Origin of the sequence: Streptomyces sp. NPDC006309, assembly GCF_040613095.1 — a bacterium.
Classification (GTDB): Bacteria; Actinomycetota; Actinomycetes; order Streptomycetales; family Streptomycetaceae; genus Streptomyces.
This window is the reverse complement of record NZ_JBEXRO010000001.1, coordinates 227,332-285,002: the sequence shown is the minus strand read 5'-3', so window position 1 is coordinate 285,002 and position 57,671 is coordinate 227,332. Positions and strand designations below refer to the sequence as shown.

The window sequence follows — 57,671 nt, the reverse complement described above, 5'->3', positions numbered from 1 at the left end:
TCAAGAAGATCGTCCCCGAGGACGCGGGCGTCATCGTGCGCACCGCCGCCGAGGGCGCGAGCGAGGAGGAGCTGCGCCGCGACGTCGAGCGGCTCCAGGGGCAGTGGGAGGACATCCAGAAGAAGGCCAAGAACGGCGGCGGCTCGAATGCGCCGACGCTGCTCTACGGCGAGCCGGACATGACCGTCCGGGTCGTGCGCGACATCTTCAACGAGGACTTCTCCAAGGTCATCGTCAGTGGTGACGAGGCCTGGCAGACCATCCACGGGTACGTCGCGCACGTCGCCCCGGATCTGGCCGGGCGGCTGTCGAGGTGGACGTCCGAGACCGACGTCTTCGCCACCTACCGGATCGACGAGCAGCTCGCCAAGGCGCTGGACCGCAAGGTCTGGCTGCCCAGCGGCGGTTCGCTGGTGATCGACCGGACCGAGGCGATGGTCGTCATCGACGTCAACACCGGCAAGTTCACCGGCCAGGGCGGCAACCTGGAGGAGACGGTCACCAGGAACAACTTGGAGGCGGCCGAGGAGATCGTGCGTCAGCTGCGGCTGCGCGACCTCGGCGGCATCATCGTGATCGACTTCATCGACATGGTCCTGGAGTCGAACCGGGACCTGGTGCTGCGCCGCCTGCTGGAGTGCCTGGGCCGGGACCGTACGAAGCACCAGGTGGCCGAGGTCACCTCGCTGGGCCTGGTCCAGATGACCCGTAAGCGGGTCGGCCAGGGCCTGCTGGAGTCGTTCTCCGAGACCTGTGTCCACTGCAACGGCCGCGGTGTCGTCGTCCACCTGGAGCAGGTGACCGCGAACGGTGGCGGCGGCAAGCGCAAGAAGCGCGGCCGGGGCGGCGACGTCCACGAGCACGTGCACGAGACCGCCGCCGTGGCCGTGGAGAGCGGCGAGGCCGTCGAGCCCGAGGTGGAGACGGCCGTGGAGGTGGCCGCCGAGGCCGCCGAGCCGGTCGCGCTGCCCGGGCCGGACTTCGAGCCGGACGAGGAGCTGTACAGCAGCGTCGCCGAGGCGGAGGCGGCGGCCACCCGTGGCCGTTCGCGCCGCCGGGCGGGGCGCCGGGCGTCGGCTCCGGCGGGCGCGCCGAAGCCGGAGCGGGCCGAGCGGGCGTCCAGGGCCGAGCGGGCGTCGCGGGCCGAGGAGGCCGAGTGGGCCGGGACCGCCGAGGCCGGGTTCGCCGCCGAGGCCGAGCCGGCCGCGGCTCCGACCGCGCAGCACGTCACCGCCGAGGAGGCGGCGACGCGCCCGGTGCTGCCCGAGCCGGCCACCGAGGCGCTGGCCGAGCCCGTGGCCGCCGAGGACCAGGTGGTCCCGGCGCCGCAGGCCGAGGCCCCGGCCGCCGAGGACGCCGCGCCCAAGGGCCGTACGCGCCGCCGGGCGACCCGGAAGGTGTCGGCCCCGGCCGGCTCCCCCGCGGGTGCCGAGGCGGCCGTCGTGACGGTGCCGGAGGCCGCGCCCGTGGCCGAGGCGCCGGCCGCGCCGCCGGTCGCCGAGGCTCCGGTCGCCGAGGAGGCGCCCGCGCCCGCCGAGTCCGCCGCACCGGCCCGCCCGCGCCGCCGTGCGGTGCGCAAGGCCACGGCGCCGACCGCGTCCGAGGAGGCGGCCGTCGTGGTCGTCCCGTCGGCCCCGGCGGAGCCCGCGGTGGCCGAGGCCCCGGTGGCCGAGGAGACCGCGGAGGAGGTCGCGCCGGCCAAGAAGACCGCCCGCAAGGCGGCCAAGAAGGCCCCGGCGAAGAAGGCCGCCGCCAAGAAGACCGTGGCCAAGAAGACGGCCGCCAAGAAGACGACGGCCAAGAAGGCGACGAAGACCGCCAAGACGGCCGCGAAGTCGACGGCGAAGAAGACCGCCACGGTCCCCACCGCCGACGACGAGGGCTGACGCCCGCGGGTGTGCGGCCGGTCCGAGTGACCGGCCGCACACCGGCCGGGCCCGGTTTGACCCCTTCGGCCGTGGCCCCGTAACCTGGACCGTCGGCGTGTCCACTGACACGCCACATCCCCGTAAACCTTCTTCCTCCCGGACGCATTGCGGGCCGGGAGAGGTCGTCCGTGCTGTTCTCGGGCGGCTGGCCTGCGGGGGTGCCGTTTCTTCGAGCGAAAGTGAGATCCGCGTGTACGCCATCGTGCGCAGCGGTGGTCGCCAGCACAAGGTTGCTGTCGGCGACATCGTTGAGGTTGACAAGATTTCCACTGCCAAGGTTGGCGACACGGTCGAGCTCTCGACCCTGCTCGTTGTCGACGGCGACGCCGTGACCAGCGACCCGTGGGTGCTGGCCGGTATCAAGGTCCAGGCCGAGGTCGTGGACCACCACAAGGGCCAGAAGATCGACATTCTGCGCTACAAGAACAAGACCGGCTACCGCCGTCGTCAGGGCCACCGCCAGCAGTACACGGCGATCAAGGTCACGTCGATCCCCGCGGCTGCGAAGTAAGGGACTGAGGAGAAATGGCACACAAGAAGGGCGCATCGTCCACCCGGAACGGTCGCGACTCCAATGCCCAGCGGCTCGGCGTGAAGCGCTTCGGCGGTCAGGTCGTCAACGCGGGTGAGATCCTGGTCCGCCAGCGTGGCACCCACTTCCACCCCGGCGCCGGTGTCGGCCGCGGTGGCGACGACACGCTGTTCGCCCTCCAGGCCGGTGCGGTGGAGTTCGGCTCCCACCGTGGCCGCAAGGTCGTGAACATCGTTCCGGTCGCCTGAATCGTCTGATTCACGGCATCGACCGAACATCTCGCGAGGCGGACCTCACTTCCCGGTCGGGAAGGCGGGTCCGCCTTTCGCGTGTTACCTAGAAGACAGATCCGCACGTTTCTGGAGGCACTGAACCATGACCACCTTCGTGGACCGCGTCGAACTGCATGTCGCCGCGGGTAGCGGGGGCCACGGCTGTGCCTCCGTCCACCGTGAGAAGTTCAAGCCGCTCGGCGGCCCCGACGGCGGCAACGGCGGCCGGGGCGGCGACGTCCTCCTGACCGTCGACCAGTCGGTCACGACGCTGCTCGACTACCACCACTCCCCGCACCGCAAGGCCACCAGCGGCAAGCCCGGTGAGGGCGGGAACCGCTCCGGCAAGGACGGCCAGGACCTCGTCCTGCCGGTGCCGGACGGCACGGTCGTGCTGGACAAGGCGGGCAACGTCCTCGCCGACCTGGTCGGCCACGGCACCTCGTACGTCGCCGCGCAGGGCGGCCGGGGCGGCCTCGGCAACGCGGCGCTGGCCTCGGCCCGCCGCAAGGCGCCCGGTTTCGCGCTGCTCGGCGAGCCCGGTGACTCGAGCGACATCGTCCTGGAGCTGAAGACGGTCGCCGACGTGGCCCTCGTCGGCTACCCGAGCGCCGGCAAGTCCTCGCTGATCTCCGTGCTCAGCGCGGCCAAGCCGAAGATCGCCGACTACCCGTTCACCACGCTGGTCCCGAACCTGGGCGTGGTCACCGCCGGCTCCACCGTCTACACCATCGCCGACGTGCCCGGTCTCATCCCCGGCGCCAGCCAGGGCCGCGGTCTGGGCCTGGAGTTCCTGCGGCACGTGGAGCGGTGCAGCGTGCTGGTGCACGTGCTGGACACCGCCACCCTGGAGTCCGAGCGCGACCCGCTCTCCGACCTCGACACCATCGAGGAGGAGCTGCGGCAGTACGGCGGCCTCGACAACCGGCCGCGGATCGTCGTCCTGAACAAGGTCGACGTGCCCGACGGCAAGGACCTCGCCGAGATGGTCCGCCCCGACCTGGAGTCCCGCGGCTACCGCGTCTTCGAGGTGTCGGCCGTCGCCCACATCGGCCTGCGCGAGCTGACCTTCGCGCTCGGTGAGGTGATCGCCACGGCGCGCGCCGCCCGGCCGAAGGAGGAGGCGACCCGGATCGTCATCCGGCCGAAGGCCGTGGACGACGCGGGCTTCACCGTCACCCGCGAGGAGGCCGGCGGCGAGCTGCTGTTCCGGGTGCGCGGTGAGAAGCCCGAACGCTGGGTACGCCAGACCGACTTCAACAACGACGAGGCCGTCGGCTACCTCGCCGACCGGCTCAACCGCCTCGGTGTGGAAGCGGAACTGATGAAGGCGGGCGCCCGCTCCGGCGACGGCGTCGCCATCGGCCCCGAGGACAACGCGGTCGTCTTCGACTGGGAGCCCACGGTCATGGCCGGCGCGGAGATGCTCGGCCGCCGTGGCGAGGACCACCGCTTCGACGCGCAGCGGCCCGCCGCGCAGCGCCGCCGCGACAAGGAGGCGGAGCGGGACGAGGCGCTGCGGGAGTACGACGACTTCGACCCGTTCGAGTAGAGGCACGCCCCGCCCGCCCGGGAGAACCGGGCGGGTGAACGGCGGGGAGATCCGCGGCGGCGGTGAGGGCAACCCCACGTCACCCCGGTGAGTCGGACAGTGCGGCACGATGAGGATCTTGGTCCTCTCCGTGTCGCACTTCTCTTTGTCCCCGACTCCCCACCGCCGACTCCTCACCGCCGACTCCCGGAGCAGACGTGCCCGACCAGCCCCGCCCCGCCCGCCGCCGCACCCTGACGCTCGCCACCGGTCTCGCCCTCGCGGCCGGTGCCCTGGTGCTTCCGGCCGTCGCCGTGCCCGCCCAGGCGGCCCCCGCACCGGCCGCGAGCGGCAAACACCTGCACGACGACTTCAACGGCGACGGCTACGCCGACCTCGCCGTCACGGCACCCTCGGCGACCGTGAGCGGTCGGAAGGGCGCCGGTTACGTCGCCGTGGTCTACGGCTCGGCGAGCGGCCTGAAGACCTCCACCCGGCAGGTCCTCAGCCAGAACAGCGCCGGGGTGCCGGGCAGCGCGGAGGCCGGTGACCGGTTCGGCAGCGCCGTCGCCACCGCCGACCTCGACCGCGACGGCTATGCCGACCTGGTCGTCGGGGCGGGCGGTGAGGACACGTCGGCCGGCACCGACGCCGGGTCGGTCGTGGTGCTCCGGGGCGGAGCGAAGGGCCTGTCCGGCGGGGTGACGCTGGCCGGCGGGAAGGAGTACGACCGGCTCGGTGAGCGGGGGCACCTGACCGTCGGGGACGTGGACGGCAACGGCGCGCCGGACGTCGTCACCGTGGTGAACGCGCACGATCTGCGGGTGCTGAACGGGCCGTTCGGCCGCGACGGCGCCACCCCGCACGCCGCGCAGCTGGTCACCGACCCGTTCGACAGCCGGGTCCTCGACCTGGCCGCCGGCGACCTCGACGGCGACGGCATCACCGACATCGCCGCCGCGGAGAACGACGGCGACGAGTGGGACGCCCGCCGCGTCGTGTACTGGACGGGCACGCACGACGGGCTCCTCCCGTACCACCTGGTGAGCGGCGCCGGTACCGGGCTCCAGGGCGGCGAACACCTCGCCGTCGGCGACGTGAACCGGGACGGTTACGCCGACCTGGTCGTGGGCCGGGCCGCCGAGGGCGCCGACAGCGACGTGGACACCCCGCTCGCCAAGGGCGGCCGGATCGCCTGGATCCCGGGCACGGCGAAGGGACCCGACGGGACCAAGGCGGTGCTCGTGAACCTGGACACCCCGGGCGTGCCGGGCACCGCCGAGCCGGGATCCGGTTTCGGCGCCGGCCTCTCGGTGGCGGACATCGACGGCGACCACTACGCCGACATCGCGGTCGGCGCGCCCGGTGTCTCCACGGGCGGACGGGTCATCACGCTGCGCGGCAGCGCCAAGGGCCCGACGGGCAGCGGTGCGAAGGAGTTCGGCCAGGACACCGCGGGCGTGCCCGGCACCGGCGAGCAGGGTGACGCGTTCGGCTCGGCCGTGCGCCTGGTGGACGCGGACGGCAACGGCCGGGCCGACCTGGTCGTCGGCGCGCCGGGGGAGAACACCAAGGCCGGGGCGGTGTGGGTGCTGCGCGGCACCACCACGGGGATCACGCCGAGCGGCTCGTTCGGCTTCGCCGGCGGCACGCTCGGCACGGTGGCCGCGGGCGCACAGCTGGGGGCCGGCTTCGGTTCCTGAGCCATGGGCGGCGGGCCGGATTCCGACCTACCGTCAGACCCGTTGTGGCGCGAGGGTTTTCCCGTGCCGTGACGGGTCTTCTGTTGTCTGCCCATTTGTCATGCTCGTGAAGGGCGTCGTTCAGCAGTCGGGCCGTCCGGCCGTGGGAGCTTCCGCATGTCCGAACCGACCTGTCACGAGGCCACTGTGGCAAAGGGAGTCAGCGCATGACCGCACCATCGCCCGACCGCCGCCGCTTTCTGACCGCGGGGGCCGCCGTCCTCGGGGCCGCGGCCTCCGCCCAGTTGTGGCTGCCCGGCACCGCCCGTGCGGCCGGCACCCCGCTGCCCGACGGGGTGTTCACCCTCGGTGTCGGTTCCGGCGATCCACTGCCCGACGGGATCGTGCTGTGGACCAGACTCGCCCCCGACCCGCTGGGCGGCGGCGGCATGCCCGACGAGGTCTTCCCCGTGGAGTGGGAGATCGCCGAGGACGAGCGGTTCCGCAGACCCGTCCGCCGGGGCACCGCCCAGGCGGGCCCCGAACTCGGCCACAGCGTCCACGTCGACGTCCGCGGCCTGCGTCCGGACCGCTCGTACTGGTACCGCTTCCGGGCCGGCGACCAGCTCTCGCCCACCGGCCGCACCCGCACCGCACCCCACCCGCACCGGCGGGGCGGCTCGCTGCGCGTCGCCCTCGCCTCCTGCCAGAACTGGCAGCACGGCTATTTCACGCCGTACGCCGACATGCTCGCGCAGGACCCCGACTTCGTGCTCTTCGTCGGCGACTACATCTACGAGTCCGCGCCGTCCGCCACGGCCGTACGCCGGCACGAGGGCAAGGGCGAGCCCTACACCCTCACGCAGTACCGCAACCGGTACGCGCAGTACCGCACCGACCCCGACCTGGCCGCGATGCAGGCGAGCGCGCCCTGGGTGGTCACCTTCGACGACCACGAGGTGGACAACGACTGGGCCGGCGAGATCCCGCAGGACCCGGACAAGCAGTCGCACGACGCGTTCGTGGCCCGGCTCACCGCGGCCTTCCAGGCGTACTACGAGCACATGCCGGTGCGCGCCACGGCCGTCCCGAACGGCCCGCACATCCAGATGTACCGCCGCCTGGAGTTCGGCCGGCTCGCCCGGCTCAACGTCCTGGACACCCGGCAGTTCCGCAGCGACCAGGCCACCACCCAGGAGGGCGCGCAGGCGCCGGCGCACACCATGCTCGGCGCCGAGCAGAAGCAGTGGCTGCTCGACGGGCTGCACGACTCCCCGGCCCGCTGGAACCTCGTCGCCTCACAGATCATGATGGCCGAGACCGACCTGCTGCCCGGCGACGGCAAGCTCTGGTACTACGACGCCTGGGACGGCTACCAGGTCGAACGCAACGCCCTGCTGGAGGAGTTCGCCGACATCCGCAACCCGGTCGTGCTCAGCGGCGACCGGCACCTGACGATGATCAGCGACCTCAGGACGGACTACGCCGACCCGGACTCCGACGTGGTCGGCGCCGAGTTCGTCGGCACGTCCATCTCCAGCAGCGGCGACCAGGACCAGGACGCCTTCCACCGGCAGTGGGACCCGCTGAAGGCGGACAACCCGCACTGGAAGCTCATCGACGCCCACCGCGGCTACCACCTCTTCGACATCCGCCGCGACGGCATCGACGCCCGGGTCCGGGTCGTCGACACGGTGCTGAAACCGCAGGCGACGGCGAGCACGCTGGCCACCCTGCGGGTGGAGTCGGACGAGCCGGGCGTCACGCTCGTGTGAGCCGGCGCCGGTTTGCCGGAGCCCGGGACGCGTCCGTGTCCCGGGCTCCGGCGCGTCGCCGTACGGGCCGCCCGTAAATCCGCTCGTGACCGGAACGCCACTGAATCCGCTGCGGGAATTCCGCGGCAATGGACTTCCCCGAAACGCTGTATTTCCCGTCTTGTCCGGGCGGTGCCGTGCCGATTTCGCGGACCGGGTGCCCTCCACGCACCGGGAGGCGAAGATCCCCCACCCCGCGGGGCTGCGCCGGCACGGCGGGGCGGGCCGCCGCTCCGGGCGCCCCTCCCGGCCCGCCTGTGGACTTACTCACAGCTAATTCACGGGGGTTCGCACCGCCCGCGGCCAATGACCGGGGGCGCAAGGTGAATGACAGGTGGCGCGCACATATGCATGGGAGGTCGCTCACCTTGCACTGCGGTTACCCGAAGTGGGACCATTTCACGGTTCCCTGTCGCCCCAAGGTAGGTCACCTGTGTCCCAGCACATAGCCAAGCCCCGTACCACCGCAGTGATCCTGGCCGGTGGCACCGGTCAGCGGGTGGGTCTGTCGATCCCCAAGCAGCTGCTGAAGATCGCCGGCAAGGCAGTCATCGAGCACACCCTGACCACCTTCGAGAACGCCGACTCGATCGACGACATCATCGTGCTGATGGCCCCGGGCTATGTGCCGGACGTCGAAAGGATCGTCGCCAAGGCGGGCTTCACCAAGGTGAAGAAGGTCATCGAGGGCGGTTCGACCCGGAACGAGACCACCGAGCGCGCCATCAGCGCCCTCGGTGAGGGCCTGGCCGAGGGCGAGGACCGCAACGTCCTCTTCCACGACGCCGTACGCCCCCTGCTCTCGCAGCGCGTCATCGACGACTGCGTGGCCGCGCTCGAGCGCTACCAGGCCGTGGACGTCGCCATCCCGTCCGCGGACACCATCATCGTCACGCGCACCCACGGCGAGGACGGCGAGTTCATCACCGAGATCCCGGACCGCTCCCGGCTGCGCCGCGGCCAGACGCCGCAGGCCTTCAAGCTGTCCACGATCCGCCGCGCCTACCAGGTCGCCGCCGGTGACCCCAACTTCCAGGCGACGGACGACTGCTCGGTGGTCCTCCGGTACCTGCCCGACGTGCCGATCCACGTCGTCGCGGGCGACGAGTACAACATGAAGGTCACCCAGCCGGTCGACGTCTTCATCGCCGACAAGCTGTTCCAGCTCGCCTCCACCGCCACGCCCGAGCAGAAGGGCGAGCAGGCCTACCGCGAGCTGCTGACCGGCAAGACGGTCGTCATCTTCGGCGGCTCCTACGGCATCGGCAAGGACATCGCCGAACTCGCCGGGTCCTACGGCGCGCACGTCTACGCCCTCGGTCGCTCCACCACCGGCACCCACGTGGAGAACCCCGAGGAGGTCGACGACGCGCTGTCCAAGGCCTACGCCGAGACCGGCCGGATCGACTACGTCGTCAACACCGCGGGCGTGCTGCGCATCGGCAAGCTCGCCGAGACCGACAACGCCACCATCGAGGAGGCGCTGAAGGTCAACTACCTGGCCCCGGTCCAGATCGCTCGCTCCGCCTACAAGTACCTGTCCGAGACCAAGGGCCAGCTGCTGCTCTACACCTCCAGCAGCTACACCCGCGGCCGCGCCGAGTACTCCCTCTACTCCTCCACCAAGGCCGCCATGGTGAACCTCACCCAGGCGCTGTCCGACGAGTGGGCCGGCGACGGCATCCGCGTCAACTGCATCAACCCCGAGCGCACCGCCACTCCGATGCGCACCAAGGCTTTCGGCCAGGAGCCCGCGGGTTCGCTGCTGTCCTCCGAGGCCGTGGCCCGCACCTCCCTGGACGTGCTGCTGTCGGAGCTGACCGGTCACGTCATCGACGTCCGCCAGCAGGACCCGACCGCGGGTGCCGCCCGGGCCTCCGGCTTCGAGCAGGCCCTCGCCTCGGTGCTGGACCGTCAGGACGGCGTGTAATAATCGAAGGTAATTAAGCTTTTCGGAATTCAGGCCTCTGTGGGTACCCGTTCACCGGGTATTCGCGGGGGCCTGTGTCCGTACCCGCACAAATCACCGGCATCCCCCGGCATTTCAGAACAAAACCGGCACTCCCCCCTCCCAGAGCAGGTTCTCCGTGATATCCACCGCTATTCGCGTCGCCCGGGTGGGCAGCGCGGCCGAGCTGGCCGCGGCGGCCCTCGTGATGCTGGGCTTCCCGGCGCTCATGCTGGCCGCGCTCGTCCCGAGCGTTCCCGCCTTCGCGGCCCTGGCCGCCGTGACGTACCTGGCGGACCACTATCTGCACCGCAAGGGCAGCTACCTGATCAACCGCCTCAGCAAGGTCCGGGCGGGACTGTCGATCCGCTTCCTGATCCGCCAGCTGCTGCTGATCCTGCTGCTGGCCCGGCTGTCCCTCTCGGACGACCTGATCTTCTACGGCGCGGTCGCCTGCTTCATCGCCTTCTACGGTCTCCAGGCCCCGCACGGCGCGCTGGTCACCCTCATCCGCAACCGCCGCCGGATGCCGGTCGCCACCCGCAACATCGACCTGAAGTCGCGCATCCGCATCCCGGACGCCCCGCCGCGCAGCCTGCTGCACCGCTCCGCGGAGAAGATGCTCCACCTCGACCTGTTCGCGGTCGTCGGCGTCCTGGTCTCCGCCGAGGCGGGCTCCGCCGTCGCCGGCTTCACCGGCATCGGTCTCACCGCCGGCCTCGGCTGCCTGTACGTCCTCGTGCTCGTGCCGTTCGTGCGCGGCCGGAAGACCCCGCCGAAGGCCGACGTCGTCCTCGCCGCCGTCGACGACTGGCTGGCCGCCTACCGGCCGCAGACCGTTCTGTACTTCTCCGGCTCCCGGGACTCCGCGTACCAGGTCAACATGTGGCTGGAGACGATGGAGCAGCTGGACACCCGGCCGCTGATCATCCTGCGCGAGCGCGCCATCCTGAACAACCTCGCGCCCACCACGGTCCCCGTCATCTGCGTGCCCGGAGGGGTGCACCTGATGAACCTGGACCTGTCCACCGTGCGCGTCGCGCTCTACGCGGCCAACGTCGGCAAGAACATCCACCTGCTGCGCGTGCCCACCATGAAGCACGTCTTCATCGGCCACGGCGACAGCGACAAGCTGGCCAGCGTCAACCCGTACAGCAAGGTGTACGACGAGGTGTGGACCGCCGGCCGCGCCGGCCGCGACCGCTACGCCATCGCCGACGTCGGCGTCCGCGACGACGACATCGTCGAGGTCGGCCGCCCGCAGCTCGCGCCCATCCGGTCCTGGCAGGGCGTGCCCGGGGACCGCGTCCCGACCGTGCTGTACGCCCCCACCTGGGAGGGCTGGGACGGCAACCCCGGCAACACCTCGATCGTGCTCGCGGGTGAGAACATCGTGACCCGGCTGGTGACGGCCGACCCGCCGGTCCGCGTTCTGTACAAGCCGCACCCGTTCACCGGCACCGTCAGCAAGGACGCCAAGGACGCCCACCAGCGCATCACCGCCCTGGTCGAGAAGTCCGCCGCCGAGCGCGCCGCCGACCCCCGGTTCACCGCCGACACCGCCGCCATGGCCGCGGCCAAGGCGGAACTGACCCGCATCGAGGCCCGGCTCGCCGAGCTGGCCGGCGCCGGCGGCACCAAGGGCGACGAGGCCGAGGCCACCCGCGACGGCATCGTGGACGCGCACCGGCACGAGGAGATCGCCCGGCTGCGCGCCGAGTGGAACACCGCCTACTGGCGCTCCTTCCCGTCGTACGAGCACCGCGTCATCACCGGCGCCCAGCCGCGTCTGTACGACTGCTTCAACGTCTCCGACGCGATGGTCTCGGACATCTCCTCCGTGGTCTCCGACTTCATCGCGAGCGGCAAGCCCTACGCGGTCACCGACTCCGGCGAACTGGGCGCCGAGGAGTTCAGGCGGCAGAACACGGCCGTGCGCGCCGCGGTCATCCTGTCCAACAGCGCGGCCGAGCTGGGCGGCCTGCTGGACGCCGTGCGCGACCCGGCCGCCGACCCGCTCGCGGACGCCCGCACGGAGCTGAAGCAGTACCTGCTCGGCCCGGACGAGCCGAAGTCGATCGACCAGTTCAACGCCGCCGTCGGCGACCTGGCCCTCAAGGCCGAGGCCCGCAACGTCGGCCAGGAGTCCCGGCTCGGCGCGGCCAACGCCGACCCCGCCGAGTCGGCGGAACTGACCAACGCGGTGCCCGGCCAGCGCGCCGCGTCGGCCGGCGAGACGGACGGCGTGAACGCGGGCTGACCCCCGCGGCCCCACCGGGCCCCCGAGGCACACGCCTCGGGGGCCCTCGTCTTGCCCGGCTCTTAACCGGAGCCGAACGGCTCTTACCGCGTGGGCGTAGTGTCCCGTGATGTGCGGCACGCATCACCCTGGGTGAGGCAACCGCTTGCCCTGGGTGCCCGTCTAACTGATTGAGATTGAGGCGATTCGGGGGAAACATTCCGTGACTAGGGGGAAGTGTGACCGTCGTGACGCAGCCTGATGTGAGCGTGATCATCGGGGCGTACGAAGCAATGCCGTACCTGGTCGAGTGCCTGGCATCCGTCGAGGCACAGACCATCGATCCGGGGCGGATGGAGGTCATCGCGGTCGATGACGGCTCGACGGACGGCACCGGGGAGTGCCTGGAGGAGTTCGCGGCCCGCGTGCCGATACCGGTCACCGTCATCCGCCAGGAGAACTCCGGCGGCCCCAGCGGGCCGCGCAACGTCGGCCTGGCCAAGGCGACCGGACGCTACGTCTTCTTCCTCGACGCCGACGACCGGCTCGGCCCCGAGGCCCTGGAGCGCATGGTCGCCATGGCCGACCGGAACGGCACGGACGTCGTCCTCGGCCGCGTCGAGGGCGTCAACCGCACCGCCCCCAAGTCCATGTGGGGCGAGACCCTCGACCGGACCGACGTCTTCTCCTCCAACATCAAGTTCACGCTGAGCGCGCAGAAGCTGTTCCGCCGCGCCCTGCTGGACCGGCACGGCATGCGGTTCGACGAGTCCCTGTGGACCGGCGAGGACGCCGTGTTCACGCTGGAGGCCTATCTGCGGGCGGACGGCGTCTCCGTGGTCGCCGACTACACCTGCTACTACCTCGTCGGCCGCGACGACGGCAAGCACGTCACCAAGACCGGCGGCTACGCGCTGCGCTTCGACTCCGCGCGCGCCCTGATGAAGCTGATCGCCGACATGGTCCCGGCCGGCGACAGACGCGACCTCCTGATGGTCCGGCCGTTCCTCATCACGCTGCTGCCCCAGTTCGGCCCCAAGTTCCTGACCGACGACGAAGAGGTGCGACGGCACAAGTTCGAGCTGGCCAAGCCGCTGATGGACGCCTACTGGACGCCCGGCGTGGCCCGCCGGCTCAAGGTCCACGAGCGGCTGCGGCTGCACCTGGTCGCCATGCAGCGCGCCGATCTGCTGCTGGACGTGGTCAAGTTCGTCAAGGCCAAGAAGCAGGCCGCCGCCGTCCTGGAGAAGCGCGGCACCCGCCTCTACCTCATCTATCCGCACTTCCGCTCCCCGAAGGCCCGCATCCCCGACGAGATGTACCTCGCCGACGCCCGCGAGGCACGCGCCTTCGAGGGCTACCGCGAGGCCGCCGCCAACTCCTTCCCGCGCCGCGCCCTGCGCAAGATCCGCCGGATGCTGCCCGGCAAGGGCTTCGGGACGGGCGCGGCCTGACGGCCCGGGCCGGCCGTCCTCGCCGGTTCCGGCGTGTGTGCGCGGACAGCCGCCGAGGGGCCGGCCGCTGTCCGCGCACCGGACCGTCGCCTGCCCGTCGGTCCCCTTCGCGTAGATTGCTGCCACGCGCGAGGAAGTGGAGACAGCACGTGGCAAGCGCAAGGCAGGCCGTGGGCGAGGCCCGCAGGATCGTCGTCAAGGTGGGTTCCTCGTCGCTGACGACCGCCGCGGGCGGCCTGGACGCCGACCGCGTCGACGCGCTCGTCGACGTCCTCGCCAAGATGCGCGGCGGCGGGGAGAAGGAGATCGTCCTCGTCTCCTCCGGCGCCATCGCCGCCGGCCTCGCCCCGCTGGGCCTGCGCCGCCGCCCCAAGGACCTCGCCCGCCAGCAGGCCGCCGCCAGCGTCGGCCAGGGCCTGCTCGTCGCCCGCTACACCGCCTCCTTCGCCCGCTACGGCGTCCGTGTCGGCCAAGTTCTCCTCACCAGCGACGACATGAGCCGCCGCGCCCACCACCGCAACGCCTCCCGCACCCTCGACAAGCTGCTCGCCATGGGCGCCGTCCCGGTCGTCAACGAGAACGACACCGTCGCCACCGACGAGATCCGCTTCGGCGACAACGACCGCCTCGCCGCCTTGGTCGCCCACCTCGTCCACGCCGACCTGCTGGTCCTGCTCTCCGACGTCGACGGCGTCTACGACGGCGACCCCGGCAAGCCCGGCACCTCCCGGATAGCGCAGGTGAGGGGCCCGGAGGACCTCGCCGGTGTCGACATCGGCAGCACGGGCAGGGCAGGCGTCGGCACCGGCGGCATGGTCACCAAGGTCGAGGCCGCCCGGATCGCCGCCGCCGCCGGCATCCCGGTGGTGCTGACCAGCGCCGTCCACGCCGCCGACGCCCTCGCCGGCGGCGACACCGGCACCTACTTCCACCCCACCGGCAAACGCTCCGCCGACCGTCTCCTCTGGCTCCAGCACGCCTCCACCCCGCAGGGCGCGCTCGTCCTGGACGACGGGGCGGTGGACGCCGTCGTACGGCGGCGCACCTCCCTGCTGCCCGCCGGAATCGCCGCCGTGGAGGGCGACTTCAACGCCGGCGACCCCGTCGAGCTGCGGGACGCGACGGGCCGCGCGGTGGCCCGGGGCCTCGTCAGCTTCGACGCCAAGGAGATCCCCCGGCTGCTCGGGCGTTCGACCCGCGAGCTGGCGCGCGAGCTGGGCCCGGCTTACGAACGCGAGGTCGTACACAGGGACGACCTGGTGCTCCTGCACGCGTGACGCTCGCAAGACCGCTCGGACGCCGAACCACGCGGACCGCCCCCGGTGGGGGACGTTCCGTAAAACCACCACGCGGAGCCGTGGGGCCTGCTCAACTTTGTCCCGGGGACATGTTGAGGGGACACGGTCCGGCAAGGGGTCCTGCGGGCCGTGCGGGCACGCGCGGCATGCGCGGCATGCGTGAAGGAGGCCGTCGTGAGACGAGCGCGCCCTGGGGCGGCGTCCCGCGGTGCTCTGACGAGCGTCGCGGCCGGTGACACCTATGAGGAGCCCAGGGACCTGCCCCGGCTGTGGCACGTCACCCTCAGCGTCTCCGGGAGGAAAGTCCCCCTGCCCGAGCTGCGGCGGGCCCTGGAACAGCTCGCCCACGACCATCCCTTCCTGCTGACCAGCAGATACGCGACCGACCACGCCGAGATCCGGTACTGGGAGGAGGCCCGCGACCTGCACGACGCCGCCGCCGTGGCGCTGCGGCTGTGGGGCGAGCACCGCCAGAGTGCCGGACTGCCGTCCTGGGAGATCGTCGGGCTGGAGGTCATCGACCGCGAGACCTACCACCACCGCATCGCCGAGGGCTACGGCCCCGCACCGGCGTCCCCGGTCGGCGTGCACCCGTTCTGAGCCGGAGCACGGGCGCGCCGGAGCACGGACGGCTGGAGCACGAGCGGCCGGAGCACGGACGGCTGGAGCACGAGCGGCCGGAGCACGGACGGCTGGAGCACGGGCGGCCGGCGGACCGGCCCGGGAACGGTGCCCCTGGAGGTTCACCCCTTTTGCGGTGTCTCGGGGTGTGGGACGGCCGCTGAACGGCCGCGCCCCGCGCACTACCCTTCCCCCATGACCACGCTCTCGCCGTACGACTCGATGTCCCCGGTCACCCAGGCCGCCTACCGTGCCAAGGCCGCCGCCGCCGACCTCGCGCCGCTCCCGCGCGCCGTGAAGGACGACGCGCTGCTCGCCATCGCCGACGCCCTGGAGGTCCGGACCGCCGAGATCGTCGAGGCCAACGCCGAGGACGTGGCCAGGGCCCGGGAGGCCGGCACCAGCGAGGCCATCGTCGACCGGCTCACCCTCACCCCCCAGCGGATCCGCGCCATCGCCTCCGACGTCCGTGACGTCGCGAAGCTGCCCGACCCGGTCGGCGAGGTCGTCCGCGGCTCCACCCTCCCCAACGGCATCGACCTGCGCCAGGTCCGCGTCCCGCTCGGCGTCGTCGGCATCATCTACGAGGCCCGCCCCAACGTCACCGTCGACGCCGCCGCCCTCTGCCTGAAGTCCGGCAACGCCGTCCTGCTGCGCGGTTCCGGCTCCGCCTACGCGTCCAACACCGCCCTGGTCCGGGTGATCCGCGACGCCGTCGGCGGCGCCGGGCTGCCCGCCGACGCCGTCCAGCTGGTGCCGGGGGAGAGCCGCGACTCCGTGCGCGAGCTGATGCGCGCCCGCGGCCTGGTCGACGTCCTCATCCCGCGCGGCGGCGCCTCCCTGATCCGGACCGTGGTCAACGAGTCCACCGTCCCCGTGATCGAGACCGGCACCGGCAACTGCCACGTCTACGTCGACGCCCAGGCCGACATCGCCATGGCCGTCGAGATCCTGGTCAACTCCAAGGCCCAGCGGGTCAGCGTCTGCAACGCCGCCGAGACCCTCCTCGTCCACCAGGACATCGCCGCCGAGTTCCTGCCGCGCGCCCTGGACGCCCTCGCCGAGGCCGGCGTCACCGTCCACGCCGACGAACGGGTCATGGCCCACGCCAAGGGTTCCCGGGCCACCGTGGTCGAGGCGACCCCCGAGGACTGGGAGACCGAGTACCTGTCCCACGACATCGCCGCCGCCGTCGTCGACTCCCTCGACAAGGCCGTCGAGCACATCCGGCTGTGGACCTCCGGCCACACCGAGGCCATCGTCACCACCTCCCAGCAGGCCGCCCGCCGCTTCACCCAGCTGGTCGACTCCACCACCGTCGCCGTGAACGCCTCCACCCGCTTCACCGACGGCGGCCAGTTCGGTTTCGGCGCCGAGATCGGCATCTCCACCCAGAAGCTGCACGCCCGCGGCCCGATGGGCCTGCCGGAGCTGACCAGCACGAAGTACATCGTCACCGGTGACGGGCACGTACGCCGCTGACCCCCCGCCCGCGACGCCGTAAACCGGGACGGCGCGGGTGTCCGGAAAGGCGTCCCGCCAGGCGGACGGAATTCCGTACCGTCTGCCCAAACCGACCCCCCAGGTCTACTCTGGTTCCGTGCCGGAGGACGTGGGGGGCACGCCGTTCCCTGACGGCTGGGAGCCCGACGACGACCACGACCACGGGGTGCCGGACGACGAGTTCGCCTCCGTGGTCCTCGACGAGGCCTTCGTGCGGGCGGCCACGGTCCACGAGCCGACCGCCGTCGAACGCCTCCTGGCGGCCGCCCGGGCCAGAGCCGAGGCTTCCGAGGCCGAGGCCCGCCGCGCGCACCCCCGCCGCGAACGCCCCGGCGACGGCCCCGGCCCCGAGGGCACCGGATCCGGCCAAGATCCGGACGACGACGAACTGGACGGCACCTACGTCCTCGGCGGCCACCGCGGCCCCTACGGCCCCTTCGGCAAGCAGGTCCGCTGGCACCGCCCGGTGGCCTGGATGCTCGCCCTCGTGATGGGCATCGGCATGCTCGCCCTGGCGTTCGCCGCCGTCTACCGGGGCGGCTCCCCGGGCACCCGGGACCAGGTGCCGGCCCCCGCCTCCACCGGCCGGGAACAGGGCAGCGCCGCCGCTCCCTCCGTTCCCGCCGGAGCCCCCCGGACGACGGCCCCGGCCGCCCCGCGCGCCCCCTGAACGATCCGCCCGCCCTTGGTGAGAACCTGTCAGAAGTTGTCCCGTAGCAGGGCGTTTACCGGCGCCCCACGAGACCTACCCTGAAGGTATGGGCGGGCGTGGAGACCCCCCGGAGGGGACACCCGAGGGCGGTCCCCCCGGCGCCGAGGACGAATACCGATCCGTCGTGTTCGACGAGTCGTTCGTCCGGGCTGCCCGCCTCCAGGAGTCCTCCGCCGAGGAGCGGATGGCGGACCACGCGCCCGCCGTACGCCGCCGCCCGCCCCTGCACCGCGGGCTCACCCGGCAGGTCCTGGTCCTCGTCGTACTCATCGCCGTCGCCTTCGGCACCGCGGTCTACCTGGGCGTCCGCCACTCCGCCGGCTCCCCGCAGGCCCGGCGCCCCCCGGCGCCCCTGCGGATGACGGTCGTCCCGCTCGCCCCGCAGGGCCGGGTGCCCGGCGCCGCCGACCCCGAGACGGTGTACGCGCGCAGCCCCGCCGCCCACTTCGACACCGGCGCCCAGGGCATACCGCTGCCCGCCTCCCGGGCCACGGCCCACTTCTCCGACAGCCAGGTGGTGGCCGCGCTCACCACCGCCAAGGACTACCTCGTCCGCTCCTCGCTCTACCCCGAGGTGCTCACCGGCCGCGAGGTGAGTCCCGCCCGGGCCCTGCTCGACCCCGACCAGCTCGACCAGTTCGACCGGAGCTTCGACAAGCCCGCCGCGGACGGCCGGCACGCCCCCACCGGCTGGGTGATCCGTCTCGACCCCGCCCGGGCCCGGCTGGCCGACGACCGGATCCGCGTCCAGGGCAGCCTGGAGGCCGCCGAGACCGACCCGGCGACGCTGGAGGTCACCACCGACCACACCTTCGTCTACGCCCTGCGGCCCACCGGTGCCGCCGCCGGCGCCCCCGTCTCCCTCTTCACGGTCCGCCGCCAGCTGACCTTCCGCTTCGACCGCACCGACCTGCGCACCCACCAGGTCCAGCTGACCGCGTCCTACGTCCAGGCGGGCCCCCTGGCCTGCGCCGAGGACTCCACGGCCTACCTCCGCCCCCTCCTCGCCGGCCAGACCGCCCGCTCGGGAGGCCCCGCGGGCACCGACCCCTACGAGACGGACCACCCGGCCGTGCTGTGCGGAACGCTGTCCTCGGGCGCCCAGCCGACGGTGTGAGCGGGCCGGCCGACGGTGTGAGCGGGCCGGCCGCGCTACTCCTCCCGGTCCCCGCTCGCGGTGTCCCCCTTGGCGGGCGGCGGGCTGCGGAAGCCGTCGAAGCCCCGCCGGACCCGGCCGCCCAGGTCGCCCGCGCCGCCCGCGAGGTCCGTGACCAGCTTCATCAGCGGATCCTTGGAGTCCTTCGCATCGCCGGCGTAGCTGGCCGCCGACTCACGGAAGGAGGCGCCGACGGAGGTGTCCTTGTCCTCGTCGCGCCGCGGGTAGTGGCCGTCCATGATCCGCTGGTGCTCCCGGGACTCGGCCCACTTCTTCAGCTCCGCGGCCCGCACGGTGGTGAACGGGTGCGAGCGGGGCAGCACGTTGAGGATCTTCAGCACGGAGTCCCGCAGATCGCCCCCCGAGTCGTACTCCTCGGCCTGCTCCAGGAACGCGTCCACGTTCATCTCGTGCAGATGGTTGCCACCCGCGATCTTCATCAGGCCCCGCATCGAGGCCCGCACGTCCTGGCCCACCAGCAGGCCGGCCCGGTCCGCGGACAGCTCCGACTTGCGGAACCACTCCCGCAGCGCCGTGACGATCGCCATGACCGCCATGTTGCCCAGCGGGATCCAGGCGACCTTCAGCGCGAGGGACGTCAGGAACAGCAGGATCGTGCGGTACACCGAGTGGCCGGACAGCGCGTGTCCCACCTCGTGCCCGACGACCGCCCGCATCTCCTCCTCGTCGAGCAGTTCCACCAGCCCCGTGGAGACCACGATGACCGGCTCGTCCAGGCCGATGCACATGGCGTTCGGCTGCGGGTCCTGCGTGACGTACATCGGCGGGACCTTCTCCAGGTCCAGGATGTAACAGGCGTCCCGCAGCATGCCGTGCAGGTGCGCGAACTGCCGCTCGGAGACGCGCACCGAGTCGGACAGGAACAGCAGCCGGAGGCTCCGCTCCGGCAGCAGCCCGCTGAGCGCCTTGAACACGGCGTCGAACCCGGTCAGTCTGCGCAGCGCCACCAGAGCCGAACGGTCGGCCGGATGCTCGTACGCGCGCGAGGAGATCCCCGGGAAGCGCCTGCGCTGCCTGCTCGGCACGCGCTCGGTCCCCGGGTGCTGCCGGCCGTCGTCGGACATGTCTTCCCCCATGTGCGTGTGAGTGCCCACTGTGGTCCCCCCGAGGCGGGGCCCAGCCTAGGCGGAGATACCGTGGACGGGCAGTACACCGAAGGAGTCCGCCCATGGAGCACCACCCCGCAGCCGCCCGGCTGACCGAGGCCGCCGCCGTCGCCGTCCAGCAGCACGGGACGGGCAACCTGCTCCGCGTCGTGCTGGTCGTGATGGTCCTCGGCTGCGCGCTGACCGCCTGGTTCCTGCTGCGCGGCTACAAGCGCAAGGACGACTGACCACCGGGGAAAGTTCCCGCCACCCCGCCGCGTCCCGCCGCACCCGGCCGCGTCCTCGCCGTCCGCCCCGGGCGTGGCCGCCGGAGCCCGGCCGTCCCAACGGCGGAGTCGGCGTGATCGGCGCGGGGGCGCCCGATTACGATGAGCCGACATCTTTACTCCGCCCACACGCGATAGGTCCTGCCGAAGATGAGCTTCCACAGCGCCGCAGCCCAGTTGGTCACCCTCGCCGCCGAGGGCGGGGAGCACGGCGGGAACCACAACAGCCTGAACCCGGCCCTCACCGGCGGCGGCGCCCTGTTCGTCCTGCTGCTCCTGCTGTGGATCACCACCCGCTTCAACCGCGACCGCTGAGCCCGGACCCGTCCCCGGCCGGACGCCGCAGGCCGGGCCGGTAGGGTCTGCACGCATGGGAGAGCAGGACATGCCTACCGGTCCGGCGCACGAGTCGGCCGGCGACACGGTGAAGCATCCGCAGCACGGACCGGGCAACGGTCCCGCCCTCACGGGCAGGCGGCGCCTGGGCGTCATGGGCGGAACCTTCGACCCGATCCACCACGGACACCTCGTGGCGGCCAGCGAGGTCGCCGCGCGGTTCCAGCTGGACGAGGTGGTGTTCGTGCCCACCGGCCAGCCGTGGCAGAAGTCCCACCGTGACGTCTCCCCGGCCGAGGACCGCTACCTGATGACGGTCATCGCGACCGCCGAGAACCCCCAGTTCTCCGTCAGCCGCATCGACATCGACCGCGGCGGCCCCACCTACACCGTGGACACCCTGCGGGACCTGCGCGCCCTCAACCCCGACACCGACCTGTTCTTCATCACCGGCGCCGACGCCCTCGCGCAGCTGCTGACGTGGCGCGACTCCGAGGAGCTGTTCTCCCTCGCGCACTTCATCGGCGTCACCCGCCCCGGCCACCAGCTGAGCAACCCCGGCCTGCCGGAGGGCGGTGTCTCGCTCGTCGAGGTGCCGGCGCTCGCCATCTCCTCCACGGACTGCCGTGGGAGGGTCGCCAAGGGGGACCCCATCTGGTACATGGTGCCGGACGGAGTGGTGCGCTACATCGACAAGCGCGAGCTGTACCGCGGCGAGTGAGCCGAGAGGGGCACCGGTGAACGACCGATACGACGCGGGGGACGCAGCCTACGGCGCCGGCCCGTACGAACTCGTCGGCTACGACGAGTACGGCCGGCCCATGTACCGGCAGATCCCGGCACAGCAGGCTCCGCAGGCGGCCTACGACCCGTACGCCCAGCAGCAGGGCTACGGCCACGACCCCTACACCACCGGCCGGCAGCCGCAGGCCCCCGCCCACGACGCCGGCCACCAGCCGTCAGCCTACGAGCAGCCCTACGGCTCCCAGACCCCGTACACCCCGCACGACCCCTACGACCCGTACGCCCCCGGCCCCCAGGCCGCCCCGGGCCAGGACCCCTACGGGCAGGCGGCGAACGGCGGACAGCAGCCCCGGGCCGCCGAACAGACCGCCTACATCCCGCAGCAGGCCGGCCCCGCCGAGGACACGCGGTCCGCGCGGGAGGAGGAGCCGGCCCCCGGCGAACGGGATCACCAGGGCGACCCGTTCGCCTTCGCCGAGGATCCGGACGGTGACCCCGAGGACGTCATCGACTGGCTGAAGTTCACGGAGAACCGCACCGAGCGCCGCGAGGAGGCCCGCCGCCGCGCCCGCGGCCGGATCATCACCCTCCTCGTCGTCCTCGCCCTCGTCCTGACCGGCGGCGCCGGCTACCTCTGGTACGCCGGAGACCTGCCCGGCCTGTCCTCCTCCGGCGGCAGGACCGGCAGCGCCACACCGGTCGCCGCCCAGAAACGGGACGTGATCGTCGTCCACCTGCACAACACCGGCAAGGGCGGCACCTCCACCGCGCTGCTGGTCGACAACACCACCACCAAGCAGGGCACCACCGTCCTGCTGCCCAACGCCCTCGCGCTGACCGGCGACGACGGCTCCACCACGACCCTCGCCAAGTCCGTGGACGGCGACGGCGCCTCCGGCACCCGGGACCAGCTCGACACCGTCCTCGGCACCAGCATCCAGGGCAGCTGGCGCCTGGACACCCCCTACCTCCAGAACCTCGTCGAACTCGTCGGCAACATCGAGGTCGACACCGACACCGACGTGCCCGACCCGGACGCCGGGAAGAAGGGCACCGCCCCGCTCGTCCACCGGGGCCACGAGCAGACCCTCAGCGGCAAGGCGGCCGTGGCCTACGCCACCTACCGCGCGGCCGGCGAGTCCCAGAACGCCCAGCTGCAACGGTTCGGGCAGGTCATGCAGGGCGTACTGCGCAAGATGTCCTCCGACCCGTCCTCGGCCACCACCACCGTGCAGACCCTCGCGCAGATCCTGGACCCGCCGCTCACCGACAAGGACCTCGGCGCCTTCCTCGCCCGTCTCGCCGACCTCGCCAAGAACGGCGCCTACAGCACCACGCTGCTGCCCGTGCGGACCGACGGCACACTCAGCGCGCGGACCAGCGACAGCGTGGTGAAGGACATCCTCGGCGGCACCGCGAAGAGCCCCGCCTCCGGCTCCGCCGTCCGGGTCTCCGTGCAGAACGCCACCGGCGTGAAGGACGACACCGACAAGGCCCGCGTCGTGCTCCTGAACGGCGGCTTCACGTTCCTGGAGGGCGGCAGCGCCTCCGGTACCCAGGCCACCTCGAAGGTGGTCTACGCCGACGCCGCCCACAAGGCGGACGCCACCGAGGTCGCCAAGACCCTCGGGCTGCCCGCCGGCTCCGTGACCCGGGGCACAGTCTCCTCCGGCGCCGACGTCTCGGTGATCCTCGGCGGCGACTACCGGCCCTCCGCCTCCTGACGGGGGGCCGCCGCCCGGCCCACCCGGCCGGGGCACCCCACGTGAGGCCGTCATCACGTGGGGTGCCCCCGGCGGTCCGTGAGACCCTTGAAGTCACAAGTCCGCCGACGGAAAGCCATGTAGTGACCGCCACCGACCGTTCTGTTCACCTCATCAACACCGCCGCCCAGGCGGCGGCCGACAAGCTCGCCCACGACGTCATCGCCTACGACGTCAGCGACGTGCTGTCGATCACGGATGCCTTCCTGCTGGCCTCCGCGCCGAACGACCGCCAGGTCAAGGCCATCGTCGACGAGATCGAGGAGCGCCTGTCGAAGGAACTCGGCGCCAAGCCGGTCCGCCGCGAGGGCGACCGCGAGGCCCGCTGGGTGCTGCTCGACTACGTCGACATCGTCGTCCACGTCCAGCACAGCGAGGAGCGGGTCTTCTACGCCCTGGAGAGGCTGTGGAAGGACTGCCCCGAGCTGGAGCTGCCCGATGACGCCAGGGCCACCCGGGGCAAGGGCGAGGAGCACGCCCGCGAGCGCGCCGCCGGGGCCGACCAGGAACCGGGCGGAGACTGGTCGTGAGCGCCACCGGTGAGGTGACCGACCCCAGGAACCGGGGCCGCCGCATCATCCTGTGGCGGCACGGCCAGACCTCCTGGAACTTGGAGCGCCGCTTCCAGGGCTCCACCGACGTCGAGCTGACCGAGACCGGCGTCGGCCAGGCCCGCCGCGCCGCCCGGCTGCTCGCCTCCCTGCGCCCCGACGCGATCATCTCCTCGGACCTCCGGCGGGCCGCGTGCACGGCCGCCGAGCTGGCCGCCCTCACGGGCCTCGACGTCATCCGCGAGGAGGGCCTGCGCGAGACCTACGCGGGCGTCTGGCAGGGGCTGACGCACGAGGAGATCATCGCCCGCCACGGCGAGGAGTACGCCGCCTGGAAGCGCGGCGAGGCGGTCCGCCGCGGTGGCGGCGAACTGGAGAGCGAGGTCGCCGACCGGGCCGCGCCCATCGTGCTGCGGCACGCCGAGAAGCTGCCCGAGGACGGCACGCTCGTCGTCGTCAGCCACGGCGGGACCATCCGCACCACCATCGGCCGCCTCCTCGGCCTGGAGGCCCGGCACTGGGAGAGTCTCGGCGGCCTCTCCAACTGCTGCTGGTCCGTGCTGGGCGAAGGCGCCCGCGGCTGGCGTCTGCTGGAGCACAACGCGGGCACCCTCCCGGAGCCCGTTCTCGGCGACGACGACTGACCGTCCCGGAGCCCCGACCCCGGATTTCACTTTCCGGCTGGTCACAGGCTAAAGTTCTTCTTGTTCGCCCCGCCGAGCGGGAAGAACACCAGGGGCTATAGCTCAGTTGGTAGAGCGCCTGCATGGCATGCAGGAGGTCAGGAGTTCAATTCTCCTTAGCTCCACAGATCGACACTCTGTCGAGTTGTCAAAGATCGGTGATGAGGTTCCCGTCCCCTCAGGGGGCGGGAACTTCTGCGTTCGTCCTCGTGTGCCGGCCTCCACCGCCGCTCTCTGCGTTCCCGCAGCGGCGCTGTCTTCGCCCGTGCCTCCTCGTCCTCCGGGGGTGGACCACGATCCGGCACCCCGGCATCCCGTCGACGGTCAGCTGATGGGTGCGGCGGCATTCGGCACACCGTTCCTGAACCGGCTTGAGTCTTCCGGGGTCCGCTGCCGTATAGGTCCGCGGAGGTCTTCTCCGTGTGCGCCTGCGCGCTGGCCGGGACGGCGGCGGTGGGAGCTGTGTCCGGACTGGTACTGAGGCGTCGCTGACCGTATTGGTCCGGCCGTGGCAGAATCAAACGGCCGGAAGGGGGCGCTGCCCGACGGGAGGGAGTAGCGATGCCTGCGAGCATCCTCGAGGAGGGGGACCACCTCCTCGGTGCCGCGTTGATACGGGACACGACCACCCGGCTGAGCTGCCCTTCCTGCGGTTCCGCGCACGTGGCGCAGGTTCTCGGCGACAACGGCGGAATCTCCTACGTGTGCACGGCCTGCGGCCACAGCTGGAGCTGATCGATGGGGGCACACAGGCGGAAGTGCGACTGGTGCGGGAGCGGGACGCCGATCGTCCGGGACATGGAGCCGATCAATCCCGACTACCAGTACTGGTGCGAGGAGTGCGCGCGGGCGCTGATCATAAAAGGCGACCCGATCGAGACGTACCGGGAACTGGAGGGCGAGCCGATCTACGGCCGGCTCCTGGAGGAGCACTGCACGCTCAAGAGGTTCTACCAGTTCGTCACGGCGTGACGCGGACCGCACCGGACCCGGCCCTCGGCGACGATGTCCGGGTCAGTGCGAGGAAGAGCACACCAGCCCCTCCGTAGAGGGCCGAGAGCGCCAATTCGGCCCCTTTCAGACGCAGTTCCGGGCGGCCGGTGCCGTGGTGCACCCACCAGGGGGCGTACGAGCAGAAGACCAGCAGCGTGCCCAGCGCCGCCGCCCGGTGCCCGCGCGTCCACAGGAACAGCACCACGGGCACGCACCACACCCAGTGGTGGGTCCAGGACACCGGGCTGATCAGCAGGGCGGTGACCGCGCAGCCGCACACCGCGAGGGCCCGCCGGCCCCGCAACTCCGCCCCCGCGGCCAGCGTGAGCCCCACGGCGGCCGTCAGGGCCGCGCAGACCGCCCAGAGCGCTCCCGGGTCGGGTGTGTGCAGGAAGCGGGCCAGAACGCCGCGCAGGGCCTGGTTGGCGGTGTCCTCGGCGTGACCGGCCCGGCCCGCCAGGAACACCGCGTCCGTCCAGAACCGCCAGGAGTCGTACGGCAGGACGGCCGCCGCGAGCAGGGTCGCCCCGGCGAACGTCACGGCCGCCCCGCGCGCGTGCCGCAGCCACGGCCCCCCGTCGCCGCCCCGCAGGCGGGCCGTGACCCCCGTGGCGAGCAGGAACACGGGGAACAGCGCGGGCGTCAGCTTCACCGCGGCGGCCAGCCCCAGACCCAGTCCGCTCCAGCGGTCGTACCCGCCGGCGGGGCGGCGGGTCAGGTCCCACAGCACCAGGACCGCCAGCAGCAGGTTGACCTGGCCGTAGCGCAGGGTCGTCCACACCGGCTCGCACCACACGGCCGGCGCCGCGACCCACCAGACGGTCTCCACGCGCGCGTGGCCGACGAGTTTCAGCGACAGCCGTACGAACGCCAGCAGCAGGGCGAGGTTGCCGGCCGTCGCCAGCGCGCGCAGGACGGCCGTGTCGAGCAGGGGCAGCGGCGTGAACAGCAGGGCCGCGAACGGCGGGTAGGTGGCCGGCAGGTGCGCGGCCGTCGCCCGCAGCGCGTACAGGTCGCCGCCGGCGCGCACGGCGGCGCCCTCGGCCCGGTAGACCATCAGGTCGATCATCGACACGCGCGCGGTCCGCTGCGCGGCCCAGAACGCCGTGAACGACAGCAGGCACACCCCCGCGGCGACCGGCATCCGGCGGTGGGCTGCGGAGAACGCGATCACGGGCACGAAGGCGGACAATACCGCGCCGACCGGGGCACAGCGGGAACCGATTTGGTACCGCACCCCAGGGACCGTGTAATGTTGGCGTCGCCGCCGGGGAAACCGGGCGGAACGCAGAACGCGCGGTTCCACCGCGTGGCGGCAAGGGGCTATAGCTCAGTTGGTAGAGCGCCTGCATGGCATGCAGGAGGTCAGGAGTTCAATTCTCCTTAGCTCCACAGAAGTCGAAGGCGGACCATCCCACGGATGGTCCGCCTTCGGCGTGTTGCGCCCTGTGCCGCACACCACGGGAACGCATGAACGGCGGCGGGTCACCCGGACCGGGTGACCCGCCGCCGTGTCTCAGCGGCCCAGTGCGCGCCGGCCGCGGCCCTGGGAGAGAACCGGCAGGTTGCGCGCCGGCGCCTGCCCGCGCGTGTCCTCCTCCAGGCGCAGCGCCAGCGCCGGGCAGCGGCGCACCGCGCGCAGCGCCTTCGCCTCCGCGTACCGGGGCACCTGCGCCTGGGCGACGGTCGGGAAGCCGTCGGCGCCCAGTTCGAACACCTCCGGAAGGATGTCCGCGCACAGCCCGTGGCCCCGGCACAGCGTCCAGTCGACGTGGATCTTCTGGCGGCTGCCGCCGGCCTCCTCCGGCTCCGCGCCGCCCGGGATGCCCGTGGGGCCCCTGCCCCCCTCGAAGAGCGGCAGAACGCCCGCCACCGGCCGCCCGCAGCCGTTCCCGAGGACATGCGCGGCCAGGTCGTCGGTGAACGCCTTGATGGTCGACTCCAGGAACATCGCCGAGCCGTCCGGGTGGGAGCACGCCCCGCGCCGCTTGACGTTCTTCGCGACCTGCTTGAGCGCCTCCAGGGCGGCCGGTCCGCCGCCGTTGAGGATGTCCTCCAGCCCGCGCGCGGCGGCGGGCAGTCCGAGGTAGCAGGGGCCGCACTGGCCGGCGCTCTCCTCGGCCAGCCACTGCGCCACCCGCAGCGACTCGCCCAGCGGGCAGGTGTCCTGGCTGATCGGCAGGATCGCGCCCGCGCCGAGCGAACCGCCCACCGCGTCCAGCGAGTTGCGGGAGACGATCGCCTCGTCGACCGTCGCCGCGTCGATCCACTTGCCGTGGTAGCCGCCGGTCAGCACGCCCTGCGGCACCGGCGGGGCGCCCGCCAGCTGGAGCACGTAGCGCAGCGGCACGCCGGTCGGGACCTCGATCACCATCGGGCGGGCCACCGCGCCGGACACGGTGAGCATCACGGTGCCCGGCTCGTCGTACAGGCCGGTGTTGCCGTACCGCTCCGGGCCGATGCGGGCGGCGATGGCCAGCTGCGCGAACGTCTCCGCGTTCGACAGCAGCGTGGGCGCCCCGCCGACCCCGCTCTGCGAGGCGCTGATCTTGCGGCCGGGCGGGATCGCCGGGCCGCCGTCGACCGAGCGGATCAGCGAGGCGGCGGCGCCGGTGACCATGCGCACCGGATTGCGCTGCACCCACGCGCGCAGCGCCGATCTACGGCTGTTGCTCAGGCCCCGCTCGGCGAGCGCCGCCTCCATGGAGCGCTGGGTGGACTCCCGGGTGACCCCGATGACCAGGGTGCGCGCGCCGAGCGCCTCCGCGCACAGCAGCGCGCCGTCCAGGATCAGGTGCGGGGCGCGGTTGATCAGCACCGTGTCCTTGCGGCAGGCGGGCTCGTCCTCGCTGCCGTTGACCACGACGACCGGCCGCACCCCGCGCTTGATCGCCGCCTCGGCGACCGAGCGCAGCTTCTTGTGGAAGGGGAAGCCGGCGCCGCCGCGGCCCCGGAGGTTGATGCGTTCGGAGAGCTGGGCGAGCTGCTCGCCGCCCAGCGGGTCGAGCGGCCCGTGCACCTTCAGGTGCATGGGGAGGTCGAGCCGCTCCACAAGGTCGAAGCCCGACGTGAGCTGGGGAAGCCCGACCACGCGGACCTCGGGGACGTCGGGCAGGGCCTCGTTCACTTAAAAGCCTCCGGAAGGCGTGTTCCAAGGTTCGCCCGAACCCGGCGTGTCGTAGGACGCGCCGGGCAGCGTTTCGGTGGCGGGACCGCTGTTGTACGTGTCACTCGGGTTGTACGTGCCGTAGGGGCCGTTTGTCTCACCGGTGTCGTACACGTCACTTCCGCCGTATCCGCCGGCGCCCGGATTGCCGTAGACCGGAATGGTGTATCCGGTGTCCTGGAGCGGGTCGTACGCGGACGGCGGGGCCTCGCCGACCGGCGGCGGGGACGGGACCGGCCAGCTGCCCGAGGTGCTGGAGGGGCCGTCCACGCGCGGGACGGCCTCCGTGGGCCGGAGGTCCAGCGGCAGGTCCATGCGGGCCGTCTCGCCGGGCACGAACGGGCTGCCCGGGAACGCCCCGCCCGGGATGCCCGGCGTCGACACCGCGCGGTAGGCCGCCGCGAAGCCCGCGGCGGGATCCGGTGCGGGGGCCGCGGGGGACTGGTACAGCGGCGCGGTGGAAGCCGCCGGTCCGGTGGGCGGCGGCTTCGCCTCCCGCCGGCTGCCGTAACCGGGCAGCGGCTCGGATGCCCGGGAGCGGCTGGCGTCCAGCTCGTCCAGTCCGGGCCGCTCGGAGCTGCCGAACAGCGCCACCAGCCGGTCGGCGACCTTGCGCTTGACGGGCCGCGGGGCGGCGCGCAGCGCGAGGGCGCCCATCACACCGAGCAGGGACAGGCTGTAGAGGATCACGAAGACCGGCTTGGCCGCGCGACCCGCGTAGAGCCCGTGGACCAGCGCCGCGCACCAGGCCGGGTAGGCCAGCATGTGCATGGCCCGCCAGCGGGCGGCGACCGGAGCCGGGGCGGCGAAGTTGCTGCGCAGCGCGCCGGTGATGCCCACGAAGATCATCAGCAGGCCGGCCAGGGAGCCCAGTCCGATCAGGCCGCCGATCCCGGTGACGCCCAGCGAGAACGGGATGACCGCGGCGATCAGCCGGGTGTGGTCCAGCACGATCTTCGTGGTGATGTGCAGCAGCAGGAACGCGATCGAGGCGACCGCGGTGGTGCGGTGCACCGCCTGGCCGACGATGCGCTGCCGCGTGTTCAGGAAGATCCGGTCCTGCGCGAACAGGCCCCAGATCACCGAGCAGCTCAGCGAGACGAGGGACAGCACGCCCGCGCCGAAGTTCAGGAACTCGCGGAACTGGCTGCCTCCGACCAGCACGGCCACGGGTATCAGCAGCAGGACGACAGCGGACGCCACCCCATAGGCCGAGCGGCCCGGTTTCGGGAGCGAGCTGGTACTACGACGAGGGTTCATGGGGGCAACTCCGAGCAGTTTCGGGAAAGCGGTCCCGCTGCCGCACTCTAGGTGGCGCCATACCGATCAGTACGGGGTTTCAGTCATCGCGTTGTGATCAACGGACCATGCGACTGGAGCGGTGTCCCTGGGGGACGGTACGCCTGGTCATCGTTGACCTTCATTCAGTTCCGGCGGGCTGCGTGACATGTCCCTCAGGCATACGGAAGCGCGTCGCCGCTTGCTCAAGGGCTGCGGTACCCTAACGCCATGCGTGCCGTACGCCTTCTGCTTAGCGGGCCGCGCTGATCAGTACCGACCCGGCGGTGAGCCGTGAGGTCGACATCGGCGCGGCGTCCCCTCCTGTGCGAGGGGCTTTTTCATTTCCGCGGGCAGAGACGATCGATGGAGCTTTGAGATCATGAGCGAGACGAACCCCGCTGCCACCGCCGCCGTGCCGGCGGAAGCGGCGCCGCACCGCTACACGGCCGTCATGGCGGCCGAGATCGAGGCACGCTGGCAGGACTTCTGGGACGCCGACGGCACATACGCGGCGCCGAACCCCACGGGCGACCTGGCGGGCGACCCCGAGCTGGTCGCCAGGCCCAAGAAGTTCGTCATGGACATGTTCCCCTACCCGTCCGGCGCCGGCCTCCACGTCGGCCACCCGCTGGGCTACATCGCCACCGACGTCTACGCCCGGTTCCAGCGCATGACCGGCCACAACGTCCTGCACACCCTGGGCTTCGACGCCTTCGGCCTGCCCGCCGAGCAGTACGCCGTGCAGACCGGCACGCACCCGCGCGTGTCCACCGAGGCCAACATCGAGAACATGAAGGCCCAGCTGCGCCGGCTCGGCCTGGGCCACGACAAGCGCCGGTCGTTCGCCACGATCGACCCGGAGTACTACAAGTGGACCCAGTGGATCTTCCTCCAGATCTTCAACTCCTGGTACGACGAGGAGGCGGGCAGGGCCCGTCCGATCTCCGAGCTGATCGCCCGCTTCGAGTCCGGTGAGCGGCCGGTTCCGGGCACCACGCGCGCGTGGAGCGAGCTGACCGCCGCCGAGCGCGCCGAGATCCTGGGCGAGTACCGCCTGGCCTACGCCTCCGACGCGCCCGTGAACTGGTGCCCCGGCCTGGGCACCGTGCTGGCCAACGAGGAGGTCACCGCCGACGGCCGCTCCGAGCGCGGCAACTTCCCGGTCTTCAAGTCCAAGCTGCGCCAGTGGAACATGCGCATCACCGCCTACGCCGACCGGCTGCTGGAGGACCTGGAGGAGCTGGACTGGCCCGAGGCCATCAAGCTCCAGCAGCGCAACTGGATCGGCCGCAGCGAGGGCGCCCGCGTCGGCTTCCCGATCGACGGCGAGCACATCACGGTCTTCACCACCCGCCCGGACACCCTGTTCGGCGCGACCTACATGGTGCTGGCCCCCGAACACCCGCTGGTCGAGAAGTTCACCGGCGAGACCTGGCCGGAGGGCACCCGCGAGGCCTGGACCGGCGGCCACGCGACCCCGGCCGAGGCCGTCGCCGCCTACCGCGCGCAGGCGGCCGCCAAGTCCGACGTCGAGCGGCAGGCCGAGGCCAAGGACAAGACCGGCGTCTTCATCGGCGCCTACGCCACCAACCCGGTCAACGGCGAGCAGGTCCCCGTCTTCATCGCCGACTACGTCCTGATGGGCTACGGCACCGGCGCGATCATGGCCGTCCCGGCACACGACAGCCGAGACTTCGAGTTCGCGCGCGCCTTCGAGCTGCCGGTCGTCTGCGTGGTCGAGCCGACCGACGGCCGGGGCACGGACACCTCGGTGTGGGAGAACGCCTTCGCCTCGTACGACGCGAAGATCGTCAACTCCGCCAACGACGACGTGTCCCTGGACGGCCTGGGCGTCGCCGAGGCCAAGGCCCGCATCACCGAGTGGCTGCAGGAGAAGGGCATCGGCGAGGGCACCGTCAACTTCCGCCTGCGCGACTGGCTGTTCAGCCGCCAGCGCTACTGGGGCGAGCCCTTCCCGATCGTCTACGACGAGGACGGCATCGCCCACGCGCTGCCCGAGTCGATGCTGCCGCTGGAGCTGCCCGAGGTCGAGGACTACAGCCCGCGCACCTTCGACCCGGACGACGCCGACACCCGGCCCGAGACGCCTCTGTCGCGCAACGAGGACTGGGTCAACGTCACCCTGGACCTGGGCGACGGCCCCCGGAAGTACCGCCGCGAGACCAACACCATGCCCAACTGGGCCGGTTCCTGCTGGTACGAGTTCCGGTACCTGGACCCGCACAACGACCGGCAGCTGGTCGACCCCGAGGTCGAGCAGTACTGGATGGGCCCGCGCGCGGACCGGCCGCACGGCGGTGTCGACCTGTACGTCGGCGGCGCCGAGCACGCCGTGCTGCACCTGCTGTACGCGCGCTTCTGGTCCAAGGTCCTGTACGACCTGGGGCACGTCTCCTCCGCCGAGCCGTTCCACAAGCTGTACAACCAGGGCATGATCCAGGCCTACGTCTACCGCGACAGCCGCGGCATCGCCGTGCCGGCCGCCGAGGTGGAGGAGCGCGACGGCGCCTACTACCACGAGGGCGAGCAGGTCAGCCGCCTGCTGGGCAAGATGGGCAAGTCCCTGAAGAACGCGGTGACGCCGGACGAGATCTGCGCGGAGTACGGCGCCGACACCCTGCGCCTGTACGAGATGGCCATGGGCCCGCTGGACGTCTCCCGCCCGTGGGACACGCGCGCGGTGGTCGGCCAGTTCCGGCTGCTCCAGCGGCTGTGGCGCAACATCGTCGACGAGAACACCGGCGAGGTCACGGTCACCGACGCCGAGCCCGACGAGGAGACCCTGCGCGCCCTGCACAAGGCCGTCGACGGCGTCCGCCAGGACCTGGAGGGCCTGCGCTTCAACACCGCCATCGCCAAGGTCACCGAGCTGAACAACCACCTGACCAAGGCCGGCACCGCGGTGCCGCGGTCCGTGGCCGAGCCGCTGGTGCTGATGGTCGCGCCGCTGGCCCCGCACATCGCGGAGGAGCTGTGGCGCAGGCTGGGCCACACGGGATCGGTCGTCCACCGGGACTTCCCGGTCGCCGACCCGCGGTACGTGGTGGACGACACCGTGACCTGTGTCGTGCAGATCAAGGGCAAGGTCAAGGCGCGTCTGGAGGTGCCGCCCGCCATCTCCGAGGAGGAACTGGAGAAGGCGGCCCTGTCGGACGAGAAGGTCGTGGCGGCGCTGGGCGGCGCGGGCATCCGCAAGGTGATCGTGCGGGCCCCGAAGCTGGTGAACATCGTCCCGGCGTGATCACCGGGTGCCGGGCGCGGCGAGCGTCGGGGTAGTCCCCTACGGGCAGGTTCGGGGTTCTCGCGGAACCCCGGGCCTGCCCGCAGCGTTTACCGTGGAGAGCGCGGCGGCCGCCGTCCCGAACCGAGGAGGAGCGTCATGGAAGCAGTGATCGCCGTGTTCGCCCTGCTCTTCCTGCTCTTCGTCGGCCTGGGCACGTACGCCACGGTCAAGGCGGTCGGCGCCGCCAGGCGCGGGGTCGACCGGACGATCGCGCAGGCCCGGCGCACGGTGGAGGACCACACCCTGCGTGCCAAGTCCTTCGCACAGATCGGTCCGGCCGGTCAGATCGCCCAGCTGCGGCTCGCGCTGCGCGCCTCCATGCGCGCCACGCAGGACGCGCTGCACGCGGGCGTCGCGGAGGACGAGTCGCTGAAGGAGTCCCTCGGCCTCTTCCAGCGGCTCAGTGCGCACGGACACGAACTGGACGCCGACCTCAAGCGCCTGGAGTCCGAACCGGACCGGGCCACGCTCGCCGAGCGCCTGCCCGGGCTGCGCGAGCGCACCGAGCGCATCACCCGGTCCGCGGACTCCCTGCGCTGGGCCGTCCGCGACCGGGCCCGCCGCTTCGCCGACGACGACCTGGGCAGCCTCAGCGCCCAGATCGACATGGAAGCGGGCGCCCTGCGCCACTGGACGCGGACCGCGCCCGCCGAGGCACCCCCGCAGTGGCCCGAGGCGCCCGCCCCCTCGACGTCCCACGACGCGGCCACGGAGCAGACCTGGCCCCGCACACCGGGAGCCCGCCCCGCACCGGACTCCGGCCTCGCCGGGGGACCGGCCCCCGAGGCGATCGCCCCGCCGGCCGGGCGCACCTCCTTCCCCTGGCAGAAGAAGTCCCGCCCGGAGAAGACCACATGAGCGGACCGCTCCCCGCCCGCGCCGCACGGGCCGGGCTGCCGCACGAGCGCCCCGGCAGGTAACCTCCAGCTCATGTCCCGCCATGTCGCGATCGTCACCGATTCAACGGCCTACCTGCCGCCCCGGGCGATGGAGCGTCACGGCATCACCGCGGTCCCGCTGACCGTGGTCCTCGGCGACCGGGCCCTCGAAGAAGGCACCGAGATCTCCACCCGCTCCCTGGCGCAGGCGCTCCAGAAGCGGCGCTCCGTCACCACCTCCCGCCCCAGCCCCCAGGTGTTCGCGGAGACCTACCGCCGGATCGCCGCGTCCGGCGCCGAAGGCATCGTCTCCCTGCACCTGTCCGCCGAGCTGTCCGGCACCTACGACGCGGCCGTCCTCGCCGCACGCGAGGCGCCGGTGCCCGTGCGGGTGGTGGACACCGGCATGATCGCCATGGCGCTCGGCTTCTGCGCGCTCACCGCGGCCGAGACCGCGGCGGCCGGCGGCACGGTGGACGAAGCCGTCGCGGCCGCCGAGAAACGGGCCGCGGGCACGTCCGCCTACTTCTACGTCGACACTCTCGACTATCTGCGCCGAGGCGGCCGTATGGGGGCCGCGCAGGCCCTCTTCGGTTCCGCGCTCGCGGTGAAGCCCCTGCTCCAGCTGGACGGCGGCCGTATCGAGTTGCTGGAGAAGGTGCGCACGGCGTCCAGGGCGATCGCGCGCCTGGAGGAACTCGCCGCCGAGCGGGCGGCCGGCGCCGAGGTCGACATCGCCGTCCACCACCTCGCCGCCCCCGACCGTGCCGCCGCGCTCGCCGACCGGCTGCGAGTACGTGTCCCCGGGCTGGCCGACCTGCATGTAAGCGAGGTCGGAGCGGTGATCGGCGCGCACACCGGGCCCGGGCTCCTCGGCGCGGTCGTCTCCCCCCGCTGACACCGGGGCCGTCGTATCCGCCGCCCGAACGTGGTTGCCGGGTGCCGTCCCACTCGTGCGGGTGACAGAGTTCTCCACAACGAGGCCGTCGTCCACCGGAATTGACCAAGATCATCGCGGGATGGCGGATTGCCCCATCCTCGTCGCATGGCACTTCGATCACGTCCACGCACGGCGACGCCCACCAGCGGCCCCGGCCGCTCTCCGGCCTCCGACGGCCGCGTCCGCCATCGCCGCCCGGCCGGCCACGGCCACGGCGGCACCCGCCACCGCCCGCCGGCACCGGCGGAGGAACTGCGCCGTCGCGCGGAACTCCTCTTCGGCGAACGCGGCACGCCGTGGGGGGAGTCGGGAAACGCACCACCACCGGACCCCGCCGGGTCCACTCGGACGGCGACGGCGTCGGCGACGGCGACGGCGACGGCATCGGCGACGGCATCGGCGACAGGGACAGCGACGGGGCCGGCACGCGGCCCTTCCCGGGCGACGACCCGGTCCGCGCCGATCCGGTCCGCCACGACCCGGTCCGCGAAGGCGCTGCCCGGACCGGCCACGGCACCCGCTCCGGCCGATGGGCCGTCTCCGGTGCCCGGCATCGCCTCGAATCACCAACGGGCCGGTGAGGTCGGGTCGTCGGAGGCGGAGAACCCGGGTGGCCTGCGGGGCCCAAGGAACTTGAGGGACCCGGCGGACCCGGCGGACTCGGCGGACCCGGGGGACCCGGGGGACGCGGTTCCGGGCCGGTGGGAGCGGGCCGGGCTGGCACTGCGGGAACGGATGCCGGTATGGCTCCAGGCGCGGTACGCGGTGGAGCGGCGGGGGGTCCTGGCGCTCGCCGTGCTGCTCGTGGCCGCCGCCGTCTTCGCCGTGCAGCACTTCTGGGCGGCCCGCCCCCAGCCCGTGAGCGCACCCCAGGTGGTGCGCGCGCAGCCGCCGTTCCCTCAGAAGAACCCGGAGTCCGGGGCCGGGGCGGGCGGCGGCCCGTCGGCGACACCGGGCGCGGAGATCGTCGTGGATGTCAGCGGCAAGGTCCGCAAGCCGGGGATCCGGCGGTTGCCGGCCGGTGCCCGGGTGGCCGACGCGCTGCGGGCGGCGGGCGGAGTCCGGCCGGGTGTGAGCACGGAAGGACTCAACCGCGCCCGCTTCCTCGTCGACGGCGAACAGGTCGTCGTCGGCACCCCGGGGCCCGGGACCGGGGCCGCCGCCCCGCCCGGTCCGGCCGCCGGAACGCTCACAGGCCCGCTCTCCGGACCGGCGGGCACCGGCCCGACACCGCCGGTCTCCCTCAGCACCGCCACCGCGGACCAGTTGGACGCCCTGCCCGGCGTCGGCCCGGTGCTGGCCCAGCACATCATCGGCTACCGCTCCCAGCACGGCGGTTTCCGCTCGGTGGACGAGCTGCGTCAGGTCAACGGCATCGGTGACCGTCGCTTCACCGATCTGCGCGACCTGGTACGGCCATGAGCGGCACACCGGACGAGGCGGGCCTGCGTGCAGGCCCGGAGGAAGCCGGGGAGTTGAGGGAGCCGGGGGAGTCGGGGGAGCCCGTGAAGGCTGGGAGGTCCGCGAGCGCGGACACGGGCGGGACGGACCCCCTGGACCTGCGGCTGGTACCGCCCGCGCTCGCGGCCTGGGCCACGGCGGCCCTGACCCTGGACACGCCCCCGGCCTGGACCGTTGCGATCGTGGCCGTCTGTCTGGCCGGCGGAATCGCCCTGCTGTCGGTGCGGCGGCCGGCCCGGACCGCGCGGGACGGCAGGGCAGACCCCCCACCGGGGACCACCGGCCCGGTAGGGGTGGGGCAAGCGGCGACGGGCGGCCCGGCACTGGCGGAACAGTCGGCGACGGGCGGTGCACTGCCGGCAACAACGGCGACCACGGTGCCTGTGCGGGGCGGACAGGTGCCTGTCCCGGTCGCGCGGGTGGTGTCTGTGCCGGGTGGGCGGGTGTCGGCACCCGGCGGACGGGGGGTGGTTGTCCGGCGGGCTGTGCGTGAGGGGGAGGCGGCGTGGGTGCGTGGCCGGTTCGGCTGGGCCCGTGCTCCCGTCGCCGCGGTGCTGCTCTGCGCCGCAGCGGCGGCCGTCTCCGCGGGGCTGCACGGGGCGGACGTCCGGCGCGGCCCGGTCCCCGAGCTGGCCCGGCGGTCCGCGACAGTGACCGCCGAGGTCGAGATCACCGGCGATCCCTGGCTGAGCAGGCCACGGGTGCGCGGCGACCAGGCGGCACCCGTGGCGGTGCTGGCCCGGGCAGAGGTGCGCGGCGTCGAGGAGGCCGACGGTACGCGGGTGCGGACACACACCCCCGTGCTGCTGATCATCGACAGGGACGTCCCGGCACCCGTGGGACGCGCCGGGGACGGCCGCGGTCCAGCACCGCAGGCCGAAGGAAGCGAAGGGCCCACTGGACGCCAAGGGCCCACCGGACGCCGAGGGCCCGCTGGACGCGAAGGGCCTGCCGGACGCGAAGGGCCTGCCGGACGCGAAAGGGCCGCCGGGTATGAAGGAGCCGCCGGGTACGAAGGAGCCGCCGGGTACGAAGGAGCCGTCGGGCGCGGAGGGGCCGTCGGGCGCGCGGCCTGGCTCGGGCTGACGCCGTCCACGCGGCTGCGGGTGAGCGGGCGGCTGGCGCCCGCGCTGACGGGCGGGGACCGTACTGCGGCCGTGCTGCGGGTGCGGGGCCGGCCGGAGCCGCGCGTCGTGGCGGGGCCGAGCGGCCCGCAACGACTGGCGGCGTGGCTCAGGGCCGGCCTGCGGAAGGCGGCCGACGGCCTGCCCGCGGACGCGCGGGCGCTGCTGCCCGGGCTGGTCGTCGGGGACACCTCACGGATCACGCCCGAGCTGGAGGACGCCTTCGACAGGACGGACCTGGCCCACACACTCGCCGTCTCGGGCAGCAACCTCACCATCCTGCTCGCGCTGCTCATCGGGCCACCCGGCCTGGCCCGACGGGCCGAGCGCCGCGGACTGGCCCCGCGACTGGGGCTCTCGCTGCGGGCGACGGCCCTGCTCGCGGGAGCGCTGACGCTGGGCTTCGTGATCGTGTGCCGGCCCGACCCCAGCGTCCTGCGGGCCGCCGCCTGTGGCGCGGTCGCCCTGCTCGCCCTGGCCACCGGGCGCCGGGGATCACTCGTACCGGCCCTGGCCACGGCCGTCCTGCTGCTGGTGCTCTACGACCCGTGGCTGGCCCGCAGCTACGGCTTCCTGCTGTCGGTGCTGGCCACCGGCGCGCTGCTCGTGCTGGCGCCGGGCTGGAGCGCGGCGCTGCGGCGGCGCCGGGTGCCGCCGCGGCTCGCCGAGGCCCTGGCGGCGGCAGCCGCCGCGCAGGCGGTGTGCGCGCCGGTCGTGGTGGTGCTGTCGGCCAGGGTGAGCCTGGTGGCGGTGCCGTGCAACCTGCTGGCCGAGCTGGCGGTGGCACCGGCCACGGTGCTGGGGTTCGCGGCGCTCGCGACGGCACCGGTGGCGATGCCGGTGGCCAGGGCGCTGGCGTGGTGCGCGAGTTGGCCGGCCGGCTGGATCGCGGGGGTGGCCCGGACCGGGGCCGCGTTGCCCGGCGCGGGTGTGGACTGGCCGGGGAGCTGGCCGGGGGCGCTGCTGCTCGCCGCGGTCACCGTGGCGGTCGTCCTGGCCGGGCGCGGACTGATGCGGCACCCGTGGTGGTGCGGGCTGCTCGGGGTGCTGCTCGTGCTGCTGGTGACGCGGCCGGCACCGCTGACCCGGGTGATCACGGGGTGGCCGCCGCCTGGCTGGCGGTTCGCGATGTGCGACGTCGGACAGGGTGACGCGACCGTGCTGGCGGCGGGCGACGGCGCCGGGGTGGTCGTGGACGCCGGGCCCGATCCGGTGCTGGTCGACCGGTGCCTGACACGGCTGGGCATCACCCGGATCCCCCTGCTGGTGCTGACCCACTTCCACGCCGACCACGTCGCGGGACTGCCCGGCGTCCTGCGGGGCCGCTCGGTGGCCGCGATCGAGACCACCGGGTTCGCGGAACCGGCCGCGCAGGCCGAGTTCGTCAGGAGGGAGGCAGCCGAACGGCACATCCCGGTCACCACGGCCGTCGCGGGAGAGGAGCGGCGCGCCGGGCCGCTCGCCTGGCGGGTCCTGTGGCCGCCGGAGAGCACACCGTCTCCCACCGGCGTGCGCGCGTCCCCGGCCCGGCCGGAGGCCCTTCCGCAACCGGAGGGGCCGAACGACGCCAGTGTGGCCCTGCTCGTGCGCACCGGCGGGCTGCGGCTGCTGTTGCTCGGAGACCTCGAACCCCCTTCCCAACAGGCGCTGTTGCGGTCCCCGGCGGCGGCAGGGCTGGCCGGGGTGGACGTGCTGAAGGTGGCCCATCACGGCTCGGCCCACCAGGACCCCGAGCTGATACGGCTCGTGGCACCCCGGGTGGCCCTCGTCTCCACCGGCGCCGACAACCCGTACGGCCACCCGGCGCCGACGACCGTGGCAGCGCTGCGGGCCGGCGGCGCGGTGGTGCTGCGCACGGACCGGGACGGCGGGCTCGCGGTCTGCGGCACCGGGGGGACGGACGGGGAGGTGCGGGTGACGAGAGAACGCTGAGAGGGGCTGGGCGGGGTTCTGACCTGGCGCTTCGGGGTGCGGCCCGGTGCCGGAGAATGGGTCCGTGAGCGATGTGAGACACGTGCTGGTGCTGCCCGACCGTGACGCCGCCGAGGAGGCGGCCCAGGTTCTCGGGGAGCGGTTCGGGATCGACGAGGAGCCGCGGCTCGTCCGGGACGCGCTGGCCGGCGAGGACGACGCCGAGGACGCCCAGTGGCTGCTGGTCCTGCGGGACGAGAACGAGCGGCTCGACCCCGCCGAGCTGGACGCTTTCGCGGGAGAGTGGGAGGGCTGGCGCGAGGAGCCGTGACCCGGGCGGCGGCCTCCGTCCGCGGGGAGTCGTGCCGCAGGGAGCACGCCGGACTCGGTGGGCGACTCCGGTTCGATCGGGCCGCTTGAGCCCTTCATCAGCGCGGTGGCCCGCTGGTCCGCCCTCACCGGGCCGCGCGCACGGGGTGGTGGCGGGGATGCTCAGCTGTGTGAGGTCTCCACTGTGTCGACCCCGTCTAGGCCTTCGCGACGCATCCGTTCGCTTCCCCAGGCGCCGAGCGGTCCGAGCGCTTGATTGAGTGTGCGCCCGTGCTCGGTCAGGGAGTACTCCACGCGCGGCGGTACCTCGGCGTAGACCTCCCGGTGCACGAGACCGTCCGCCTCCATCTCACGCAGGTGCTGCGTCAGCATCTTCTCGCTCACTCCCGGCAGACCGCGGCGCAGCTCAGCGAAGCGGCGTACTCGACGGGCGTCGAGTTCCCAGAGGATCAGTCCCTTCCACTTGCCGCTCACCACGTCGAGCGCAGCGTCGATGCCGCAGATGTACGGCCCGTGTCTCGGCGCCTTGGCCATCACTGAACCCCTTACGAAAAGGTAAGTACCGCAGAAAATAGTGGGTTCTTCCGAGAATAGTGACGCTCGCCGAGCATGGGGGGATGAACGCACAACAGCACGGCACCACCAGGCACAACAGCGCTGCCACCGTGATCGGGCTCGGCCCGATGGGCCAGGCGATGACCCGTACCTTCCTCGCCGCCGGCCTCCCGGTCACCGTCTGGAACCGCACCGCCGGCCGGGCCGACGGCGTCGTCGGCGACGGAGCGACGCTCGCGGCGACACCCGGCGAGGCGGTCGAAGCGAGTGACCTCGTGATCCTCAGCCTCACGGATTACCGGGCGATGTACGACGTCCTCGGCAGTGCCACCGCATCGCTCGCCGGCCGGACGCTGGTCAACCTGAGTTCTGACACCCCCGACCGCACGCGCGAGGCGGCGAACTGGGCGGCCGGCCACGACGCCGGCTTCCTCACCGGAGGAGTCATGGTCCCCGCGCCGATGGTCGGCACGGAGGCAGCGTATGTCTACTACAGCGGCGACGACCAGGCGATGGAGGGCCACCTGGCGACGTTGGCACTGCTCGGCACACCGAAGCACCTGGGCAGGGACCCGGGTCTCGCCCAGATGATGTACCAAGCCCAACTCGCGGTGTTCCTGAGCACCCTGTCCGGACTGATGCATGCCACCGCGATGCTGGGCACCGCGGGAATGCCGGCCAGGGAAGCGCTGCCGGAGCTGCTCTCCTCCGCCGACTCGATCGGCGCCATCCTGAGAGCTGGTGAAGAGAACCCCGGCGCCGCGCTGGATGCCGGGGAGCATCCCGGTGACCTCAGTACGGTCACCATGATGGGTGCGACGTCCGACCACATCGTCGAGACCAGCACGTCACTGGGCCTCGACCTTGCGCTCCCCCAGGCCGTTCAGGCCCACTATCGGCGCGCGATCACGGACGGACACGGCGGTGACAACTGGACCCGCATCATCGACGGCATCCGAGAGCCGCGCTGACCGACCGGGGGGCCGGGTTCGGTCGGGCTTCGGGCCGGTTCGGTGTCAGTGGCGCGTGGGATGCTTGGGGCGATGGCAAGGAAATCTGCGAATGACACCCCTCTCGCCCCGGTGACCCTTGCCGTGGGCCAGGAGGATCTCCTGCTCGACCGTGCCGTGCGGGAGGTGGTGGCCGCCGCCAGGGCCGCCGACGTCGACACGGACGTGCGTGATCTGACCTCGGACCAGCTACAGCCCGGCACCCTCGCCGAGCTGACCAGCCCGTCGCTCTTCGCCGAGCGCAAGGTCGTGGTCGTACGCGATGCGCAGGACCTGTCCGCCGACACGGTCAAGGACGTGAAGGCGTACCTCGGTTCGCCCGCCGAGGAGATCACCCTCGTGCTGCTGCACGCCGGCGGCGCCAAGGGGAAGGGGCTGCTGGACGCCGCGCGCAAGGCGGGTGCGCGTGAGGTGGCCTGCCCGAAGATGACCAAGCCGGCGGACCGACTGGCGTTCGTGCGGGGGGAGTTCCGCTCGACCGGGCGGTCGGCCACTCCAGAGGCATGCCAGGCCCTCTGCGACGCCATCGGGAGCGACCTGAGGGAGTTGGCCTCGGCGGTGTCGCAGCTGGTGGCCGACGTGGAGGGCACGATCGACGAGACGGCCGTCGGGCGGTACTACACCGGGCGGGCCGAGGCCTCCAGCTTCACGGTCGCCGACCGGGCCGTGGAGGGGCGCACGGCGGAGGCGCTGGAGGCGCTCAGGTGGTCACTGGCGACGGGGGTGGCGCCCGTGCTGATCACCAGTGCGCTGGCGCAGGGCGTGCGGGCGATCGGGAAGCTCTCCTCCGCGCGCGGTGGACGGCCGGCCGATCTGGCGCGTGAGCTGGGGATGCCGCCGTGGAAGATCGACCGGGTCCGGCAGCAGATGCGGGGATGGACGCCCGACGGTGTCGCGCTGGCGATGCGCGCGGTCGCCGAGGCCGACGCGGGTGTGAAGGGCGGCGGCGACGACCCGGGGTACGCCTTGGAGAAGGCGGTCGTGACGATCGCCCGGGCGGCCCGCTCCAGGGGCCGGGGCTGAGAAGACGCGGACCGGGCCGGCCGGGAACCGGGCCACGAACCGGCGGTCAGGTTCGAAATCACCTGATCACCTGATCACTGACGCCGCTGTATCCCGCTCGACGCCGCCTCCACCCGGCGGCAACGCCTTGCCGGCCGGGCGCACCGGGCATGGCTCCGGGCCCGGCACCGTACGCCGGATCGCGGAGCGAACGGGCTTGTGCTGACGGCCCGGTGGCCGATCTCAGGCCGGCTTGCGCCACACGGAGATGTGCTTCGCGGAGTCCTGGGTGAACGGCGTCCCGTGCCAGTCCGCGACGCGACGCTCCAGTTCGAGCCCGGCGATCCGTGCCATCAGGTCGAGCTCGGCCGGCCAGGCGTACCGGTGCCGTGAGGTGTCGCGGCGGTAGCGGCCGTCGTCGCGGTCACGGGTGAAGTGGTGCGAGACGAGAATCTGCTCGACCAGGTCGAAGGTGTCGAAGCCGAGATGCCGCTCGGAGACATCGAACGGCACCGCGACCTGGCCGGGCGGCAGGAGCCGCAGCGGCGGCAGGCCCAGTTCGATGACGAAACGGCCGCCGGGCCGCAGATGGCGTGCGGCGTTGCGGAAGCACTCGACCTGCTCGTCCTGCGTGAGCAGGTTCGTGATGGTGTTGTAGACGAGGTAGACCAGGGTGAACTCGCCGGGGACGACGGTCGTGGCCATGTCCCCGATGGCCACCGGGAGCGTGTCCTCGTCGATCTTGCGCCGCAGGACCGCGGCCATGTGCTCGGACAGCTCGATGCCCGCCACCGGCACGCCGCGTTCCCGGAGCGGGACGCCCACCCGGCCGGTTCCGATGGCGAACTCCAGTGCCCGGCCGCCTTCGGCGAGCTCGGTGAGGAAGGCGAGAGTCGGTCCGAGAACCGAGGCCGAGGACATCTCGGTCTCCTCGGCGTCGTAACGGTCGGCGGTCGTACGGGTCCACAGCTCGCTGCTGGTCACGGGTGGTCACTCTGCCGGTCGTGGAGGGGCGCCGTCCACGCATTTACCTCCCACCGGCTCCGACCTCCGGCTCCGACCTCCGGCTCCGACCTCCGGCTCGGACCCCCGGCTGGAACCCCCGGCTCCGACCTCCGCCTGGAACCACCGGTTCCGGCAGGAAATGCCCATGCCGAAGGCCCCGGCGTCCGCCCTGGGGAAGGGCGGGGCCGGGGCCTCGGTGCCAAGCTGTGTGAGCCCGTACCCGCGTGGCGAACGCAGGCCGCGTACAGGCTCGGGATGCCGGACGGGAGCGGAGAGAGAGGGCCCGCTCTGGGTCCTTCCGGCGGTCAGATCAAAGAGGAGGTTCAGCCCTTGAGGGTCGTGACCTTGGAAGCGAGCGCCGACTTCTTGTTGGCGGCCTGGTTCTTGTGGATGACGCCCTTCGAGACGGCCTTGTCGAGCGCACGCGCGGCAGCGCGCTGAAGCTCGGTGGCCTTCTCGACGTCACCCGCGGCAGCGGCCTCGCGAGCCTTGCGGATCGCGGTCTTCAGGGAGGACTTGACGGCCTTGTTGCGCAGCCGGGCCTTCTCGTTGGTCTTGATCCGCTTGATCTGGGACTTGATGTTCGCCACGAAGGAGCCTTTTCAGGTTCAGGAGCGGGGCCGCGAGGGTCCCGCTCCGGTGATCCAAACTTGTCTGTCGCGCCTCGCGCTGAGAGGGCATGAGGCACAGCCATCTACAGTACCAGTGGCCCTCCGGGCGGCCCAAAACGGCCCCCGGTCCCTCCCCGTGGGACCATGGAGACTACGTATCGATCCGACCCGAGGCATAAGGCGCCTCAAGAGACAGGACCCTGCGTGCCCGCGACCCCTAACCATGTGCCCGAGCCGAGCCGTACCGACCCGGCTCGGATCCGCAACTTCTGCATCATCGCGCACATCGACCACGGCAAGTCCACGCTCGCCGACCGGATGCTCCAGCTGACCGGTGTGGTCGATCAGCGGCAGATGCGTGCTCAGTATCTCGACCGGATGGACATCGAGCGCGAGCGCGGCATCACGATCAAGTCCCAGGCGGTGCGTCTGCCCTGGGCCCCGACCGAGGGCCCCGACCAGGGCACGACGCACATCCTCAACATGATCGACACTCCGGGGCACGTCGACTTCACCTACGAGGTCTCGCGGTCGCTGGCCGCCTGCGAGGGCACCGTCCTCCTCGTCGACGCCGCCCAGGGCATCGAGGCGCAGACCCTCGCCAACCTCTACCTGGCGATGGAGAACGACCTCACGATCATCCCGGTGCTGAACAAGATCGACCTGCCGGCCGCGCAGCCGGAGAAGTTCGCCGAAGAGCTGGCGAACCTGGTCGGCTGTGACCCGGACGACGTGCTGAAGGTCTCCGCGAAGACCGGCTTCGGCGTGGACGTGCTGCTGAACAAGGTCGTCAAGGAGATCCCGGCGCCGGTCGGCGTCGCCGACGCCCCCGCCCGCGCGATGATCTTCGACTCGGTCTACGACTCCTACCGCGGTGTCGTGACGTACGTCCGTGTCATCGACGGCCAGCTCAACAAGCGCGAGCGCATCCGCATGATGTCGACGAACGCCACGCACGAGCTGCTGGAGATCGGCACCAACTCGCCCGAGATGCTCCCCGCGGACGGCCTCGGCGTGGGCGAGGTGGGCTATCTGATCACCGGTGTGAAGGACGTCCGCCAGTCCAAGGTCGGTGACACCATCACCACCCTGCACAAGGGTGCGACCGAGGCCCTCGGTGGTTACAAGGACCCGAAGCCGATGGTCTTCTCGGGTCTGTATCCGCTCGACGGCTCGGACTACCCGGAGCTGCGTGAGGCGCTGGACAAGCTCCAGCTCAACGACGCGGCCCTGGTCTACGAGCCGGAGACCTCCGCCGCCCTCGGCTTCGGTTTCCGTGTCGGCTTCCTCGGCCTGCTCCACCTCGACGTGATCCGGGAGCGGCTGGAGCGCGAGTTCGGCCTCGACCTGATCGCCACCGCCCCGAACGTGGTCTACCGCGTGATCCTGGAGGACGGCAGCGAGATCACGGTCACCAACCCCAGCGAGTTCCCCGAGGGCAAGATCGACGAGGTCTTCGAGCCGGTCGTGCGGGCCACGATCCTCGCGCCCACGGAGTTCATCGGCGCGATCATGGAGCTGTGCCAGACCCGGCGCGGCACCCTGCTCGGCATGGACTACCTCTCCGAGGACCGCGTCGAGATCCGCTACACCCTCCCGCTCGCGGAGATCGTCTTCGACTTCTTCGACCAGCTGAAGTCCAAGACGCGCGGTTACGCCTCGCTGGACTACGAGCCCACGGGCGAGCAGAGCAGCTCGCTGGTCAAGGTCGACATCCTGCTGCACGGCGACAAGGTGGACGCCTTCTCGGCGATCACCCACAAGGACCAGGCGTACGCGTACGGCGTGCGGCTCGTCGCCAAGCTCAAGGAGCTGATCCCGCGCCAGAACTTCGAGGTGCCGGTGCAGGCCGCCATCGGCTCCCGGGTCATCGCCCGCGAGACCATCCGCGCCATCCGCAAGGACGTCCTCGCCAAGTGCTACGGCGGTGACATCTCCCGGAAGCGGAAGCTGTTGGAGAAGCAGAAGGAAGGCAAGAAGCGGATGAAGATGGTGGGTTCCGTGGAGGTTCCGCAGGAAGCCTTCATCGCCGTCCTGTCCAGCGATGACAGCGCGGGGTCGGTCAAGGGCAAGAAGTAACCAGAGGTAACAGCGGGTTACGTCCGTAAACCGGGCACCTGGGGGCCCGCCGTGCGAAAGCGCGGCGGGCCCCCGCGCGTGCGCGGCGTCACGATGAGGGGAAAGTGACAGGCCGATGCCCCTTACGCAGCGGCCGGTCGCCCCTTACTCTGATCCCTGCTCGATAGTTACTCGCGAGTTAAACAAGCAACCCGAACCCCCACCGTGAGTTAACCCAGCCGCACCGAGTTGCCGCACCGTCGCGGGCCCCCGGAGGATGTCGTGAGCGACACACAGACCCTGATCGAGACCCGTCCGCCCTCCGTGGCGGCCCTCTTCCTGGAGCGCGTCGCGGCCACACCGGACGCGGAGGCCTACCGCTACCCCGTACCGGCGACCTCCGGCCAGGGCCCCGACGACTGGAAGTCGCTGAGCTGGACGCAGGCGGCCGACCGGGTGCACGCGATCGCGGCCGGCCTCATCGAGCTGGGCATCCAGCCCGAGCAGCGGGTGGCGCTCGCCTCCTCCACCCGCGTCGAGTGGATCCTCGCCGACCTGGGCATCATGTGCGCCGGCGGCGCCACCACCACGATCTACCCGCAGACCAACGCCGACGAGTCCGCGTTCATCCTGTCGGACTCCGAGAGCCGGATCCTGATCGCCGAGGACGCGGCCCAGATCGCCAAGGCCGTGGAGAAGCGCGCCGAACTGCCCGCGCTGACCAAGGTGGTGGTCGTCGACCCGGCCGGCGTCGAGACGAACGACTGGGTGATCACCCTCGCCGAGCTGGAGGAGCGCGGCAACGCCTACCTGGAGACGCACCCGCAGCTGATCAAGGAGCGGGTCGGCGCGATCACCAGGGACCAGCTCGCCACCCTCATCTACACCTCCGGCACCACCGGCCGCCCCAAGGGCGTGCGCCTGCCGCACGACAACTGGGCGTACATGGCGCGGGCGATCGCGTCGACGGGCCTGGTCACCGTCGACGACGTGCAGTACCTGTGGCTGCCCCTCGCGCACGTCTTCGGCAAGGTGCTCACGTCCGGGCAGATCGAGGTCGGGCACGTCACCGCCGTCGACGGCCGCGTCGACAAGATCATCGAGAATCTTCCGGTGGTGCGGCCGACGTACATGGCGGCCGTGCCGCGCATCTTCGAGAAGGTCTACAACGGCGTCGCGGCCAAGGCCCGCGAGGGCGGCGCGGCGAAGTACAAGGTGTTCCAGTGGGCGGCCGAGGTCGCCCGCGAGTACGCCAAGGCCAGCCAGGACAACTTCCGGCGCACCGGCACCGCCTCCGTGCCCTTCGGCCTCGCCGCCCGGCACAAGGTCGCCGACACGCTCGTCTACGGCAAACTCCGCGAGGCATTCGGCGGCCGGCTGCGCGCCTGTGTCTCCGGCGCCTCCGCGCTCTCCCCGGAGATCGGGTTCTTCTTCGCGGGCGCCGGCATCCACATCCTGGAGGGCTACGGCCTCACGGAGACCTCCGCCGCATCCTTCGTCAACCCCGGCGAGGCCTACCGCACCGGTACGGTCGGCAAGCCGCTGCCCGGCACCGAGGTGCGCATCGCCGACGACGGCGAGATTCTGCTGCGCGGCCCCGGTGTCATGGAGGGCTACCACCAGCAGCCCGGGAAGACCGCCGAGGTGCTGGAGTCCGACGGCTGGTTCCACACCGGCGACATCGGTGAACTCTCGCCCGACGGCTATCTGCGCATCACCGACCGCAAGAAGGACCTCATCAAGACCTCCGGCGGCAAGTACGTCGCGCCGGCCGAGGTCGAGGGCCAGTTCAAGGCGGTGTGCCCGTACGTCTCCAACATCCTCGTGCACGGCGCGGACCGGAACTACTGCACCGCCCTCATCGCCCTGGACGAACTCGCGATCCAGGACTGGGCGAAGGACAACGGCTTGGAGGGCAGGCCGTACGCGGAGATCGTCGCCGCGCCGCAGACGGTGGAGATGATCGACGGGTACGTCCGGGAGCTCAACACCGGGCTCCAGCGCTGGCAGACCATCAAGAAGTTCCGGCTGCTGCCGCGCGACCTCGACGTGGAGCACGGCGAGATCACACCGAGCCTGAAGCTGAAGCGGCCGGTGGTGGAACGGGAGTACCGGCACCTCATCGACGAGATGTACGCGGGAACGCGGGAGCAGTAGGGCCACCGCGGGAGGGGCAGGGAGCCGCGGAACCCAGACGGCGCCCTGCCTGACGGGTGGGGGCCGGCCCCCACCCGCCCCAGCCGAAGCGCCGGCCCATGCCCGCTCCCCCCTGAGCGCCCGCTCCCGGCGGCCCTGGCTGGAACGCCGGCCCATGCCCGCTCCCGCCGGAGCGCCTGCGCTCGGTGGCTCTGGCTGGAACGCCCGCCCGTGCCCGCTCCCGCCTGAGCGCGCACGAGCGCGCCCGCTCCCGGCGCAGCGCCCGCCCTGGTACGTCCAGCCCCGTGTGGCCGCCGGCTCCGGACGGCAGGTCCGCCCTCGCCCACTCCAGGTGGAGCGCCCGCCTCGTCGGCTCTGGGCGGCGTACCTGCTCTCGCTCGCTCCATGCGGAGCGCCCGCCTTCGTACGCCGAGGCCCGCGTGACTGCTGTCGCCCGTTTCGGGCGGCGGGTCGGTCGTCGTATACCCGAGGGTGGGGCGCCCGCCCTCGGCCCCTCCCGGCCCGCGTGACCGCCGTCGGCGGCCCTGGGCGGTGTGCCCGCCCCACTCGTCCCAGGTGGAGCGCCTGTGCTCGGTGGCTCTGGCTGGAACGCCCGCCCGTGCCCGCTCCCGCCTGAGCGCCCACGAGCGCGCCCGCTCCCGGCGCAGCGCCCGCCCTCGTACGTCCAGCCCCGTCTGGCCGCCGGCTCCGGACGGCAGGTCCGCGCTCGCTCGCTCCAGGTGGAGCGCCCGTCCTCGTACGCCGAGGCCCGCGTGATCGCTGGCGCCTGTTCCGGACGGCAGGTCGGTCCTTGTACGCCCAGGGGCGGGGCGGGGCCGCCCGCAAGTCCTTCCCGGCCCGCCTGATCGCCGTCGGCGGTCCCGGGCGGCGTGCCCGTCTCGCCCGCTCCGGCCGGAGCGCCCATCCTCGCCCGCTCCAGCCCGTTCCCGGTGGAGCGTCCGCCCCGCCCCCCGGGCTCGTCCGACCCTCCACGTGCGCCCCAGGGGGAGCGCCTGCCCTTCTGCGCCGCGGGCGGCCCGGCCGCCCGCGTCCGTTCCAGCCGGAGTGTCCGGCCGCGTGCGGGACAATGGGGGACATGCCTTCCGCACTTCCCGACGGCGAGCCCGTCCCCGCCGACGGCGCGCTGCCCGCGCACGCGCTCGCCGGGGCCGGTGACCGGCCGCTCGGCTTCTACCTCCACGTGCCGTACTGCGCGACCCGCTGCGGCTACTGCGACTTCAACACCTACACCGCGACCGAGCTGCGCGGCACGGGCGGGGTCCTCGCCTCCCGGGACAACTACGCCGAGACGCTGACCGACGAGATCCGGCTGGCCCGGAAGGTACTGGGCGACGATCCGCGCGAGGTCCGCACGGTCTTCGTCGGCGGCGGTACGCCGACCCTGCTGGGCGCCGACGACCTGGTGCGGATGCTGGCGGCGGTCCGCGACGAGTTCGGGCTCGCGCCGGACGCGGAGGTCACGACGGAGGCGAACCCGGAGTCGGTCGGCCCGGAGTATCTCGCCACCCTCCGGGAGGGCGGCTTCAACCGGATCTCCTTCGGCATGCAGAGCGCCAGGCAGCACGTGCTGCGGATCCTCGACCGCACCCATACCCCCGGCCGGCCGGAGGCGTGCGTGGCGGAGGCCAGGGCGGCGGGCTTCGAGCACGTCAACCTGGACCTGATCTACGGCACCCCGGGGGAGTCGGACGACGACTGGCGGGCCTCGCTGGAGGCGGCCCTGGGCGCCGGCCCCGACCACGTCAGCGCCTACGCGCTCATCGTCGAGGAGGGCACCAGGCTCGCGGGCCGGGTCCGCCGGGGCGAGATCCCGATGACGGACGACGACGTCCACGCCGACCGCTACCTGATCGCCGAGGAGATGCTGAGCGCGGCGGGCTTCGACTGGTACGAGGTCTCCAACTGGGCCACTGCCCCGGCGGCCCGCTGCCTGCACAACGAGCTGTACTGGCGGGGCGCCGACTGGTGGGGCGCCGGACCGGGCGCGCACAGTCATGTGGGCGGCGTGCGCTGGTGGAACGTGAAGCACCCGGGCGCGTACGCGGCGGCGCTGGCGTCGGGACGCTCGCCGGGCGCGGGCCGGGAGCTGCTGTCCGACGAGGACCGCAGGGTCGAGCGCGTCCTGCTGGAGCTGCGGCTGCGGGAGGGCGTGCCGCTGGACCTGCTCCGGGCGGAGGGGCTCGCGGCGGCCCGCCGGGCCCTGGCCGACGGGCTGCTCCGGACGGGGCCGTACGAGGAGGGGCGCGCCGCCCTGACCCTGCGTGGGCGGCTGCTGGCGGACGCGGTGGTGCGGGATCTGGTCGACTGACCCGTGCGGGATCTGGTCGACTGACCCGTGCGGGACTTGGCCGATCGACCCGTGCGGGATCTGGTCGACCGACCCGTGGGGGACCTGGCCGACCGACCTCGTCACGCGGGCGCGGTGACTGAATCGATCAGCTCCTCGGCGCCCCGCACGCGGGTGGGGCCACCGAATCAGCTCCTCGCCATCCCTGCGCGGCCGCGTCACGGGGGCGACCAGCTCCCTGCTGCGCGCTGCCGCCGCCCTGCTGACGCTGTTCGGCCCGCTCACCCTGGCCGTCGCCACGCTGTCGGCGCTGCCGGCGCCCCGCTGAGCGCTCCGGCACGGAAAAAGGTCGGCGCCCCCTGCGCCGGCGCGTCACGGAGGCGGTCAGCCTTCTCGGCTGCCCCCTACGCCGACGCGGTCACCAAGTGGATCAGTTCCTCGGCGCCCCCTGCGCCGGCGCGTCACGGAGGCGGTCAGCCTTCTCGGCTGCCCCCACTACGCGGGCGCGGTCACGAAGTCGATCAGTTCCTCGACCCGGCCCAGCAGTTCCGGTTCCAGGTCCTTGTACGACCGCACCCGTGCCAGGATCCCCTGCCAGACCGCGCCCGTGTTCTCCGGCCAGCCCAGCGCCCGGCACACGCCCGTCTTCCAGTCCTGGCCGCGCGGCACCGCCGGCCAGGCCGGGATGCCCACGGCGGACGGCTTCACCGCCTCCCAGATGTCGATGTACGGGTGACCGACGACCAGCGCGTGCTCACTGGTCACCGACTGTGCGATGCGCCACTCCTTCGTGCCGGGCACCAGGTGGTCCACGAGCACGCCCAGCCGGGCGTCCGGGCCCGGCGCGAACTCCGCGACGATCGCCGGCAGGTCGTCCACGCCTCCCAGGTACTCCACCACCACGCCCTCGACGCGCAGGTCGTCGCCCCACACCCTCTCGACCAGTTCGGCGTCGTGCCGGCCCTCGACGTAGATGCGGCCGGCGCGGGCCACGCGCGCGCGTGCGTCCGGGACGGCGACCGAGCCGGATGCCGTGCGCGTGGGGCGTACCGGCCCCGACGGCGGCCGTACGAGCGTCACCGCGCGGCCCTCCAGCAGGAAGCCGCGCGGCTGGAGGGGGAACACCCGGTGCTTGCCGAAGCGGTCCTCCAGGGTCACCGTGCCGGCCTCGCAGCGGATCACCGCCCCGCAGAACCCGCTGCCGGGCTCCTCGACCACCAGGCCCGGCTCGGCCGCCACCTCCGGCACGGGCTTCGGCTTCTTCCACGACGGGGTCAGATCGGCGGAGTACTGGCGCATTCGGATGACGATAGGAGAAGCCGTACGGCGGCGCGCACGACACGCCGGGAACCGGCCGGCCGAGCGGCTCAGCTCACGCCGAAACGGGCGGCCAGCGCGTCCCGTTGACGCCGGACGAAGGCGGCGTCCACCACCGCTCCGTGCCCCGGTACGTACCGCGCGTCCTCGCCGCCGAGCGCCAGCAGCCGGTCCAGCGCGTCCGGCCAGCGCGAGGGGACCGCGTCCGGCCCCGCCTGCGGTTCGCCGGACTCCTCCACCAGGTCGCCGCAGAACACCACCTCCGGATCGCCGGGGACGAGCACGGCGAGGTCGTGCGAGGTGTGGCCGGGGCCCACGTTCGCCAGCAGCGCCTGCCGGCCGCCGCCCAGGTCGAGCGTCCACTCGCCGGAGACCGGGTGGCCGGGCGGGACCAGCGCGTCCACCGCCTCGTCGGTGTCGGCGGGCGGCAGACCGTTCCTGAGCGCGTCCAGGCGCAGCTCCTCGCGCCGGTGGGCCAGGACCGCGTCCGTGCCCACGGCGGCGTACGTCTCGGCGCCGGCGAACGCGGAGGCGCCGAAGACGTGGTCGAAGTGGGGATGGGTGAGAGCGAGATGGGTCACACGGCCGCCGGCCAGCGCCTCGGCCCGGGACCGCAGCCGGGCCCCCTCCGCCGGGCTCGATCCCGCGTCCACCACCAGCGCCGTGCCCGCGCCCAGGACCAGGCCCGCGGTGCAGTCCCAGCCGGGCAGCCGGCACCGCCCCACCCCGGCGGCCAACCGTTCCCAGCCCAGGTCTTCCCAAGTCACCGTCATACCGGCGACGCTAGCGCTACGGGCCGGTACGGCGGGGCCGGCCTTGCCCGGTGCGTACCCGACGGCCGTACACTGGGCCGGGGAAGGCTGGCACTCGCACGGGCGGAGTGCCAGGCGGCCGGCCCGGACGGACGAACGGACGAGGGACGACGTGCTGGAGGTGCGCGCGGATGCTGAGTGAACGCAGGCTTCAGGTGCTGCGCGCGATCGTCCAGGACTATGTCGGCACCGAGGAGCCGGTGGGCTCCAAGGCGCTCACCGAGCGGCACGCCCTCGGCGTCTCCCCGGCGACCGTCCGCAACGACATGGCGGCCCTGGAGGACGAGGGGTACATCGCCCAGCCGCACACCAGTGCGGGGCGCATCCCCACCGACAAGGGCTACCGGCTGTTCGTGGACAAGCTCGCCGGTGTCAAGCCGATGACCGGGCCCGAGCGGCGGGCCATCCAGAACTTCCTGGAGGGCGCCGTCGACCTCGACGACGTCGTGGCGCGCACGGTCCGGCTGCTTGCGCAGCTGACCCGGCAGGTCGCCGTCGTGCAGTACCCGTCGCTGACCCGGTCCACCGTCCGGCACGTGGAGCTGCTCTCGCTGGCTCCCGCGCGGGTGATGCTGGTGCTGATCACGGACACCGGCCGGGTCGAGCAGCGGATGGTCGACTGCCCGGCGCCGTTCGGCGAGGCCTCGCTGGCGGATCTGCGGGCGCGGCTGAACAGCCGGGTAGCGGGCCGCCGGTTCGCGGACGTGCCGAAACTGGTCGAGGACCTGGCGGAGGCGTTCGACCACGAGGACCGCGGTACGGTCTCCACGGTGCTCTCCACTCTTCTGGAGACACTCGTCGAGGAGAACGAGGAGCGGCTGATGATCGGCGGTACCGCCAATCTCACCCGCTTCGGGCACGACTTCCCCCTCACGATCCGGCCCGTCCTGGAGGCCCTGGAGGAGCAGGTCGTGCTCCTCAAGCTCCTGGGCGAGGCGAAGGACCCGGGCGTGACCGTGCGCATCGGCCACGAGAACGCCCATGAAGGACTCAACTCCACCTCCGTCGTGTCGGTGGGCTACGGTTCGGGCGGCGAGGCAGTCGCCAAGCTCGGCGTGGTCGGACCGACCCGCATGGACTACCCGGGAACGATGGGAGCGGTACGCGCAGTGGCACGGTACGTCGGACAGATCCTGGCGGAGTCGTAAGTGGCCACGGACTATTACGCCGTTCTCGGCGTGCGCCGCGACGCGTCGCAGGATGAGATCAAGAAGGCGTTCCGCCGGCTCGCTCGCGAGCTGCACCCGGACGTCAACCCCGATCCGAAGACCCAGGAGCGGTTCAAGGAGATCAACGCCGCCTACGAGGTGCTGTCGGACCCGCAGAAGAAGCAGGTCTACGACCTCGGCGGCGACCCGCTCTCCCAGTCGGGCGGGGCCGGCGCGGGCGGTTTCGGCGCCGGCGGCTTCGGCAACTTCTCCGACATCATGGACGCGTTCTTCGGTACGGCGTCGCAGCGCGGGCCGCGCTCGCGCACCCGGCGCGGCCAGGACGCGATGATCCGGATCGAGATCGAGCTGGACGAGGCGGCCTTCGGGACGACCAAGGACATCCAGGTCGACACCGCCGTCGTCTGCAACACCTGCAACGGTGAGGGCGCGGCGCCGGGCACGTCCGCGCAGACGTGTGACATGTGCCGCGGCCGTGGCGAGGTGTCGCAGGTCACCCGGTCCTTCCTGGGCCAGGTCATGACCTCCCGGCCCTGCCCCCAGTGCCAGGGCTTCGGCACGGTGGTGCCGACCCCGTGCCCGGAGTGCGCCGGCGACGGCCGCGTCCGCTCGCGCCGCACGCTCACCGTGAAGATCCCGGCCGGCGTCGACAACGGCACCAGGATCCAGCTCGCCGGTGAGGGCGAGGTGGGTCCCGGCGGTGGCCCGGCCGGTGACCTGTACGTCGAGATCCACGAGCTGCCGCACCCGATGTTCCAGCGGCGCGGTGACGACCTGCACTGCACGGTCACCGTCCCGATGACGGCGGCGGCGCTCGGCACGAAGGTGCCGCTGGAGACCCTGGACGGCATGGAGGAGGTCGACATCCGGCCCGGCACCCAGTCCGGCCAGTCGATCCCGCTGCACGACCGGGGCGTGACCCATCTGCGCGGCGGCGGCCGGGGTGACCTGATCGTCCACGTCGAGGTCATGACCCCGACCAAGCTCGACCCCGAGCAGGAACGCGTCCTGCGCGAACTGGCCAAACTGCGCGGCGAGGAACGCCCCCAGGGCCAGTTCCAGCCCGGGCAGCAGGGTCTGTTCTCGCGGTTGAAGGACGCGTTCAACGGCCGCTGATGCGAGTGTCCGGGGGCGGCCGGAGGGTGGCTGGGGATCCGGGGGGGCGTCCCCCGGGCAGGCACAGTCAGCCGGGGCAGCAAGGCTTGTTCTCCCGGTTGAAGGACGCGTTCGAGGGCCGCTGAGGCGGGTGGTCCGGGGCGGTCGGAGTCGGTCGCCGAATGGCCGGGGTTTCCGGGGGCGGGCCCCCGGAAACCCCTTATGCCACCGGGGTATGCCGCGGAAGCCCGGATTCGGTCTTGTACGGGGGACGTGACACCATGCGGTCATGTCCTCCGCGCTGACCGATCTCTTTCCCCACCCGATCGTGCAGGCCCCCATGGCGGGCGGGGTTTCCGTCCCGCAGCTCGTCGCCGCCGTCTCCGAGGCCGGCGGACTCGGGTTCCTGGCCGCCGGGTACAAGACCGCCGACGGCATGTACCAGGAGATCAAGCAGCTGCGGGGACTGACGGGCCGGCCGTTCGGCGTGAACGTGTTCATGCCGCAGCCGGAGTACCCCGGCGCGGCCACCGGCGTCAGCGCGCCGACCGGCGCCGCCCCCTCGTCCGGCGCCGTCGAGGTGTACGCCCACCAGCTGGCCGGTGAGGCCGCCTGGTACGAGACCGAGCTGGGGGACCCGGACAGCGGCCGGGACGACGGCTACGAGGCCAAGCTCGCCGTGCTGCTCGACAACCCGGTGCCGGTGGTCTCCTTCCACTTCGGCGTGCCGAGCCGCGAGGTGCTCGACCGGTTCCGCCGGGCGGGCACGTTCACCCTGGTCACCGCCACCACCGCGGAGGAGGCCCGCGCGGTCGAACGGGCCGGCGCGGACGCGGTGATCGCCCAGGGCGTGGAGGCCGGCGGTCACCAGGGCACGCACCGGGACCTCCCGGAGAACGACGGCTCCGGCATCGGGCTGCTGTCGCTGGTCGCGCAGATCCGCGAGACGGTCCGCGTCCCGGTCGTGGCCGCCGGCGGCATCATGCGCGGCAGCCAGATCGCCGCCGTCCTCGCGGCCGGCGCGAGCGCGGCCCAGCTGGGCACCGCGTTCCTCGCCACCCCCGAGTCCGGCGCGCACGCCCTGCACAAGCAGGCGCTGACCAACCCCCTGTTCGCCCGCACCGAGCTGACGCGCGCCTTCTCCGGCCGCCCGGCCCGCGGCCTGGTCAACCGCTTCCTGCGCGAGCACGGCCCGTACGCGCCCGCCGCCTACCCGGACGTCCACCACATGACGGCACCGCTGCGCAAGGCCGCCGCCAAGGCCGGGGACGCGCAGGGCATGGCGCTGTGGGCGGGCCAGGGACACCGGCTGGCCCGGGCGCTGCCGGCCGGGGAGCTGGTGGAGGTGCTGGCGGCCGAACTCGCCGAGGCCAGGTCGGCGTTGTCGGGCCTGCCGCGGCCCGGAGGTGACGCGCGATGACCGCCCCCGTCTTCATCGTGGATCAACTCCACCTGACCGGCCCGGAGTTCGTGCTCGACGGCCCCGAGGGACGGCACGCCGTGTCCGTGAAGCGGCTGCGGCCGGGGGAGGACGTGGTCCTCACCGACGGGCGCGGACGCTGGGCCGAGGGCGTGGTCAAGGCCGCCGAGGGCAAGGACCGCCTGGTGGTCACGGACCTGGAGTCCGTGCGCGAGGAGCCCCCGGCCGCCCCGCGGATCACCGTCGTACAGGCCCTGCCCAAGGGTGACCGCGGTGAACTGGCCGTGGAGACGATGACCGAGGTCGGGGTCGACGCCATCGTGCCCTGGCAGGCGTCCCGTTGCATCACCCAGTGGAAGGGCGAGCGCGGTCTGAAGGCCCTCGGCAAGTGGCGGGCCACCGCCCGGGAGGCCGGCAAGCAGTCCCGCCGGGTCCGCTTCCCCGAGGTCGGGGACACGGCGACGACGAGGCAGGTGGCCGAGCTGCTCGCCCGCGCCGACCTCGCCGCCGTACTCCACGAGAGCGGCGAAGAACGCCTCGCCACCGCCGAGCTCCCCGCCGACGGCGAGATCGTGCTGGTCGTCGGCCCCGAGGGCGGTGTCTCCCCCGAGGAGCTGGCCCTGTTCGCGCAGGCGGGCGCGCGGCCGTACGTCCTCGGTCCCACCGTGCTGCGCACGTCCACCGCCGGCACCGCCGCCGCGGCCCTGCTGCTGGGCCGCACCGGCCGCTGGTCCTGACCACCCGGGGGACACCGTGGAACTCGCCCAGGTCCGGCTGCTCGTCACCGACTTCGCCGCCTGCTACCGCTTCTACGCCGACGTGCTGGGCCTCACGCCGCAGTCCGGCGCGGAGCGGGGCCCGTACGAGAAGTTCAGCCCGCACGCCGGCTCCGCCGGGATCGCGCTACAGGACCGCGCCATGATGGCCGAGGTCCTGGCCGAGCTGGGCGGCACCGCCACCGGCCACCGCTCCCTGGTCGTGCTGCGCGTGGACGATCTCGACGCGTGCTGCGCGCGGATCACCGCCCGCGGCGCGACCCTGCTGCACGGCCCGGCCCCGCTGACCGACCGCATGCGGGTGGCGTACCTGAAGGACCCGGAGGGCAACCTCGTCGAACTCCAGGAGTGGCTGCTGCTGCGCGGCTGACGGCGACGGCCGGGGACGGTGCGCCCGCCGCGTGCGCGTGCCGCACGTCCCGCTCGGACAGCGCGCCCGCGTCCAACTGCCGGACGTGCCGCGGACCCTGCTCCGGACGGGTGAGTGGCCGTATGCGGTCTACCGCGCCGCCCGGGCCGGTGGCACGCTGCCCTGTATGGGGGCATGCGGACGGATGCGGAACGGATCACGGGCGATGGCCGTGGCGGGGCTCGTCGTGCTGGCGACGGGTGCCGCGGTGGCGTGCCGGCCGGACGGGCTCGGCTCCATGACCGTCGCCTACACCACCGACCTGACGGCCACCACCGCGCTGGAACACCGGCACGTCGACGTCGCCTGGCTCACCTGCACCGGCGCTGACGGCGGCGGCCGTACGCACGGCGCCTCACCCGCGCCGGGCGCGACCACCGTCGTCTCCGTCGACTGCCGGGGCCGGACGGGCGACGGGCGGAAGATCGTCGTCACCGGGC

49 protein-coding genes and 2 tRNA genes (2 of these 51 only partly in view) are annotated in these 57,671 nt (G+C 72.6%); 42 read left to right on the top strand and 9 right to left on the bottom strand.

Going from position 1 to position 57,671, the window contains the following annotated elements:
* The 14 genes from ABZ117_RS01295 to ABZ117_RS01230 all read left to right on the top strand — a co-directional run.
* A protein-coding gene (locus ABZ117_RS01295; RefSeq protein ID WP_356816289.1) for an Rne/Rng family ribonuclease crosses the window boundary here: on the top strand, nucleotides 1-1,886 show its final stretch. The gene continues 2,992 nt to the left of window position 1, outside the view; 1,886 of the gene's 4,878 nt are visible here — the last part of the coding sequence; its start codon lies beyond the left edge, outside the window; its stop codon occupies nucleotides 1,884-1,886.
* A 232-nt stretch (nucleotides 1,887-2,118) separates the two neighbouring features.
* Complete coding sequence (gene rplU, locus ABZ117_RS01290) at nucleotides 2,119-2,439, top strand: 50S ribosomal protein L21 (protein ID WP_030749991.1); 321 nt, start codon at nucleotides 2,119-2,121, stop codon at nucleotides 2,437-2,439.
* Between the two features lie 14 nt (nucleotides 2,440-2,453).
* On the top strand, nucleotides 2,454-2,708 hold the full coding sequence (gene rpmA / locus ABZ117_RS01285; RefSeq protein ID WP_061922958.1) for a 50S ribosomal protein L27: 255 nt from the start codon (nucleotides 2,454-2,456) through the stop codon (nucleotides 2,706-2,708).
* Between the two features lie 127 nt (nucleotides 2,709-2,835).
* The gene (gene obgE, locus ABZ117_RS01280) at nucleotides 2,836-4,284 is read left to right on the top strand and encodes a GTPase ObgE (protein ID WP_356816288.1); all 1,449 of its coding nucleotides are present in this window, start codon (nucleotides 2,836-2,838) and stop codon (nucleotides 4,282-4,284) included.
* Between the two features lie 197 nt (nucleotides 4,285-4,481).
* Nucleotides 4,482-5,966: an FG-GAP-like repeat-containing protein gene (locus ABZ117_RS01275; protein ID WP_356816287.1), complete on the top strand. Its 1,485-nt coding sequence runs from the start codon at nucleotides 4,482-4,484 to the stop codon at nucleotides 5,964-5,966.
* Nucleotides 5,967-6,172: 206 nt separating this feature from the next.
* Nucleotides 6,173-7,720 carry an alkaline phosphatase D family protein gene (locus ABZ117_RS01270; RefSeq protein ID WP_356816286.1) on the top strand — a complete coding sequence of 516 codons (1,548 nt, stop codon included), beginning with the start codon at nucleotides 6,173-6,175 and terminating at the stop codon, nucleotides 7,718-7,720.
* 472 nt (nucleotides 7,721-8,192) lie between these two features.
* Nucleotides 8,193-9,689, top strand: coding sequence for a bifunctional cytidylyltransferase/SDR family oxidoreductase (locus ABZ117_RS01265; RefSeq protein WP_356816285.1), 1,497 nt, complete (start codon nucleotides 8,193-8,195; stop codon nucleotides 9,687-9,689).
* Nucleotides 9,690-9,846: 157 nt separating this feature from the next.
* Nucleotides 9,847-11,967, top strand: coding sequence for a hypothetical protein (locus tag ABZ117_RS01260; protein ID WP_356816284.1), 2,121 nt, complete (start codon nucleotides 9,847-9,849; stop codon nucleotides 11,965-11,967).
* Between the two features lie 272 nt (nucleotides 11,968-12,239).
* Nucleotides 12,240-13,400 (top strand): glycosyltransferase, encoded by a 1,161-nt coding sequence (locus ABZ117_RS01255; protein ID WP_356816628.1) that lies wholly within the window; start codon nucleotides 12,240-12,242, stop codon nucleotides 13,398-13,400.
* A gap of 170 nt (nucleotides 13,401-13,570) precedes the next feature.
* Nucleotides 13,571-14,677: a glutamate 5-kinase gene (gene proB, locus ABZ117_RS01250; protein WP_356816627.1), complete on the top strand. Its 1,107-nt coding sequence runs from the start codon at nucleotides 13,571-13,573 to the stop codon at nucleotides 14,675-14,677.
* A 195-nt stretch (nucleotides 14,678-14,872) separates the two neighbouring features.
* Nucleotides 14,873-15,298, top strand: coding sequence for a hypothetical protein (locus ABZ117_RS01245; protein ID WP_356816283.1), 426 nt, complete (start codon nucleotides 14,873-14,875; stop codon nucleotides 15,296-15,298).
* 216 nt (nucleotides 15,299-15,514) lie between these two features.
* Nucleotides 15,515-16,801: a glutamate-5-semialdehyde dehydrogenase gene (locus tag ABZ117_RS01240; protein ID WP_356816282.1), complete on the top strand. Its 1,287-nt coding sequence runs from the start codon at nucleotides 15,515-15,517 to the stop codon at nucleotides 16,799-16,801.
* Between the two features lie 118 nt (nucleotides 16,802-16,919).
* The gene (locus tag ABZ117_RS01235) at nucleotides 16,920-17,492 is read left to right on the top strand and encodes a hypothetical protein (RefSeq protein ID WP_356816281.1); all 573 of its coding nucleotides are present in this window, start codon (nucleotides 16,920-16,922) and stop codon (nucleotides 17,490-17,492) included.
* A gap of 88 nt (nucleotides 17,493-17,580) precedes the next feature.
* Nucleotides 17,581-18,651 (top strand): hypothetical protein, encoded by a 1,071-nt coding sequence (locus ABZ117_RS01230; RefSeq protein ID WP_356816280.1) that lies wholly within the window; start codon nucleotides 17,581-17,583, stop codon nucleotides 18,649-18,651.
* A 35-nt stretch (nucleotides 18,652-18,686) separates the two neighbouring features.
* Here the strand turns inward: ABZ117_RS01230 and ABZ117_RS01225 are convergent, their stop codons facing one another.
* On the bottom strand, nucleotides 18,687-19,775 hold the full coding sequence (locus ABZ117_RS01225; protein WP_356816279.1) for a M48 family metallopeptidase: 1,089 nt from the start codon (nucleotides 19,773-19,775) through the stop codon (nucleotides 18,687-18,689).
* A 104-nt stretch (nucleotides 19,776-19,879) separates the two neighbouring features.
* On the opposite strand from ABZ117_RS01225, the gene ABZ117_RS01220 reads away from it, so the two are divergent.
* The 9 genes from ABZ117_RS01220 to ABZ117_RS01180 all read left to right on the top strand — a co-directional run bounded on the left by ABZ117_RS01220 (nucleotide 19,880) and on the right by ABZ117_RS01180 (nucleotide 25,132).
* Nucleotides 19,880-20,044, top strand: a complete 165-nt coding sequence (locus tag ABZ117_RS01220) for a hypothetical protein (protein WP_356816278.1) — start codon at nucleotides 19,880-19,882, stop codon at nucleotides 20,042-20,044.
* A gap of 189 nt (nucleotides 20,045-20,233) precedes the next feature.
* Nucleotides 20,234-20,398: a hypothetical protein gene (locus ABZ117_RS01215; RefSeq protein WP_356816277.1), complete on the top strand. Its 165-nt coding sequence runs from the start codon at nucleotides 20,234-20,236 to the stop codon at nucleotides 20,396-20,398.
* A gap of 55 nt (nucleotides 20,399-20,453) precedes the next feature.
* Complete coding sequence (gene nadD, locus ABZ117_RS01210; RefSeq protein WP_356816276.1) at nucleotides 20,454-21,140, top strand: nicotinate-nucleotide adenylyltransferase; 687 nt, start codon at nucleotides 20,454-20,456, stop codon at nucleotides 21,138-21,140.
* Between the two features lie 16 nt (nucleotides 21,141-21,156).
* On the top strand, nucleotides 21,157-22,887 hold the full coding sequence (locus ABZ117_RS01205; protein WP_356816275.1) for a LytR C-terminal domain-containing protein: 1,731 nt from the start codon (nucleotides 21,157-21,159) through the stop codon (nucleotides 22,885-22,887).
* 122 nt (nucleotides 22,888-23,009) lie between these two features.
* Nucleotides 23,010-23,456 carry a ribosome silencing factor gene (gene rsfS, locus ABZ117_RS01200; RefSeq protein ID WP_356816274.1) on the top strand — a complete coding sequence of 149 codons (447 nt, stop codon included), beginning with the start codon at nucleotides 23,010-23,012 and terminating at the stop codon, nucleotides 23,454-23,456.
* Nucleotides 23,447-24,121, top strand: coding sequence for a histidine phosphatase family protein (locus tag ABZ117_RS01195; protein ID WP_356816626.1), 675 nt, complete (start codon nucleotides 23,447-23,449; stop codon nucleotides 24,119-24,121). The genes rsfS and ABZ117_RS01195 overlap by 10 nt, the downstream gene beginning before the upstream one ends.
* Nucleotides 24,122-24,212: 91 nt before the next feature.
* A tRNA-Ala gene (locus ABZ117_RS01190) sits at nucleotides 24,213-24,285 on the top strand.
* A 436-nt stretch (nucleotides 24,286-24,721) separates the two neighbouring features.
* Nucleotides 24,722-24,895, top strand: a complete 174-nt coding sequence (locus ABZ117_RS01185) for a hypothetical protein (protein WP_356816273.1) — start codon at nucleotides 24,722-24,724, stop codon at nucleotides 24,893-24,895.
* A gap of 3 nt (nucleotides 24,896-24,898) precedes the next feature.
* Nucleotides 24,899-25,132, top strand: coding sequence for a hypothetical protein (locus ABZ117_RS01180; protein ID WP_030653820.1), 234 nt, complete (start codon nucleotides 24,899-24,901; stop codon nucleotides 25,130-25,132).
* On the opposite strand, the gene ABZ117_RS01175 is transcribed toward ABZ117_RS01180, so the two are convergent.
* The gene (locus ABZ117_RS01175) at nucleotides 25,122-26,297 is read right to left on the bottom strand and encodes a glycosyltransferase 87 family protein (protein WP_356816625.1); all 1,176 of its coding nucleotides are present in this window, start codon (nucleotides 26,295-26,297) and stop codon (nucleotides 25,122-25,124) included. The genes ABZ117_RS01180 and ABZ117_RS01175 overlap by 11 nt on opposite strands.
* Nucleotides 26,298-26,472: 175 nt before the next feature.
* On the opposite strand from ABZ117_RS01175, the gene ABZ117_RS01170 reads away from it, so the two are divergent.
* Nucleotides 26,473-26,545 (top strand) — tRNA-Ala (locus ABZ117_RS01170).
* 124 nt (nucleotides 26,546-26,669) lie between these two features.
* On the opposite strand, the gene ABZ117_RS01165 is transcribed toward ABZ117_RS01170, so the two are convergent.
* Entirely contained in the window at nucleotides 26,670-28,280 is a 1,611-nt protein-coding gene (locus ABZ117_RS01165) for an NADH-ubiquinone oxidoreductase-F iron-sulfur binding region domain-containing protein (RefSeq protein WP_356816272.1), read from the bottom strand.
* Nucleotides 28,281-29,579 (bottom strand): cytochrome b/b6 domain-containing protein, encoded by a 1,299-nt coding sequence (locus ABZ117_RS01160; protein WP_356816271.1) that lies wholly within the window; start codon nucleotides 29,577-29,579, stop codon nucleotides 28,281-28,283.
* Between the two features lie 400 nt (nucleotides 29,580-29,979).
* On the opposite strand from ABZ117_RS01160, the gene leuS reads away from it, so the two are divergent.
* The 7 genes from leuS (at nucleotide 29,980) to ABZ117_RS01125 (ending at nucleotide 39,549) form a co-directional block, all read left to right on the top strand.
* Nucleotides 29,980-32,862 carry a leucine--tRNA ligase gene (leuS, locus tag ABZ117_RS01155; RefSeq protein ID WP_356816270.1) on the top strand — a complete coding sequence of 961 codons (2,883 nt, stop codon included), beginning with the start codon at nucleotides 29,980-29,982 and terminating at the stop codon, nucleotides 32,860-32,862.
* 138 nt (nucleotides 32,863-33,000) lie between these two features.
* Nucleotides 33,001-33,762 carry a hypothetical protein gene (locus ABZ117_RS01150; RefSeq protein WP_356816269.1) on the top strand — a complete coding sequence of 254 codons (762 nt, stop codon included), beginning with the start codon at nucleotides 33,001-33,003 and terminating at the stop codon, nucleotides 33,760-33,762.
* Nucleotides 33,763-33,834: 72 nt separating this feature from the next.
* A complete protein-coding gene (locus ABZ117_RS01145) occupies nucleotides 33,835-34,680 on the top strand; it encodes a DegV family protein (RefSeq protein ID WP_356816268.1) in 846 nt (281 codons plus the stop codon).
* A gap of 338 nt (nucleotides 34,681-35,018) precedes the next feature.
* A complete protein-coding gene (locus ABZ117_RS01140) occupies nucleotides 35,019-35,303 on the top strand; it encodes a hypothetical protein (RefSeq protein ID WP_356816267.1) in 285 nt (94 codons plus the stop codon).
* A 52-nt stretch (nucleotides 35,304-35,355) separates the two neighbouring features.
* Nucleotides 35,356-36,144, top strand: coding sequence for a ComEA family DNA-binding protein (locus tag ABZ117_RS01135; RefSeq protein ID WP_356816266.1), 789 nt, complete (start codon nucleotides 35,356-35,358; stop codon nucleotides 36,142-36,144).
* Between the two features lie 548 nt (nucleotides 36,145-36,692).
* Entirely contained in the window at nucleotides 36,693-39,239 is a 2,547-nt protein-coding gene (locus tag ABZ117_RS01130) for a ComEC/Rec2 family competence protein (protein WP_356816265.1), read from the top strand.
* Nucleotides 39,240-39,303: 64 nt separating this feature from the next.
* Nucleotides 39,304-39,549: a hypothetical protein gene (locus ABZ117_RS01125; protein ID WP_356816264.1), complete on the top strand. Its 246-nt coding sequence runs from the start codon at nucleotides 39,304-39,306 to the stop codon at nucleotides 39,547-39,549.
* A gap of 161 nt (nucleotides 39,550-39,710) precedes the next feature.
* On the opposite strand, the gene ABZ117_RS01120 is transcribed toward ABZ117_RS01125, so the two are convergent.
* Nucleotides 39,711-40,082: a helix-turn-helix domain-containing protein gene (locus ABZ117_RS01120; RefSeq protein WP_356816263.1), complete on the bottom strand. Its 372-nt coding sequence runs from the start codon at nucleotides 40,080-40,082 to the stop codon at nucleotides 39,711-39,713.
* Between the two features lie 83 nt (nucleotides 40,083-40,165).
* Here ABZ117_RS01120 and ABZ117_RS01115 point away from each other — a divergent pair, with 83 nt between their 5' ends.
* Nucleotides 40,166-41,074: an NAD(P)-binding domain-containing protein gene (locus ABZ117_RS01115; RefSeq protein WP_356816624.1), complete on the top strand. Its 909-nt coding sequence runs from the start codon at nucleotides 40,166-40,168 to the stop codon at nucleotides 41,072-41,074.
* Between the two features lie 72 nt (nucleotides 41,075-41,146).
* Nucleotides 41,147-42,136, top strand: coding sequence for a DNA polymerase III subunit delta (gene holA, locus ABZ117_RS01110; protein ID WP_356816262.1), 990 nt, complete (start codon nucleotides 41,147-41,149; stop codon nucleotides 42,134-42,136).
* Between the two features lie 222 nt (nucleotides 42,137-42,358).
* On the opposite strand, the gene ABZ117_RS01105 is transcribed toward holA, so the two are convergent.
* Together ABZ117_RS01105 and rpsT are read right to left on the bottom strand one after the other, a co-directional pair.
* Complete coding sequence (locus tag ABZ117_RS01105) at nucleotides 42,359-43,099, bottom strand: class I SAM-dependent methyltransferase (protein ID WP_356816261.1); 741 nt, start codon at nucleotides 43,097-43,099, stop codon at nucleotides 42,359-42,361.
* 344 nt (nucleotides 43,100-43,443) lie between these two features.
* Nucleotides 43,444-43,710, bottom strand: coding sequence for a 30S ribosomal protein S20 (gene rpsT / locus ABZ117_RS01100; RefSeq protein WP_031158784.1), 267 nt, complete (start codon nucleotides 43,708-43,710; stop codon nucleotides 43,444-43,446).
* Between the two features lie 225 nt (nucleotides 43,711-43,935).
* On the opposite strand from rpsT, the gene lepA reads away from it, so the two are divergent.
* From lepA to hemW, 3 genes are all read left to right on the top strand, one after another.
* Nucleotides 43,936-45,810, top strand: coding sequence for a translation elongation factor 4 (gene lepA / locus ABZ117_RS01095; RefSeq protein ID WP_356816260.1), 1,875 nt, complete (start codon nucleotides 43,936-43,938; stop codon nucleotides 45,808-45,810).
* A 261-nt stretch (nucleotides 45,811-46,071) separates the two neighbouring features.
* Nucleotides 46,072-47,946, top strand: a complete 1,875-nt coding sequence (locus tag ABZ117_RS01090) for an AMP-binding protein (RefSeq protein WP_356816259.1) — start codon at nucleotides 46,072-46,074, stop codon at nucleotides 47,944-47,946.
* Nucleotides 47,947-49,021: 1,075 nt separating this feature from the next.
* The gene (hemW, locus tag ABZ117_RS01085; protein WP_356816258.1) at nucleotides 49,022-50,254 is read left to right on the top strand and encodes a radical SAM family heme chaperone HemW; all 1,233 of its coding nucleotides are present in this window, start codon (nucleotides 49,022-49,024) and stop codon (nucleotides 50,252-50,254) included.
* A 474-nt stretch (nucleotides 50,255-50,728) separates the two neighbouring features.
* Here hemW and ABZ117_RS01080 read toward each other — a convergent pair whose 3' ends face one another.
* Together ABZ117_RS01080 and ABZ117_RS01075 are read right to left on the bottom strand one after the other, a co-directional pair.
* Nucleotides 50,729-51,532 (bottom strand): DUF3097 domain-containing protein, encoded by an 804-nt coding sequence (locus ABZ117_RS01080; RefSeq protein WP_356816257.1) that lies wholly within the window; start codon nucleotides 51,530-51,532, stop codon nucleotides 50,729-50,731.
* A 68-nt stretch (nucleotides 51,533-51,600) separates the two neighbouring features.
* Nucleotides 51,601-52,323 carry an MBL fold metallo-hydrolase gene (locus ABZ117_RS01075; RefSeq protein WP_356816256.1) on the bottom strand — a complete coding sequence of 241 codons (723 nt, stop codon included), beginning with the start codon at nucleotides 52,321-52,323 and terminating at the stop codon, nucleotides 51,601-51,603.
* 170 nt (nucleotides 52,324-52,493) lie between these two features.
* On the opposite strand from ABZ117_RS01075, the gene hrcA reads away from it, so the two are divergent.
* The 6 genes from hrcA to ABZ117_RS01045 form a co-directional block, all read left to right on the top strand.
* Complete coding sequence (gene hrcA, locus ABZ117_RS01070; RefSeq protein ID WP_356816255.1) at nucleotides 52,494-53,510, top strand: heat-inducible transcriptional repressor HrcA; 1,017 nt, start codon at nucleotides 52,494-52,496, stop codon at nucleotides 53,508-53,510.
* Nucleotides 53,511-54,647 carry a molecular chaperone DnaJ gene (gene dnaJ, locus ABZ117_RS01065; RefSeq protein WP_356816254.1) on the top strand — a complete coding sequence of 379 codons (1,137 nt, stop codon included), beginning with the start codon at nucleotides 53,511-53,513 and terminating at the stop codon, nucleotides 54,645-54,647.
* 268 nt (nucleotides 54,648-54,915) lie between these two features.
* The gene (locus ABZ117_RS01060; protein ID WP_356816253.1) at nucleotides 54,916-56,046 is read left to right on the top strand and encodes a nitronate monooxygenase; all 1,131 of its coding nucleotides are present in this window, start codon (nucleotides 54,916-54,918) and stop codon (nucleotides 56,044-56,046) included.
* Nucleotides 56,043-56,783 (top strand): 16S rRNA (uracil(1498)-N(3))-methyltransferase, encoded by a 741-nt coding sequence (locus tag ABZ117_RS01055; protein WP_356816252.1) that lies wholly within the window; start codon nucleotides 56,043-56,045, stop codon nucleotides 56,781-56,783. Before ABZ117_RS01060 ends, ABZ117_RS01055 begins: the two co-directional genes overlap by 4 nt.
* A gap of 16 nt (nucleotides 56,784-56,799) precedes the next feature.
* Nucleotides 56,800-57,192, top strand: coding sequence for a VOC family protein (locus ABZ117_RS01050; RefSeq protein WP_356816251.1), 393 nt, complete (start codon nucleotides 56,800-56,802; stop codon nucleotides 57,190-57,192).
* Between the two features lie 205 nt (nucleotides 57,193-57,397).
* A protein-coding gene (locus ABZ117_RS01045) for a hypothetical protein (protein ID WP_356816250.1) crosses the window boundary here: on the top strand, nucleotides 57,398-57,671 show its 5' portion. 227 nt of this gene lie beyond the right edge of the window; 274 of the gene's 501 nt are visible here — the first part of the coding sequence; it begins with the start codon at nucleotides 57,398-57,400; the stop codon falls past the right edge of the window.

What these genes read in the sequence shown, in the direction of transcription:
- rpmA (WP_061922958.1), top strand. Translation starts at nt 2,454, where the DNA reads ATGGCACACAAGAAGGGCGCATCGTCCACCCGGAACGGTCGCGACTCC.
- obgE (WP_356816288.1), top strand. Translation starts at nt 2,836, where the DNA reads ATGACCACCTTCGTGGACCGCGTCGAACTGCATGTCGCCGCGGGTAGC.
- ABZ117_RS01270 (WP_356816286.1), top strand. Translation starts at nt 6,173, where the DNA reads ATGACCGCACCATCGCCCGACCGCCGCCGCTTTCTGACCGCGGGGGCC.
- ABZ117_RS01255 (WP_356816628.1), top strand. Translation starts at nt 12,240, where the DNA reads ATGCCGTACCTGGTCGAGTGCCTGGCATCCGTCGAGGCACAGACCATC.
- ABZ117_RS01240 (WP_356816282.1), top strand. Translation starts at nt 15,515, where the DNA reads ATGACCACGCTCTCGCCGTACGACTCGATGTCCCCGGTCACCCAGGCC.
- ABZ117_RS01230 (WP_356816280.1), top strand. Translation starts at nt 17,581, where the DNA reads ATGGGCGGGCGTGGAGACCCCCCGGAGGGGACACCCGAGGGCGGTCCC.
- ABZ117_RS01225 (WP_356816279.1), bottom strand. Translation starts at nt 19,775, where the DNA reads ATGTCCGACGACGGCCGGCAGCACCCGGGGACCGAGCGCGTGCCGAGC.
- ABZ117_RS01220 (WP_356816278.1), top strand. Translation starts at nt 19,880, where the DNA reads ATGGAGCACCACCCCGCAGCCGCCCGGCTGACCGAGGCCGCCGCCGTC.
- ABZ117_RS01215 (WP_356816277.1), top strand. Translation starts at nt 20,234, where the DNA reads ATGAGCTTCCACAGCGCCGCAGCCCAGTTGGTCACCCTCGCCGCCGAG.
- nadD (WP_356816276.1), top strand. Translation starts at nt 20,454, where the DNA reads ATGGGAGAGCAGGACATGCCTACCGGTCCGGCGCACGAGTCGGCCGGC.
- ABZ117_RS01185 (WP_356816273.1), top strand. Translation starts at nt 24,722, where the DNA reads ATGCCTGCGAGCATCCTCGAGGAGGGGGACCACCTCCTCGGTGCCGCG.
- ABZ117_RS01180 (WP_030653820.1), top strand. Translation starts at nt 24,899, where the DNA reads ATGGGGGCACACAGGCGGAAGTGCGACTGGTGCGGGAGCGGGACGCCG.
- ABZ117_RS01175 (WP_356816625.1), bottom strand. Translation starts at nt 26,297, where the DNA reads ATGCCGGTCGCCGCGGGGGTGTGCCTGCTGTCGTTCACGGCGTTCTGG.
- ABZ117_RS01160 (WP_356816271.1), bottom strand. Translation starts at nt 29,579, where the DNA reads ATGAACCCTCGTCGTAGTACCAGCTCGCTCCCGAAACCGGGCCGCTCG.
- leuS (WP_356816270.1), top strand. Translation starts at nt 29,980, where the DNA reads ATGAGCGAGACGAACCCCGCTGCCACCGCCGCCGTGCCGGCGGAAGCG.
- ABZ117_RS01150 (WP_356816269.1), top strand. Translation starts at nt 33,001, where the DNA reads ATGGAAGCAGTGATCGCCGTGTTCGCCCTGCTCTTCCTGCTCTTCGTC.
- ABZ117_RS01145 (WP_356816268.1), top strand. Translation starts at nt 33,835, where the DNA reads ATGTCCCGCCATGTCGCGATCGTCACCGATTCAACGGCCTACCTGCCG.
- ABZ117_RS01120 (WP_356816263.1), bottom strand. Translation starts at nt 40,082, where the DNA reads ATGGCCAAGGCGCCGAGACACGGGCCGTACATCTGCGGCATCGACGCT.
- ABZ117_RS01115 (WP_356816624.1), top strand. Translation starts at nt 40,166, where the DNA reads ATGAACGCACAACAGCACGGCACCACCAGGCACAACAGCGCTGCCACC.
- holA (WP_356816262.1), top strand. Translation starts at nt 41,147, where the DNA reads ATGGCAAGGAAATCTGCGAATGACACCCCTCTCGCCCCGGTGACCCTT.
- hemW (WP_356816258.1), top strand. Translation starts at nt 49,022, where the DNA reads ATGCCTTCCGCACTTCCCGACGGCGAGCCCGTCCCCGCCGACGGCGCG.
- ABZ117_RS01080 (WP_356816257.1), bottom strand. Translation starts at nt 51,532, where the DNA reads ATGCGCCAGTACTCCGCCGATCTGACCCCGTCGTGGAAGAAGCCGAAG.
- ABZ117_RS01075 (WP_356816256.1), bottom strand. Translation starts at nt 52,323, where the DNA reads ATGACGGTGACTTGGGAAGACCTGGGCTGGGAACGGTTGGCCGCCGGG.
- hrcA (WP_356816255.1), top strand. Translation starts at nt 52,494, where the DNA reads ATGCTGAGTGAACGCAGGCTTCAGGTGCTGCGCGCGATCGTCCAGGAC.
- ABZ117_RS01060 (WP_356816253.1), top strand. Translation starts at nt 54,916, where the DNA reads ATGTCCTCCGCGCTGACCGATCTCTTTCCCCACCCGATCGTGCAGGCC.
- ABZ117_RS01055 (WP_356816252.1), top strand. Translation starts at nt 56,043, where the DNA reads ATGACCGCCCCCGTCTTCATCGTGGATCAACTCCACCTGACCGGCCCG.